Source organism: Thalassotalea sp. ND16A, from assembly GCF_000764205.1.
GTDB lineage: Bacteria > Pseudomonadota > Gammaproteobacteria > Enterobacterales > Alteromonadaceae > Thalassotalea_A.
In genome coordinates this window covers 57672-115342 of the sequence record NZ_JQDZ01000009.1, presented here as the reverse complement: position 1 = coordinate 115342, position 57671 = coordinate 57672, and the positions used below count along the sequence as shown (strand labels likewise).

Sequence of the window (57671 nt, the reverse complement as noted above, 5' to 3'; positions counted from 1 at the left end):
GTCGCTTAATACCGTTGAGGGTAGTACCCCTGAGCGAATATAGCCTTCAATAACGTTTACTCGCATACCATCTCGATGCGGAATTGCTCCCCGGCTAGGGCTTACTTTTACCTGACTAATCGCCGATAACGGTAAATAACTGCCATTGTGCGGGTTTACAATGGGAAAATTAGCCAAGGCATTAATGTCTTCACGTTCACTATCGCTAATTTTCACTCGCACATTAATCGACTCAGTCGCTTCAATAATAGAGCCTTGCACCGCCCCTTCTAAAGCAGATTCGAGTTGTTTGGCAACATCAACCAAGTGTAAATTTAAACCGTTTAAGGTGTCTTCATCTGCCTGTAACCACACTTTCGGCGTACCAGGAAGTAAAGTAGCACGAGAATGGACTATGTTTTCTGTTTGTGAGAATACCCGGCGAATATCATTGCCTAACTCCTGCAGGGTATCCAGGTTAGGGCCAAATACCCGAACTTCGATAGGGGCGTTAAACGGAGGCCCTTGTTCTAACTTGCGCACCAAGATTTGTGCTTGCGGAAAGGTTTTATCAAGTGCCACTTGCAGCTCGGGAATTAACCGGTTTGCCACTGAGAAATCCTTTGCGGTTATCATCGCTTGTGCGTAGTTTTGCATACCATCTTTGGCACTGACCATATTGTAGTAAAACGACGGCGCACTTTTGCCAATAAACCAGCGCAATTTTTCTATTTCAGCGTATTGCGCCAACGTTGCAGATACCTGCTCGGTGATGCCTTTGGTTGCTTTGATGCTGGTTTGTGCCGGCATATATAGTTCTATTTGAAACATATCTCGATCAGAAGCCGGGAAGAACTGTTCATCGAGTTGTTTCGCCATGACAAAACCCAATATCGGTAAGATCAATACCAGGATCATCATCGTTTTAGGTTTTTTCAAAGTGAAATCAAGTGTACGTTGAAACCAGGTTGCTGCTTTTGGCAAACTTAAACCGTTGTGATACCAGGTCGTTTTTTGACTATTCACTTTGATAAATCGACCCGCAAGACCGGCAACGATAGTGTGTGAAATTAAGTATGAGCCGATCAAGGCAAAGATCACGCTTAAAGCGATACCGCCGACAAACTCACCGGCATCACCCGGCATTAATACAATAGGCATGAATGCTAAAACCGTAGTCGCGGTAGAGCCTAACAGTGGTAACCAAAGATGACGAACCGATTCTAATACAGCTTGTAAGCCATTAATTCCTTGTTGTTTTTTCTGTTGTACTGTGTCGGTCATGACAATGGCGTTATCCACCATAATACCTAGAGCAACCACTAAACCGGTTACCGACATTTGATGTATTGGCAAACCGTAATAGTTCATCACTGACAGGGTAAATAAAACGGTCAATGGCAAAGAGATAACCACTATGATGGCACTGCGGATACCGAGTGAGATAAACAACACCAGAGCGATAATGGCAAAACCAATAATGATATTGCCAATCAGGTCAGTTAACCGTGTTTCGGTGTAAGTGTTTTGATCAAACAGTACTTCCAGTTGGATGCTGCCCGGCAGTAATTGGGCAAATTCGTTGAGCTTTTCGGAAACACTATTCGACCATTTATCAATCCTGTTACCATGGATCATCCGCGTTCCAACCACCAAAGCCGGTTTGCCATTAACGATGGCATATTCACTCATTGGTGTTTTTACTTGTCTTTTCACTGTTGCCACATCACCGACCAGTAGCGGGCTTTGACTGTCTGAAATGATCGGAATATTGCGTATCCGTGCGATTGAATCAAGGGCGCCAGTTAATTCGATTTGCATCTGGTTATGCTTGTTGATCAGTTTACCAGCAGGCACTTTTACATCGGCATTGGCAATTGCCTGGCTGACCTGGATTAATGAAATACCCGCCATGGCGGCAACATTTTTATCAAGCTGTACCAATATTTCTTCATCATTTTGACCATAAATATCGACAAAATCGGTATTCGCCAGCAAGCGCAATTGTGATTTTAATTCAGTAGCATAACGGCCCAAGATGAGTAAGTCAGACGGTTCATCGGCGACCCAGTTTAATGAGACAAGTTGCGTAAAAGCATACGTTCTTTCATCAATAAGCATCGGCTCTAAAGCATCGGCTGGCAACAATGGCCGGACATCAGCTAACAGATCACGAATGCGGGAAAATACCGGTTCTGAGTCGCTTACTTCGCCTTTAAGCTTTACCTGTATTACCGAAATTTCGGGCCTGGAGGTTGATGCTAAATAATCAATTTCTGCGAGTTTTTGTAGCTTTTGCTCTATCTTTTCGGTGATCAACGCTTCGACTCTTTCAGCACTTGCGCCGGGTAAGCGGGTGATGACACTGGCGGCACGATTTACCATGTGTGGATCTTCAGAGCGAGGCAGAACATTCACCGCGGCAAAACCAGAGACGATGATCAGGATTATCAACAAGGCCATCAGTCGACCATTTTTAACGAACGCTTCAATCATAATATCGTGCTCTCTACAGATTAGTCTTGACGAGTTGGCCAGGTACTAGGCGCTGCATTCCGGCGCTTAGCAACAGCTGATCTTGTGCTAAATCACCGCGGATAAAGGCTCTGTTTTGTTCACTATGAATGATCTCTACACTGTGACTCAGCAATTTATAAGTATCATTACTTTCTGGCGCCAAGGTGTATACATTCCAGGTACCCCTAATGCCATCGGTAAGCGCAGTAAGAGGAATCCAGAAGCCACCTTGTTGATAACGTTGTTCGAAACTGAAAAATGCCAATTGATTATTGTATGCCTTTAATCCATCGGGGAGTGGGAAGCGCAATTGTACGGTGCGGCTGCGCTCGTTTAACGCTGAATTTACGGCTAAACTTGTTACGGTTATGGTTTGTTGATTGACCTCTAAATTGAACGCCTGCTGTTGTTTGATTTTCGCGATTAAATGTTGTGGCACTCCAACTTTTAACTCAAAATTACTATGTTGTTGCAACTCAAAAGCGGCTATCTGTGGATTAATTACCTCACCGAGATTAATTAGTCGTTTATTTATGGTACCGGCAAAAGGCGCAAAAATTGTGGCATGATTGATTTGATATTTTTTGGCAGCAAGATTGGCTTGTAATTGCTGCTGATTAGCGCGCAATACTTTTTTCTGAGCGGTTAACTCATCAACGGTTTGTTGCGATGCATAACCATTTTCAATTAACGCGTCACTGCGGGTTAAGTTGGCATCAACCAGTTCTTCTTCCGCCTTTAATTGTAAGACTTGTGCCTGTAATTGTTGCTGTTCAATGGTTAAAAGCTCAGTGTCGAGACGAGCAAGAATTTGGCCTTTAGTGACGCTTTCCCCTTCATCAACAAAAATTGCGGCAATCCGTCCTGAAACTTCAAAACTTAAACTGGCACTTTGTTTCGATGTTACCCTGCCCGAAAACTTTCGCATTACCCGATAACTGTGCTGTAATTGCAAGGGTTCACTGGCAACCGTGTGCACATAGGCGCTGGTATCGATATTCGCTTGTGGTTGATTTTCGCCACAGCCAAACAAGCTAATTACAACGGTGGGATAAAAGAACATTTTTAATAATTGGGGAAATGAAAAACGTGTGATGGCGTGTTGAGATTGCATATTGCCTTCTTATACCTAAATAAAACTATAATTCAAACTAGACTGATGGGTCTAGTTTAGATAGGTTAAACTAGACTGTCCAGTGTGATTTGTTACAATTAGTGTATGTTAAATTACGTTTTGTTATTTCTGAGCGGCTTTAAAGACGCAATAATAAAGCAATGATCCTGTTAAGATGATGTGCTGAGAGATCCGACATGAACAAAATATATTGTACTTTCAAAAGGTGAATCGTGAATAAAAGCAAAGTGAGAAGTAAAAGCGAAGAAAAGCGACAGTTAATTCTCTGTGCTGCCACGGAGAATTTTTGTGAAAAAGGTTTTTCGGTAACCAGCATGGATAGCATTGCCAAATCTGCCGGGGTTTCCAAACAAACGGTTTATAGTCACTTTGGAAATAAGGATGAATTATTTACCGCGGCGATAAGCCATCGCTGCAGTGAGTTTAGAATGTCTTCAATGCCAGAAGCCTTGCTGAAAGATCCACTGGTAGCATTAAAAACGTTCGCCAAAGGGTTTATCGAATTGTTACTGTCAAAAGAGGGCATGGCGATTCATCGGGTTTGTATTTCTGAATCACAAACGAATCCAAAAATTTCACAATTATTTTTCAGTGCCGGGCCGGAACCGGTGATCAAAGAAATATCGCAATTGATCGCAAGTTATTCAACCCGTGGGGTAATCAAAGCTGATGATTGCCATATGGCGGCGGTGCAGTTTTTAGCCATTATTAAAGGCGAAGCATTAATGCGCCGCGAATATAATACCGAACAGCAGCTTGGCGCTGACGAGATAGCCCACTACCTTGATAACACGGTTGCTCTGTTCTTACGTGGCTACGGTTTTAAAGGATAATTAGCGTTAATTGTTCCGAGTTCAGCTTAATTGGTAACCGCACCGGAAGAATCTCTTACTAATAAGCTCGGGGTAATTTGTTCGCAAATTTCATCCGGTTTTTGTTCTCTAATGTCGTTAATTAACAGTGCTGTGGCATGTTTTGCTATGGTTTGGTTTGGTTGGTCTGCGGTGGTTATTTTCGGCCAGGTTTGACGCGAGAACGGGCTGTTTTCAAAACCCACGATCGACAACTGTTCAGGGATGGTGATATTTTGCAATCGGGAAGCAAATAATGCGCCCGCCGCTATCTCATCATTACAGGAAAAAATGGCGGTAGGGCGATTCGGCTTTGCCAATAATTGTTCTGCGCCTTTAACTCCTGATTCAAACGAATATTCGCCATCAATGATCAGATCTTCGCGACAATCAATACTATTTTTAGTTAACGCAGCTTTGTAGCCTTCAATACGCTCGAGCGTTGATTTATGCTCCTTGCCACCGCTGATAAAACCGATATCTGTATGGCCTAAATCAATGAGGTGCTGGCTGATCTCAAAGGCGGCATCAAAGTCATTAACCATGATACAGGGCGAGTCAGTATCCGGCACATTGCGGCCTGATAAAATTCGCACAAACTTCACTCCGATCTCGGTTAATCGCTCGGCTACGCTGGGCATTTCGGAAAACGGTGGCGTCAACACTACGCCAGCAATTCGAGATTGCTTAATCATGCTGACAATTTCTTCGATAATATCTGCCGACTTTGAATTACACGGATGGATCAGCAGCTCAAAACTTTGTTTACGACACTCAGATAAAATACCGTTTTGCATATCAATAATGTAATAGGCATTAGGGTTATCGTAGATGTAGGCTATGGTATAGGATTTAGTCCCGGCCAGACTTCTTGCCGCCAGGTTAGGTTGGTAATTTAACTCTTGGATTGCCGCCATCACTTTGTCACGGGTTGCTTGTCTTACCGAGACTTCATTATTGGTAACCCGCGAAACGGTTTTGATCGAAACACCAGATAATTTGGCAACATCGTTGATGGTAACTTTCATGGCAAATCCTTTTTCTTGTTATAAAATTCTAACGAATAAAGGTTGCAGTAGCATAGTTACTCGATAAAACGTTAAGCGCAACTATATATTATTTTTAAGGGGTGTTGTAAAAAAATATGGAAAAGTGCGATTTTTTTATTCATGTATGGTGAATCCTCAGTTATAGCTTTGTTTCAGCCATTTTAAAGTTTAAACTCAAATGGATTGACAGCGCTGTCATTTAACTATAGTTTAATAACAGATTTAATCAAGTTTACAAAAATACCAAGCCCGATAATTTATTGACCAATCAATTGTCGGATTCAGTATAAAATAGGATTGCTATGACTCACAGTGCTGAAACAAACAGAACAAATTTACCCAGCTGGAAGGCGCTTTCTGCCCTGGCAGAAAGCATGAAAAATCAGCATATGAATGATTTGTTTGCAATGGATGCTCAGCGTTTTGACAAGTTTTCCATTAACTTGCCCAATATCTTGTTTGATTATTCAAAAAACCTGATTGATGATTCGGTGATGGCTGAGCTGTTGCAGTTAACCAAAGACGTGGATTTAGCCGACTGGCGTGACAAAATGTTCAATGCCGAGCGCATCAATTTAACCGAAAACAGGGCGGTATTGCACACCGCCCTGAGAAACAGAAAGCAAAAACAAATACTCTTTGATGGCGAAAATGTTGCCGAACAGGTTGAACAAGCACTAGCTCATATGGAGACTTTTGTTAACCAAGTGCGCCAGGGACAATGGAAAGGTTATTCGGGTAAACGCATTACCGATATCGTAAATATCGGCGTCGGTGGCTCTAACCTTGGCCCGCAAATGGTGACCGAAGCGCTCAAACATTATAGTGACCAAAGCGTTAATGTGCATTATGTGTCTAATGTTGATGGCGCCCAAATTACCGAAGTATTGGCACCGTTAAACCCGGAAAAAGTGCTGTTTATTGTGTCCAGCAAAACCTTTACCACTACGGAAACCATGACCAATGCCAATACCGCCACGCAATGGCTGCTAAAATCGGCAAATGATAAATCGGCAATCGCCAACCATTTTGTTGCGGTATCGGCAAACATTAAAAATGCGACCGAATTTGGCATCCATCCGGACAATATTTTCTCGATGTGGGACTGGGTCGGGGGGCGCTTCTCTTTATGGTCGGCGATTGGCTTGCCGATAGCGCTCGATTTAGGTTTTGATAAATTCATCGAATTGTTAGACGGCGCCAACGATATCGACGAGCATTTTCAACACGCGCCTATGACGGAAAATGTACCGGTACTGATGGCGCTATTGAGCCTATGGAATTGCACCTTTTTAGGCTTTAAGTCGCAAGCAATATTACCTTATGATCAAACCTTGCATATGCTCAGTGCCTATTTACAACAAGCGGAAATGGAGAGTAATGGTAAATCGGTTACCTGGAACGGCGAAAAGACCGGTTATGCCACCGTGCCATCCATTTGGGGGGAGCTGGGCATTAATGGTCAGCATGCGTTTTACCAATATTTGCATCAAAGTAATAACATAGTGCCGGCCGATTTTATTGGCTCGGTAGAAAGTGTAACCCCGGTTGCCGGCCATCATGAAACCTTGATGTCTAACTTTTTTGCGCAAACTCAGGCATTGATGACCGGGGTCAATGAGCAACAGGTACGGGCAGATTTAAAAGCGAAGGGGCGAGTGCCGGAAGTGATAGACAAACTTGCGCCACATAAGGTCCATGAAGGCAATCGACCGACCAATACGCTGCTATTAACTCGCATTAACCCAAAAACCTTAGGTCAGCTGATCGCCTTATATGAACACAAAATTTTTGCTCAGGGCATACTGCTACAAATATGTTCGTTCGATCAATGGGGGGTAGAGCTGGGGAAAGGCTTGGCAGCCGATATTGAAAAAGAACTGTTATCGGATGAAGTGTTGCCACAACATGATAGCTCGACTACGAATTTGATAAAGTTCTATAAAAGCGTTAAACAGCAATAAACATAGCCACGGGCAATGGGCTACTGGCAGATTGTGTTTATTTAGATATTGTTTGAAACTAACTCAGTCTGCCCGTAGCTCGTATCACGTAGCTTTGGAGTGACCCTAGGTCGGGTCACTTTGTTCGCTTATCAAATCATGAGATAACTATTTTTCTTCAGCTGAAACCCAGCCGAAAACTTTACCGGCAATTAGGGCGCCAACAATTGGTGCTACCCAGAATAGCCAAAGCTGTGCGGTTGCCCAGTCACCAACAAAGACCGCGACTCCGGTACTGCGTGCCGGGTTTACTGACGTGTTACTTACCGGAATGGTGATCAGGTGAATTAAGGTTAAACATAAGCCTATCGCTATTGGTGCGAAACCGGCTGGGGCGCGTTTGTCGGTAGCGCCTAAGATCACCAGCAAAAACATAAAAGTCATCACTATTTCGGCGATTAATACCGCCAACATTGAATATCCGCCAGGTGAGTGCTGTGCATAACCATTAGAAGCAAAACCGGCTGCAACATCAAAACCAGGCGCCCCGGATGCGATAGCATACAAAATTGCCGCGCCAACAATACCGCCAGTAACTTGAGCAACGATATAAGGTAATAATTCATTGGCCGGAAAGCGACCACCTGACCATAAACCAAGAGATACTGCCGGATTTAAATGGCAGCCTGATACATGACCAATGGCATAGGCCATGGTCATCACCGTTAAACCAAAAGCCAGAGATACACCAACAAAACCTATGCCCAAATCGGGTATGCCGGCAGCTAATACCGCGCTACCGCAGCCTCCTAATACTAACCAAAAAGTGCCAAAAAATTCGGCGGCCAATTTATTTGTTAAAGCCATATTGTTATTCCTGTGTTTATTTTTCATTCAATTCTAAGCGATTAATTGTTATTCGTATATGCTTGAAACTCAAACTCAAACTTAATCATTAGTATAAGTCACTGATATTAATTATTTAGTTAATTTTATTTCTGCTGATTAATGACTCAATAAATAATTTTCACCTCAAATGGAATTTAGTTCCTTTTTAACGAAAACGCTTTAAAAAATTCAATTTTTCTTGATTTTTTCAGTGTGTTTTTGTGTTTCGTTTGCTTTTCTTGAACGTTTCGCTGAAAGTTTACAAAATAATGACTTTTAATGTTTTTGGTTGTAAGTTGTTGAAAGTAAATGGTTGTTTCGTGTTTTATGTTTGTTTCATTAGTGCTTAATAAATAAAGAAATGCTTATTTTGTAATTTTTTTGTAGCCAAGTGGTTATTTTTTGTGTATGTTTTAGTACAAGCTTTATGACAGCGCTGTCATTCGGGTTGCAAAGATACCTTCATACAGAATCTTTGTTGTGGTATTCCGATAACAGCTCAACAAAAGTGCAACAACAGTGAAAACTAAAATAAATGTAAGGGTAGGAAAGAATATGTCGTCATTCAAATTCCAAAAACATGTACTAGCAAGCAGTATCGCTGTAGCTCTTGTCGGAAGCGTTGCTTCTGCAACAGCTGCTGAAGAAGCTCAAGCTGGCGCTGAGAAGAAAATTGAAGTTATTGAAGTTACCGGTATTCGCGGTAGTTTAAAGAAAAACCTTAATGCCAAACGTTTTGCCAATGCCGTCGTTGAATCGATTTCAGCAGAAGACATTGGTAAATTCCCAGATAAAAACATCGCAGAATCATTACAACGTGTTTCTGGTGTAACCATCAACCGTGGTTTTACTGGTGAAGGTAACGAAGTGTCAATTCGTGGTATTGACCCACAATTAACACAAGTTCAGTTAAACGGTAACTTTGTTGCTTCAACTGCCTGGTTCTCACAATCGGCAAACAGCCGTGCATTTAACATGGATTTGATGCCATCAGAATTGGTTGCTGGTGTAGACGTATACAAATCACCGGAAGCTTCACTTGATGAAGGTGGCGTGGGTGGTACGGTAATTATGCATACTCGTCGTCCTTTAGATATGGATGCGAATACCGTATTTGCTTCCGTTGAAGCCAACACCAACAGCTTAGCAGATGATGAAACAGGTGTGGGTGCCACGGGCATGTACAGCTGGAAAATGACGCTGAAACAGTCGGCTTTTTAGTTACAGCGTCTACTCTTGAAACTATCGGTCGTGCTCGTAAAGCCGAAAACTACTGGGAAGAAGGTTGGTCAGCATCTGGTGTTGCTGCCTTTGACCAAGACAGAACTCGTGATGCGTACGATGTTACCGCTCAATATGCAATCTCAGATGACTTATTAGTAACCGGTCATGTATTAAAAACCAAATTAGATGCTTTTAATACTAACCAAAACTTCCTGGCGTACAACGGTTGTTGTGGTCCTTGGAATTCAAATGCCGACAATGGCGGTTTTGGTGGCACTTACACGTCTACCGGCCGTTTAGCCGAAGGCGCTAATGGCTTGCCATTAACCGGTTCTGTTACTGGCATTAATGGTGTCGCTCAAGATACCAATACTCGTCGTGCTGAAATCGAATCAAGCGTTTATGATATTACCGTTGAATATACTGGTGATGGTTACACGGTGAAAGCGGTTGTAGGTATGACCGAATCTGAAGGTGGTAACGGTGGTAACTATAATGGTTTATGGGGTAACGGTTGGACAACTGGCCCGGTAGATGATGGCATAACGGTTGATTTCGATATGGATCGTAACAAAACCATGTATCTTGCCACACCAGGTTTTGATACTACCGATCCTGCCAGTTTCGAACATAAAGGTGGTTCCATTGCAAGAACGGAACTAAGCGATGAAGAAACCTACGCACAGCTAGATGCTACTTTTGATGTAGATTTTGGGGCGATTACTGAAATCGAAACCGGCATTAAACTTCGTAGCCACGAATTTACACAGGCGCAATCAAATGCCGTCTTAAGTGATGACTATCAAGTGGCGGATATTTCACAGTTTGCTGACGGCACATTAAAAGATTTTGATGAAGTGATGGCGTCAGGCTCAGTATCTTCATACGTGAAATTAGATGGTGGTAAATATGCGAATTATCTAGATTCGAAGATAGTGTCTTGGAATGACCGGACCGATGCTTACGGTAAAGTAGAAGAAGATATTTTTGCCACTTATGTGCAAGCCAATTTTTCTGGCGATTCTTTCCGTGGTAACGTTGGTTTACGTTATACCTCAACGGAAACTACCGGTTCATCGTTTGACCCGACCGGAGAATTATCAAGCGTAGACGGTGATTATGAAGATTGGTTACCAAGCGTAAACCTTGCACTCGATTTAGCCGATGATGTGATTTTACGTATGTCTGCTGCTCGTGTGATGAGTCGTGCCGGTTACAGTCAATTAACGCCATCTTACTCGAACATCAATCCAACATCTTACACGGCTGCTCGTGGTAACCCGGATATTGACCCGTTCCGTGCGACGCAAATGGATATTGGTTTAGAGTGGTACTTTAATGAAGAATCTTTAGCCTCAGTTGCTTACTTCACTAAAGACATCAAATCGTTCATCACCGAAAAGCAAGAACTTCAGACTTTCCCTGATGAAGATGGTGTACCGCAAGAATGGCGTGTAACCGTTCCTGCACAGGGCCGTGGTGGTAATGTTGATGGTGTTGAATTCCAATATCAGCAATCTTTTGGTAACTTTGGCACAATCTTTAACTACACTTACACCGATGCAAAAGCAGAAAACGATGCGGGTGAGGAAATACAACTGCCAGGTAACTCACGCAACTCTTATAACCTTACGGGTTACTATGAGAACGATTTGTTTGCTGCTCGTGTTGCCTACACCTATCGTAGCGAGTTCTTAGCCCCAGGTACGGCAATTGCGAATCAGTTAGATACTAACGATGAGCAAGCGTTCCTAGATGCCAACTTTACCTGGCACGCAACTAAGAACCTTGACATTTCTGTAGAAGGTATCAACTTAGGTGGAGAAGTGGTTTATGCTCGTCACAGTGGCGGCGCACAAACATTACGTACCGCCGTAGACAACGGTTCACGTTACTTCCTTAAAGCGACTTACCGCATGTAATAATAACTTAACAAGTTATTAATATTAAAAGGGAAGGCTTGCCTTCCCTTTACTTTAAATACAAAAGTAAACACAAAGATAAATCGCGATAGTTTGTTTATATTTGGTTGGATCTTAATGGTAATCGCTTAGAATGAGATATTACTATTGTTGAGGAAATTGCTCATGTCAGATGAAAGAATTAATCATGTTGTGGTTGTCGGTGGTGGTACTGCCGGGTGGCTGACCGCTGCCAATTTAGCCAAACAATTTAACAGCAATAATTCAAACTCAGTACAAGTCACTTTAATTGAATCTCCTGACATTCCCACCATAGGGGTAGGAGAGGGTACCTGGCCAACGATGCGTAAAACGTTGGCGAAACTGGGCATTAGTGAAACCACATTTTTGCGCCGATGTAATGCCTCATTAAAGCAGGCAACCAAATTTGTTAACTGGCAGCAGGCACCAAAAGCGGGTGTGGACAACCATTATTATCATTTATTTACCTCCATTTTTGACCCCTCAGATTTTAACTTAGCGCCTTACTGGCAGCTAGGAAAAATTGGCGATAACTTAAGTTATGCCGATTCGGTAAGTGTACAAGGGCAAATTTGTGAAATGAATTTAGCGCCGAAAGCCATTACCAGCAAAGAATTTGAGGGTATTCAAAATTATGCCTATCATTTAGATGCCGGCTTATTTACCGACTTATTGCGTGAGCATGCCACTGAGCAGCTTGGCGTAAAACATATTTCCGCCAACGTCACCGGAGTAAATCTCGATGACGATGGCTATATTCAATCGATAACAACCGATACCAATGGCACTATCGATGGTGGTTTTTTTGTCGACTGTACCGGCTTTAAAAGTCTGCTGTTGGGTGAAGCATTAAACGTGCCATTTAAAAGCGTTGCCAATACCTTGTTAACCGATCATGCGGTGACGATGCAAGTGCCGTATGAAAATGAAGAAGTTGATGTTGCCAGTTGCACCATTTCTACCGCACAAGCGGCAGGCTGGACCTGGGACATTGCCTTGTCAAACCGCCGTGGCACCGGCTATGTCTATTCATCGAAACATACCAGCCATGAAGACGCCGAACAGTTGTTACGTGACTATATTGGCCCACAAGCCGAAAATCTGGTTGCCCGAAAAATTAAAATGAATGTTGGCTACCGAGAAAAGTTTTGGCACAAGAACTGTTTAGCGGTAGGGCTTTCCGCTGCATTTGTTGAACCACTGGAAGCCTCTGCTATTTTCTTGATTGAGGCGGCGGCAAATATGCTGAGCGAGCTGTTTCCGAAAAACCGTAAAAGCATGCCGTTGATTGAACAAAAGTTTAACGATTCGTTTCAGTTTCGCTGGCAGAAAACCATCGATTTCATCAAAATGCATTACTTATTATCAAAACGTAGCGAGCCGTTTTGGCAAGATAATAAACATCCCGACACCATTCCGGCAACACTGCTGCAATCATTAGAACGCTGGCAAGAGCAGGCATTGACCGATTATGACTTTGATAATGTGTATGAGCCTTTCCCGCTCGAAAGTTATCAGTATGTCTTATATGGTATGGGCTTTGAGCAAAATTTAACTTACAAACAATCCGCCTTTGATATGGCAGATACGGCGTAACACAAATTTGAGCAAGTGCAACATATCGCAACACAAATACAACAACAATTACCTACCAATAGAGAATTACTTAATAAAATAAAACAATACGGATTCCAAACCATCTAGCAATATGGCTAATATAGGTGGTTAAAGTAGGTAATTAACAGCAAGATAAACGGAGTAAAACATGGCAGATATTAAAGCAATAAATAACAGCTTACATGGCAATATTAAGGTAAAAGCGAACCCAACCTTAGTGCAAGCAAAGGATAAACATTTTGCCCCGGTTGTGGTGCAGGAATTTGTCGCCGCTTGTCAGGAATTCCCGATTGTGTTTGTTAAAGAAGGTGAAACCGGACAGTTTAAATCGATTGCATTATTAGGCTTAAAACCTGAGCAAAACTTATTTTTTGCTGAAGATGCCTGGCAAGCACGCTATAAACCGCAAGCATTAACGCTTTACCCGTTCTTATTGAACCAGGCGCCAGACAGCGAACAAGCCATTTTATGTTTTGATCAAGACTCGCCACTGATTAATGAAAATGAAGGCGAAGCGTTTTTTGATAGCGAAGGTAAACAAAGTGCCTGGTTAAGTGAACAAGGCGAACGTGTAGTGAAATACGTAGAGAATACCTATATCACCGGCAATTTTATTAAAATGTTACTGGAGCTGGATTTACTATCGTCACAAACTTTGAATTTAAAATTGGCAGACCAGGCGGAATACTCGTTAAATGGCTTGTATGCCATTGATGAGAAAAAATTAAACGCCTTAGACGATGAACAGTTTGCCAAATTGAGAAAAACCGGGGCATTACCGGCTATTTATGCCTCATTAATATCGATGCAGCGCATTCACAGCCTGGCAAGTATTGCTATCGGTAAATAAAATTGTTAAATGAAATTTGTAAATAAAGTCGGGGCCGAGTTATGTCGAAAGTAATTAATAATGTGTTGGTTGTAGGTGGCGGTACTGCTGGCTGGCTAACGGCCTCTATCTTGGCAAAACAACTCAATAGTGTTTCCAAAGATGCGGTGCAAGTAACATTAGTGGAATCGCCAAACATTCCTATTATTGGAGTGGGGGAAGGTACCTGGCCAACCCTACGTACAACATTGCAGAATCTGGGCGTTGATGAAGGTGAATTTATGCGTGAGTGTGATGCCACATTTAAACAAGGATCACAATTTGTTAACTGGGCAGAAACGCCAGAAAAAGATAAATCGGAAAGTTATTATCACCCGTTAAGTGCCGTTTTTCATTCTTCTTATGACTTTAACCTGGCACCTTATTGGTTATTGGGCAAAGCCGGAGATAAAAATTATGATAAGGCAGTGGCCAGCCAATCGCATGTTTGTGACTTAGGCCTTGGCCCGAAAAAAATTACTACGCCAGCTTATGACGCGATTCAAAATTATTCTTACCATTTAAATGCAAATAAATTTGCTGGTTTTCTGGCAAAACACAGCACTGCAAAGCTCGGTGTTAAACAGATAAAAGCTAATGTGACCGACGTTAATCTTGATAACGATGGTTATATTGTTTCGGTAGATACGGATACTGCCGGTACTATCAACGCTGATTTTTTTGTCGATTGTTCTGGCGCTAAAGCCTTACTGATCAATGGTGCATTGGACATTGACTGGTTAAAAATAGACGATGTGCTATTTAACGATACCGCGATTGCGATGCAAGTCCCGTATGAGTCAGCCGATACGCCTATTGCCACCCATACCATAGCAACCGCTCATGAAGCCGGCTGGACCTGGGACATTGGCTTACATAATCGTCGCGGTGTTGGTTATGTTTATAGTAGTGATTACACTAGCGATGAACGGGCCGAGCAAGTATTACGAGACTACGCCGGACCGATGTCGACAGGTATTGAGATCCGTAAAATACCGTTAAATTTAGGTTATCGTGAAAAATTTTGGCATAAAAACTGTGTTGCCATTGGCATGTCCGCCGCCTTCATTGAGCCACTAGAAGCCTCAGCCATATTCCTGGTAGAAGCGGGTGCTAACATGCTTGCCGATCAGTTTCCTCGGACAATTGATGCGATGCAGTATGTGGAACAGAAATACAATACTACGTTTCGTTTGCGTTGGGATAAGAGCGTCGATTTTGTGAAATTGCATTATTGCATAAGCAAACGCCAAGACACCCCATACTGGCTGGATAACTGTAAGCCTGAAAGCATTCCGGCAACGTTAAAGCAACGTCTTGGCCACTGGAAGTCGCACCCGCCAACCAAGTACGATTTTGATTATGCCTACGAACCTTTTGTCTTAGATAGCTATTTATTTGTGCTCTACGGAATGAAATTTGATGTCGATATTGATTTGAATCGTTCGGCTTTTTCCTGTGATAGACAAGCGAAAGCATTATTCGATAACGTTGAGCAGATGAATGAGTTACTCACTAAAGAGTTGCCAGGGCACAGAGAATTAATTGAAAAAGTGTATAAATACGGAATGCCAAAATTGTAACGGTTTGCATTAAAGAAAATTATATAAAAATCGCTTGTAATGGGGTGTTAGTACGGTTTAGTCTAACTGTCTACTAAATTTAGGCCGACATTTTGGGAGTATTAAAATGAGCCAACAAAACATTCAAGCATTAAATAAAACTGCGCACGCAAAAACTAAAATTAAAACGCAGTCTAATTTTCCTCATGCCGCTGCACAGCATTTAGCTCCGCTAGTTGTTCATGAATTTTCTCGAGCAGCAGCTGAGTTTCCGGTAGTTTTTGTTAAAACGGGTGACACAGACAAGTTTCAACCGGTTGCACTTTTTGGCATTAAGCCGGGTGAAAACTTATATACAGCAACTGAAAAGTGGGAAGGCACCTATGCACCTGCATCGGTAACTCAGTTTCCGTTTGCATTAATACCTGAAAATAAAGATGCCGAAAATTTGATGGTAGTGATTGCTACCGACAATGCCATTGTTAATGAAGAAGAAGGTAATGCTTTATTTGAAGACAATGGTGATGAGAGTGAATACCTAACTCGTCGTAAAGACGCTTTGGGTAAATACTTTGAACATTCCCATATTACCAAAGGCTTTACCCAAACGTTGGCTGAAAAAGGTTTGTTAATGCAACAAAACTTAGACATCACCGCCAATGGAGAAAAAATACAAATTAACGGTTTATACCTCGTTAATGAGCAAAAACTAAACGAATTATCTGATGAAGATTATTTAGATTTGCGTAAACGTGGCTTTTTAGCACCAATTTATGCCCATTTAAATTCAATTCACCAAATTAATCGTTTAGTGAAAAAGAAAGTGGCCCTTTCTGCTTAAGCTTCATCCTACTTGCTGAATGCTTAATCGTTAAAAGCCCAGTTCGCTGGGCTTTTTCAGCAAGGCTACTTCGTTTTATTAACAACACCATTACTTCCTGGCGAATAATTTTTCTATCGGGAGTAATTTTTAAAACAATTGTAGTTATGGAAGTTTAAGAATGAAAAAAACGTTAGCTTTTGCTTTATCTTGCTCACTTTTGTTATCGGCATGTGATGACAATACCGTTCAACCTGATAGCCCTGTCGTAGCTCCCTCTACCGTTTTAAGCCAGTCGGCAATCGATGACTTTGCCAATACCCTGGCGCTAAAGTATCAACTGGCAACCAATATTGCCGATGAACAGTGTGATAAAGAGCGTGCTGACGGCAATTGTTTTTTGGTAAATTTACAGTTCACTGCACAGCATGATTTTAGCGCTAAAGACTGGGCCATTTACTATTCGCAAATTAATCCGGTACAAAGTGTCGATTCTGACTATTTTAGCATTGAGCATATCAATGGCGATTTGCATAAAATAACACCAACCGATAAATTCCCCGGCTTTAAATCAGGACAAGATTACACTCTGCCTTATCGGGTGGATTTTTGGTCTTTGTCTGAAACCGATGCCCTACCGAATTACATTTTCGCGGTAAATGGCTTTAATGCTGTCGTCATAAAGAGCACCGAAGCGCAAATGGATAGCGAAACCGGCCTGGAAATTAGCGCTTTTGTCGAAGATTACAGCAGTGTCGAAAAGCATTTTAAACGCAGTGCGACAGATCAAACCCAATGGGCTACGGCAGAAGTTTTGTTTGACCGTAACCTAACGTTGAAACAAGCTGAACAAAGTTTGAGTAATGCGTTGATCCCATCGGCAAAATCGCTAGAAGTAAATAATCAACAAGCGCGAATTGATTTGCATAGTGGAGTTCGATTTAGCTTTGATAACGTGGCAAAAGCCAGTTTACAAGGCGCAATTGACCGACTCAAATTTATTGGCATTAGTGAAACTGAGCAAGGCGTTGATGTTCGTTTGAGTGTGGATGTGCAGCTTAGCGGAAACCTAGGTAGTTACCAGTTAATCAGTAATGAACAAGGGATCAATATCAGCGCAAATAACGAAGCTGGTTTATTTTATGGTTTGCAGTCGATTGCCGCATTAGTGTCTCTTGATGACTTATCCATTGCGCAACTCAGCATCGATGATGAACCGCATTATCCATTTCGCGGCATGATGGTAGACGTGGCTCGAAATTTTCATTCTAAGCAGTTTATCCTGGACTTAATTGAGCAAATGGCAGCGTACAAACTCAATAAACTGCACTTGCATTTAGGCGATGATGAAGGCTGGCGTCTTGAAATTGATGGTTTGCCTGAGCTAACGGATATCAGTAGTAAACGCTGTTTTGATTTAACTGAACAAACCTGTCTGTTACCACAACTTGGCGCTGGCGTTAATGCCTCAAGCTCGGTTAATGGTTTTTATTCGAAAGCCGATTATAAAGAAATACTGCAATATGCCAGCGCTCGTCATATTCAGGTGATCCCATCGCTTGATATGCCCGGACACTCTCGTTCTTCCATTGTGGCAATGAAGGCCAGATATAAAAAATTGATGGCGGCAGGGGATGAGCAGGGCGCCAAACAGTATTTACTGCACGATGAGAATGATAAAACCGTGTACTCATCGGTGCAGTACTATAACGACAATACCATTAATGCTTGCATGGAATCGTCTTATGATTTTATCGGCAAAGTGATGGACGAAGTAAAAGCGATGCACGCCAACGCGGGTCAGCCATTGACTCGCTACCATATCGGAGCCGATGAAACTGCCGGAGCCTGGGTAGAGTCACCAATTTGTAAAGCGTTTATCGCCAATAATAAGCTTGGCATAAGTAAAGCCGAACAGCTGGGCAGTTACTTTGTCGAACGAGTGGCTAAAATATTATCCGATCGTGACATCGAAACCGCTGGCTGGAATGATGGCATGATGCACACCAACCCGAACAATATGCCTGCAACCGTGCAGGCCAATGCCTGGAGCTTAATTCAGTGGCAAGGCCATAAAGAGGCCCATAAACTGGCGAATCAAAACTGGCAGATAGTGGTGTCGAACCCGGATGTTACCTATTTTGATTTCCCTTATGAGGCAGATCCGAAAGAGCATGGTTACTATTGGGCTGCACGCCATTCAAATACCGAAAAACTATTCCAGTTTATGCCGGATAATTTGCCGGCGCATGCTGAGTTCTGGCTAGACAGAGAAGATAAACCCTATGCCACCGACGATACCGAGGCAGTGAATGAACATGGAGAACTGGAACGTTCAACATTAACTGCCGGCAAAACGTTTATTGGTGTACAGGGACAACTGTGGAGTGAAAATACCCGCAATGATGACTTGGCCGAGTATAAAATTTTCCCGCGCTTATTTGCCTTAGCTGAACGCGCCTGGCATAAACCCCAATGGGCGGTGCCATACAATTATGCCGGTCAAAAGTACGATCAAAGCAGTGCTAGCTTTACTAATGACAAGCGTGAGTTAAGGGATCAACAGTGGGCAGATTTTGCCAATACTATGAGTAATAAAGAATTGGCAAAACTCGATAAAGCCGATATTTTTTATCGCATACCTACGGTAGGCGGCAAGATCATCGATGGAAAATTACACATCAACAGTGCTTACCCCAACCTGCACTTAGAGTACATGGAACAAGGAAAAACCTGGAAAACATGGACTAACTCGGTAGAAGTGACTGGAAAAGTTGCCATCAGAGCACGCTCTACCGATCGGCAAAGAGCTGGTAGGAGTCTGTTTTTAAACGAATAACTTCGAGATTTTAGCCCTTGAGGCGGTATCGATAAAAAGATACATTAAAATAATTGCAAAAACATAATGACAGCGCTGTCATTTGTGTTAATATCATTATTAATAAATCAAGGCGTGAGTGTAGCAAATGGCTATCACTCACCGTTTTTGGAAAGAGGCATAGATGGAAAGTAATCAACAACAGCTATTTTTAGGTATTGATGGAGGCGGCAGCAAATGCAAAGCCGTGATCTTAAATGCATCAATGCAAGTGTTGGGACAAGGCATCTCGGGTGCCGCCAATCCTTTCCATAATTTAGCAAGAGCACAAGCCTCTGTTAGCCATGCCGCCGACTTAGCCCTGGCGGATGCAAATTTAGATGCAAATTTAAAAAGCGAACTCATCGCTGGCGTAGGTTTGGCCGGTGTCAATCTGCCGAAATATTTTGAATTGATGAACCAATGGCAACACCCGTTTAAAAGCATGCATTTAGCCACCGATTTACACATTGCCTGTATTGGTGCCCACAGTGGTGACGATGGTGCGATTATGATCACCGGCACCGGCTCTTGTGGTTATGTGTCGGTAAAAGAGCAGACATTGATCGTCGGTGGCCACGGTTTTCCCCATGGTGATATTTGCAGCGGTGCCTGGTTCGGTTTTAAAGCGGTAGAAAAAGTATTGTTAAGTTACGACGGTATCATTGGCAATACCGCGCTAACCGAAAAAATATTTTCGGCACTGGACTGTGATGATTCCAATACCTTAATTGAAACCATTGCCGGTAACGGCGCTACTTTTTATGCTAAGTTAGCCATTCATATCTTTGACGCCGCCGATGCCGGCGATCAAATAGCGCAAGACATTATCAAAGAAGGCTGCGCCTACTTTGAGTCGGTATTCAATACCTTAATGGCTAAACAGCCAAATAAGATCTCATTAATTGGCGGTTTAAAGCCGCGATTAATGCAATGGTTAAAGCCGGAGGTGGCAGCGCAAATTAGTGTGCCAACCAATCCACCGGAAATAGGTGCGGTGTTATTCGCGATGCAACAACAAGCATAAAATAACATTTAATCACTTACATTCTTACAAGCAAATTTAAATACTCAGGTAATATTATGACTACATTGATGGAAAAAGAAGCAAAGCAATCACCACAAGTGATTGCTGAGCAAATTAAAGACAATGCAGAAGTTGCAGAAAAAATTGGCAATAAGTTAATTAACTTCGATCCAAAAATGGTGATGATAATCGGCCGTGGTTCATCGGATCATGCGGGTGTATTTGGCAAGTACTTATTGGAAATTGAGCTGGGTATACCGACGTTTGCCGCAGCACCATCGGTGGCATCGGTTTATGGTAGAACCTTAAAGCTTGATAACGCCTTTGTTATTGTCATTTCCCAGTCTGGCCGTAGCCCTGACATTTTATCGCAAGCGCAGATGGCCAAAGATGCCGGTGCTTATGTTGTTGCCCTGGTGAACGATGAAACCTCACCATTAGCAAAGCTTGCCGATGACGTATTACCGTTAAAAGCCGGCCCTGAGAACTCGGTTGCGGCAACCAAAAGCTATTTAGCCACCTTATCGGCCTTGTTACAACTTGCCGCCTACTGGAGCAAAAATGACGAGTTAATTGCCTCGCTAAATACCTTGCCTGCCGCGTTAGATAAGGTCATTGCTGCCCCCACGCAATTATCTATTGCAGGCTTGGGTGATACCCGTAACCTGGTAGTCCTTGGTCGAGGATTAGGGTATGCTGTGTCAAAAGAGATTGCCTTAAAGCTTAAAGAAGTCTGTTCTATTCACGCCGAAGCATTTTCTAGCGCTGAATTCCTGCACGGTCCGGTAACACTGGTTGCTCAGCAACTCACGATTGTCGATTGCCATGTCAATGATGAATCTGATCAGGCTCATAAAGAGCAAATAAAGGAAGTGACGTCACGCGGTGCCGATATGATCCACCTGGAGCAAGTGGTTAATGATGTTCATCCACGACTCGCACCGTTATTAGTGTTGCAGCGTTTCTATTTGGATGTCGAGAAAGTGGCATTAGCGAAAGGCTTTAACCCGGATGAACCACAAGGGTTAAAGAAAGTAACACGGACACTGTAATGATGATCGAGTCGCTGGCAGTCGAAAAATTCTTTGATGGTCAAACCATTAAAGAAAACGTCAAAATCAGTTTTCAGAATGGCAAAATTGTTGCCATTGGTGCAATTGATGCGGCTGAGTTGAATGAAGTTCGCCCGGGCTTAATTGCTCCGGGTTACATCGATGTACAAGTTAATGGTGGTGGCGGCGCGTTGTTTAACGCCGAGCCGACGCTGCAAACCATTGCCGCGATTGCCCAGGCACACGCCAAATTTGGTACCACAGGACTGCTACCAACATTGATCACCGATGATGTTGCGGTAATGCAACAAGCCGCCGATGCGATAAGCACAGCGATTAAGCAGAATACTGCCGGGGTTTTAGGTGTGCATTTTGAAGGCCCACATTTATCCATTCCGAAAAAAGGCGTGCATAGCCCGGAATATATTCGCAGTATTAGTACGGATGAAATGGCGGTGTTCACTCGTCAAGATTTAGGCCTGGTGGTAGTTACGCTTGCGCCTGAAAACGTTAGCGTCAGTGATATTCAAACCTTAGTCGATGCCGGCGTTCATGTGTGTTTGGGGCATTCCAATGCCGACTATCAAACCGTACTAAAGGCGTTAGCCGCCGGCGCCACCGGTTTTACCCATTTATTTAATGCGATGTCGGCATTTCAGTCGCGGGAACCTGGCATGGTCGGGGCGGCATTATTCGATGACAATAGCTGGTGCGGTTTGATCGTTGATGGCCACCATGTACACTATGATGCGTGTAAACTGGCGATTAAGGCAAAATCTGCAGGCAAGATCATCTTAGTGACCGATGCGATGCCACCGGTGGGGACTGATGATGACAGTTTTCCGTTCTTTGGCTCGAAAGTAGTGCGCACCGGCGACCGATTAAATGCCTTAACCGGTGAACTTGCCGGCTCCTGTTTAGATATGGCGACTGCGGTGAAAAATACGGTAGAGAAATTGGATGTCGAGTTAACCGAAGCGTTGCGCATGGCGGCAATGTATCCGGCAGAATTTCTCAATGCTGAACAGCAAGTTGGACGCTTACAAGTTGGTTTTAACGCCGACTTTGTGATATTAAATGATGATTTGAGCGTCGCCGAAACCTGGATCCAGGGCCAACAAGTTTACTGAGAATCGACCACCAGCTAGCAACAGTTTTGACCAACAACAAACAAAATTACAACAACCAGTTTATAACAACATAACAAAAATTAAACGCTGAAACAAAAGGATAAATAATGACAATATCGATTGAAACTCAAGATACCAAACAGAGTAGTTTTATCCCAATGGCGATTGTTGCCGGGTTATTTTTTATCCTCGGCTTCGCCACCTGGCTGAATGGCTCTTTGATGCCTTATTTAAAGCAAATCCTGCAACTTTCGCCATTTCAGGCATCGCTGATCCTGTTTTCTTTTTATATCGCCGTTACTTTCACTGCATTACCGTCTGCATGGGTTATTCGCCGAATTGGCTATAAAAACGGCATGGCGTTAGGGATGGCAGTTATGATGTTAGCCGGGTTGTTATTCATCCCGGCAGCAAAAAGCCAAATTTTTGTATTATTCCTATTGGCGCAGTTAGTGATGGGAGCAGGACAAACGTTACTGCAAACCGCGGTAAACCCTTATGTAGTAAGAATTGGTCCGGAAGAATCTGCTGCCGCGCGTGTCAGTGTGATGGGCATTTTAAACAAGGGCGCCGGGGTTGTTGCACCAATCGTGTTTACCGCCTTAATTTTAGACAGTTTTAAAGACAGGGTTGGTACTGAGCTTAGTCAAATACAGATAGACGAAATGGCCAATGGCCTGGTACTGCCTTATTTGGGCATGGCCATTTTCATCGGTATATTAGCGGTGCTTGTTAAAAAATCACCGTTGCCGGAATTAGCCAGTGAAGGCGACACCGGCGAAAGCGGCAAAGGCCATTTAAAAGAAGCATTATCACACCCAAATCTTGCCCTTGGTGTTGCCGCATTATTTTTCTATGTGGCCGTTGAAGTAATCGCCGGTGATACCATAGGTACCTTTGCCTTATCTCTTGGGGTTGAGAGCTATGGCGTGATGACATCCTATACCATGGTTTGTATGGTTGTGGGCTATAGTATCGGGATTTTAACCATCCCAAGATTTATCTCTCAACCGACGGCGTTAACCATTTCGGCGGTATTAGGCTTAGTGTTAACGGTATTAATTGTTACCGGTGATAATACCTCATACGCCATTGCCAACACGCTATTAGTGCCATTTGGCGGCACCGCATTGCCAGATACCTTATTGATGATTGCCTTATTAGGCTTGGCAAACGCTATCGTTTGGCCAGCAGTATGGCCATTGGCGTTATCGGGTATGGGCAAACTTACCAGCGTTGGTTCAGCCTTACTGGTTATGGGAATTTCGGGTGGTGCATTTGGACCTCTGTTTTGGGGCTTAACCAGCTCTGCTACCGACTTAGGTCAGCAAGGTGGTTATATGGTGATGTTTCCTTGTTACCTGTTTATTTTGTTTTATGCGTTAAAAGGCCACAAGATGCGCAGTTGGAAATAACAGAACCTGACCTCCTTCGAGAAAGCAAAAAGCCCCGACTAAGAGTCGGGGCTTTTTGCGTTAAGATGTCCCGTGCTGAAACAGGTTTACACGATTAGGGCCTATTTATTGACGAGACATTATTCATGCAAAATTTCATTTGATCTTCGCCAGATAAAGCCGCACAATCCTCGGCTGATCTGCAACCTGCTATATGCGCAGAAAATAGGGCTAAAAAAATCCAGAAATTAGATCCCGAGCGACCAGATTAATCGGTAACGATAGTAGTACGTAACAAGAGTAGAAACCATGGATTCAAAAATACAACTTAGCAAAGAAGACATCAGAAAAAACAAGCCAACACGAGATGAATACTTAAATAAGCCAAAATCCCCTTTGATACTGGTATTAGATAATGTAACCAATAGCTACAATATTGGTGCGTTGATCCGCTTGGCCGATGCCTTTGCGATCGAAAAAATCATTATTTGTGGCGAGCTAACCATCTCAGATAAGAAGTTTAAAAAAGCCTCTAGAAATGAAGCGAAATGGGTTTGTATTGAATATAGTGATAGCACCACTTCCAGCTTACACACATTATTGGATAAGGGGTATACTGTTTACAGTGTTGAGCTATGCCATCAGTCCGTTGACTATAGTGATGTTGCTTACCCATCGCGCTGCGTATTGGTTTTAGGCAATGAACGAAAAGGCGTGAGTGAAGCCGCATTGCAATTAAGTCATCAACACATACACATTCCTATGTTTGGCATGGGTAACTCTCTCAATGTTTCAACTGCTGGCGCTATTGTATTAGCAGAATGTGCCAATCAAATTCGAAAACAGCCATAAGCTGTATTGGAGTATTTATCAATGAATAGCATTGATCTCTTTGTAAAAAATTGGGGCAGCAAACATTCGATGGTAGCAATAGATAACCATGATATTGCAGAGCTTGAATCAAGGTTAAATGCATCCTTACCGGGCTCATATAAATATTTAATATCCAAATACGGCTTAGTCCACACGCCTAATGTGTTAACTAAAATCTGTGATTTAGGGGTCGATATTTCTGAAGTTCAAGACTTTTTAAATCTTGAAGATGTATTTTCACTATCAAAGTTATACGAAATGAGTGGCATGCCAAAGGGTCATGTTTTGTTTGCATCTGACTGTAAGGGAAACATGTTTTGTTTCAAACTTAGCGATTGCACAAGTGAGCATACGGATATACCGGTATGGTTTTTTGACCATGATTCTCGCACGGTTAAAAAAATATCCAATACTTTCATCGAATGGCTGGAAGAGTTCAATGAACTTTAAGACAGCTCATCTACATTAGCGCTCTTAAAGTTCATTGATTTACTGAATTATTGGATTTCCAACAGTTCGACTTCAAAAATAAGCAATGAGCCAGGTGCTATTTTTCCTGCGGCTCTATTGCCATACCCTAATTCTGCAGGGATGAAGAATTTAAATTTATCACCAACAACCATTAATTGCACACCTTCTGTCCAACCGCTTATCACTTGATTTAAACCAAAGCTGATAGGATCTCCGCGTTCTACTGAGCTATCAAATACAGTTCCATCTAATAAAGAACCGTGATAATGCACTTTTACTTTTGAACTGGCGGTTGGTTGTTCAGTTCCTTCGCCCTGTTGCAATACTTGATATTGCAACCCCGAAGCCGTTTCAGCGACACCTTCTACTGCTTTGTTTTTTGCTAAAAATTCGTTGCCTATTGCAATATTTTCAACCGCTACTTGTTTATTATTCGAGTTTCTAATGAAATAGAATACCGCCAATGCGATAACTATAACCAAAACAACATATTTCATAACTTTTCCGATTCATTTAAAGGCTTGTGCATTCTAGCACTCGATTCTTTTGCTGATAAACTAAATTGATTTTTTAATTCAGGAATAGACACTATTAATTTCATTTTTTGATACCAAGCCGTCATTTGAAGCCTTTTTATTTGTAAAGAAAACTGTCTTCTGTATTGGCATAAGTTGTCATGTCGGAAACCTCGCTTTGTGGAAGTTAGCGAATATTACGGCTAAGGTCTGTTTTGTTAAGGTTAACCTCTTTTAGTGTCTTACACTATCGAAATCATAGTACAAGGGGACGCTTCAGGGCAATATCAGCAATATATGAATCACATCAGCTTACTCTTTGTTGTGCTATCCAGAAGCATCACTCAACTGGAATATAAACCTTAGTGTTATATTTTATTCGGTTCATTGAAATTAAGGTTTTGAAATTACGCATATTAGGGTGCTGGTATAAGATCTGCTCACAGAATATTTCATAGCTGGGCATATATATTGCTATTAGACAATCTAATTATTCAAAGTGCCAGCCAGAATCTCATTAGTGGAAAGCAAACCGGTAAACATACGCTTGTGCTGTCCCAAATATTCGTATGATGTAGGACATGATCTGAACTAAATGAGTATGGTCTAATTCAGGATGGAAATACTATATTGTGTCATTCAGGGTTATGTATATTTTTATAGCAAAATCGTTTAGCTAAGCCTGCAAGTATGTTTATTCCTCTTATACTTATGAAAGGTTAGTTTGTAGGTGATTGGCGTGATTAAGGCGATTTTTTTTGATTTAAGCGGTGTTTTATATGAAGGGGCTGGTGCAATACCTGGTGCAATGGATGCGATCAAAAAGGCACAGACAACTATGTTACAGGTTAGATTTGTTACCAATACATCCAGAATAACCCGGCAGCAAATATTACTCAGGTTGAAAACTATGGGGTTCAAACTTAGTTCATATCAATTGTTTTCAGCCCCCACAGCTGCAAAAGCGCAGATTCTAGCAAACAATTGGCGTCCTTATTGTTTAGTACATAAAAATATTAAAGATGAATTCGAGGATATAAATCAGGAGAATCCCAATGCTGTTCTTATTGGTGATGCCGAGGAAGACTTTTGCTACCCGAAGTTAGACTATGCCTTCCAGCTTTGTCGAACTGGTGCTCCTTTGATTGGCATAGGACGTAATCGTTATTTTAAACATGATGGAAAATTGCATCTTGATGCCGGCCCATTCATTCATGCCATCGAATATGCCGCTTCGGTAAAAGCGATAATTATGGGCAAACCTTCCATTGACTTTTTTCGTCAAGTCGCCGCCTCTACTCGTGTTAAAACAAATGAGATCCTGATGATTGGAGACGACGTATTTGGTGATATCGATGGTGCAATCAAATCTGGCATGCAAGCTTGCTTAGTAAAAACGGGCAAGTACCAAACGGGCGATGAAAATTTAATTAGTGGAAAATTTGCCTGTGTGGACTCTGTAGTAGAAGCGGTCGAATTAGCCATTTCCTAGTTCAGGAAAGTGCGCATTGCTGATGTTAACGGCTGTTTTACTAACGAAATTTATTCAGATAAAGGCGGGCATTAACTCAAATTCACCAATATGCTTCAATATGGAGACTATAAAAATCTCGACATTGATTAATATTAACTCAATATGCATGAATAATAATTATGGAGCTGACATGTCTGAACATACGTATGAACCACCAAAAATTTGGCAATGGAATACCGAGGTTGGTGGCGAGTTTGCCAATATTAATCGCCCTATAGCAGGGGCTACACATCAAGCGGACTTGCCCGTGGGTAAACACCCTTTACAACTTTATTCGTTGGCTACGCCTAATGGCGTTAAAGTGACAATTTTATTGGAAGAGTTATTAGCTTTGAAGATCAAAGAAGCCGAGTATGATGCTCATTTGATTGAGATTATGGAAGGGACTCAATTTAGTTCAGGGTTTGTCGAGGTTAATCCAAACTCTAAAATTCCCGCTCTAGTGGATAATACCGGTGATTATATGCTGCCTATTTTCGAATCTGGCGCGATACTGTTGTATTTAGCAGAAAAGTTTGACGCTTTTTTACCCAAAGAACCATTGCTTAAGTCACAATGCTTGTCTTGGCTATTTTGGCAAGTGGGTAGTGCGCCCTATTTAGGCGGAGGGTTCGGTCATTTTTACGCCTATGCACCCGAAAAATTTGAATATCCGATAGAGCGTTTTACCATGGAAGTAAAACGACAACTTGACGTGCTAGATCGGCATTTGGCTAATAACAAATATATGTGCGGAGAACAATACACTATTGCTGATATGGCTGTCTGGCCTTGGTATGGTGCACTAATGCAAAACAAAGTCTATGAAGCCGCTGAATTTCTACAAACCCACTCTTATAAAAACTTACTACGTTGGACTGAAGAAATCGGGAAGCGGGCTGCGGTTAAACGTGGGATAATGGTTAATCGTACTTGGGGAGAATTGGACGAGCAGCTGCATGAACGCCATGATGCTAGTGATTTTGAATTCAAAACTCAGAACAAACTGGTCGAATCAGATGAATGTTACACCGAATAATGAAGTAGGATTAGCAGTATTAGCTCATATTTGAGTTAATCGTAAAGTAGGTTAGGTCGATAAATACCACTTTGCTGACGGCTTGGTTTGGGCTATTGATGTTCAGGCACAGCACAAATGCCATCTCGGAAATTGCGGTAGAAAATAAATCTACTTCCCCTAAGCGGACATTTAAAATTTGGCATTTTCAGTTATTCGATTAAGTTCTATAAATGAAGGAAAGGTGTAAAGCTTGCTCCGGTCATTCAGTGCCAAAACCCGCCATACAGGCCTCACTTGCAAAAACCACAATAAAGACCTATTATTAGACCTGTTAAAAACACTCGTAATAGGACTTACCATGACTGCTAGAATTCTTACTGAAGTTGCAGCAAGTATCACTGAATTAAAAGCCAACCCAATGAAAGTTGTGTCGAGCGCTCACGGTGAAGCCATTGCTGTATTGAATCGAAATGAACCAGCTTTCTATTGTGTGCCTGCTGAAGCGTTCGAAATGCTAATGGATAAACTTGAAGATATTGAGTTACTTTCTTTAGTAGAAGAGCGCAGAAAAGAAGCGACAGTCTCGGTTAATATTGATGACTTATAAATTAGATTTTAAAAAATCGGCATTAAAGGAATGGAAAAAGTTAGGCTCCACTTTACAGGCCCTGTTTAAAAAAAAGCTTATTGAGAGATTGGTAACACCACATGTAAAATCAGATAAGCTTTCTGGTGCTGAAAATTTATACAAAATAAAATTACGTCAAGCTGGATACCGTTTAGTGTATGAAGTTCAAGAAAATATAGTAACGGTCACAGTGATTGCAGTAGGAAAGCGAAATAGAGGCAAAGTGTACGATCAAGCTTTCAAGCGTTTAAATTAAATTCTGTAACCGTGCAAATTGTGCCATTAACGGAAATAGAAAAAATACGCCGTCATCCCCCACGAGCGGAGCGAGATGAGGGACCTCCCTGAGCGTGCTGTGGGTCTGAAAAGTGCCAGCAAGAGCCATTCACTTAACCTGTTAAAAAGCGCCAAAGAAGCACGCACATTAATAGAAAAGTAGCACCGTCATCCCACCGTGCTTTTGGGGGGGATCTTTGTCAGGTTCAAGGTGGCTTTGTTAAAGGCTCTTTTGGGATCTCCTAAAGCAATTTCCGAGATGGCATTTGTGCTGTGCCTGAACATCAATAGCCCAAACCAAGCCGTCAGCAATGTGGCATTAGGTATCATAGAAAAATAAAGCGTCGCTGCTGTAGATCTAAATCGACCATTTAATTACTCATTATTTGAAAATTTTCATGACCGTCTTGTCGCAAAAGTGATCAAAAGGTGCAGGAATAAATAGCACTCTAGCTCTAAAGTTCTTAGAGCTAGTTTGAGCGATAATAATGTAGTTATACAGTCTCATTTTTATTTAACCAACTGCAATCGTTCAAAGGCTTTTCGTTTCTAGCCTCTCGTTTCTCGTGTCTAACTCTTCTGAATACTAACTTTCTGCCCATCCTGCAAACGCTCAGCGCCACGGGTTGCAACGTTATCGCCGGGGTTAAGTTCACCATCAACCGATACCCATTCCCCTTGGCCATTACCCACTGCTACAGGCATTTTGTGAGCAACATTGTCTTTGTCGATGATCATTACGTAGGTTTCTCTACTGCGCAATATTAACGCATCGCGATGGATGGCTAAGGTTTCTATATCCGCTTGGACTGGCACTTCCACTTTGACTAATTCTCCTGCGGTCCAGTTATCAACGCTTTCAGCATTTAAGCTCACCCGCAACTCGAACGTTTGTGAACGAGGATCGGCTGCAGGGATAATGGCAATGATTTTAGCCAAGGTGTTGTAATGTTCATTGAATACATTTAACGGCTTATCTTTTTTGATAAACGCTAAGTATCTGATCGGCACAAATAAGCGCACTTGTAAGTTTTCGGTATCGAGCATGCGCAACAATACTTGTGAACGATTCACATCAGTACCTTCACGCTCTAGGCGTTCAGTTACCACACCAGCAAACGGAGCTTGAATATGAGCGCGTTTTAACTGGTCGTTAATTTGTTTCAACTTTAATTCGGCGATTTCCAAATCGGCTTGGCTCAATTCGTATTTTGACTGAGTCTGATCCAACTGAAATTCAGCGGTATTGTTTTGTGCTTTTAACGTTTGCAAGCGCTTTAATTCACGCTTTAAGTAATTTAAATTAATGCTTTCGCGTTTTATCTGCGCCTGTTTTTCCAGCTGCATTAACTTTAACGGTAAGGTGTCCATTTTTACCAGCGTATCACCTTGTTCAACAAAGCTGCCCGGTTCGATAATCCATTCTAACTGACCATTAACACCGGCGGTGATGGCAACATTTGACTGGCTATACACTGTACCTAATAAATTGGCACTGGGGGAGAGTTTGGTTTGTTTTACCGGCTCAACTTTTACCGGGCTCGCCGGGCGCTCGTCTTGTGCTAGCGCGAAGTTATTAACTAATAGGGCACTGCTAAATAATAATGCGTATTTCATTTTTACAATATTCATATTTTACTCATTAGCTGCGGTTAAATGCGGCTGTTGGTTGTTATTGGTTTGCAGGTCGGCAGAACTGTCTTTTTCATTTTGGTTTTCACTATTGCCTTCACCAAGACGTAATAAACTGGGTAGTAAAATCAGAGTGAAAATGGCACTAATTGCCATACCGCCAACAATCACGGTTGCCAAGCCTCGGTAGATTTCTGCTCCAACTCCAGGCATTGCCATAAGTGGTAACATGCCGAATAAGCTGGTGAGAGTACTCATGTATACCGGTCTGGCACGAATACGTATGGCTTGTGCCACGGCGACGCGGCGATTAGCCCCTTCACGTTCAGCAGCACGAGTTTGATCGACTAATAAAATGGCATTGTTTACCACTAAGCCTAACAAAATGATAAAGCCTATCATGGTCAGTAAATCGAGCGATTGAAACGTTACTAAATTTAATAAGGCAAGCGAGATAACGCCACCGGCAACCGCCATTGGCATGACGAATAATACCAACATGCTGTCTTTGGCAGACTTAAACAATGCCGTCATCAGCAAGAATAAAATGACCAGCGCCAGAGCAAAATTTAACATCATGTCAGTAATGGCATTTTTCATTTTATTGGCATTGCCACTGAGTTTAATGCTGGCATCCGCCGGTAGCAGCTTATTCATTTGCGGGATAACTTTACTATTCAATGCCGTTAACGCTTCTTCCATCGACATATTCTCCGGCGGTGACACCATCAAACTAATGGTTCGCTTACCATCTACCCGGCGTAATTGCGTAGGGCCAACGGTACGGTTAATTTGGGTAAGCTCACCTAAGGTTTGTACGCCGGCAAGTGGCGTATAAATTGGCATGGCTGCCAGTTCGTCCGGGTTGGACCAGGCGGAGCCACGTAAAATAACGTTCATCCTATCGTTACCATCAAAGTATTCGCTGACAAACAAGCCATCGGTAAAGGCGCGCACCGCATTGGCGATATCACTGCGGTTTAATCCCGCCTGGGTAATACGACGATCATTTGGGATCAGTTGCAACTCAGGCTCTGCCATTGACAAGCCTGGAATAGGTTGTGCGCCCACGCCTGGTAAATGTTCCTGGATAGCATCAATCCCGGCTTGGGCGGTGAGCATCAGTTCATCAAGATTTGAGCCTTGGATATCAAGGTTTATTGAACGGCCATTACCGCCGCCACTGACATTAATCATTGAACCGCGAAACAAAAATACACGTGTATCTGGTAAGCCGGCGAGGATGTCGTCTTTTACAATACTCATCAACTCTTCTACTTTGCCAGGATCATCGGCATAAATAAAACCACCGCTGAAATTGGCGCCGTAGGAATAGAAGTTGTAGCTTTTAATTTTCGGCAGTTTTTCACCGCTTAAATGTGGCGCAACACGTTGTTTCACCAATTCGGCCATTTCTTTTTCAACAAATTCCAGGTTTCCCCCCGGTGGTAAACTGATATTGAAAAAGAAGCCATCAATAGGTGCCCTTGGCATAAAATCGGTTTTTGGGATTAACAGCGCACTGACAACCAATGAGCCGCCCAGCAACATACCTATCCAGGTAAAACGTTTAACACTGGAATTGGTTAAGCGCATCACTAAATTGGTCAGTTTTTGCCAATAATGCTCAAACGGGTCGGCTTCGGGTAAGGCGGTTAACCAGTATTTGCTGGCGATAGGCAAAATTGTGATCGCCGCCACCAAAGAGGCGATTACGGCAATGGACAAGGTTAAGGCGAGATCAGAGAACAACTGGCCCTCAATCCCTTGCATGAATAATATCGGCAAAAATATCGCCACACTGGTCGCTGTTGAGGCAAACAACGCCCCGGTGACTTGTGTGGCCCCTTTTACGATGGCTTTATGATCGGCATAGCCATTGGCTTTTAACCGGACAATGTTTTCTTGTACTATGATGGCGGCATCGAGTACCAGACCAACCGCAAAGGCAAGACCGGCAAGCGATATCACATTTAAGCTTCGGTCAAACAGGCTTAACCCTAAAAACGCCACCATCAAGGACACCGGAATGGTGGTGGCAATAATCAAAGTCGGTTTTAAACCGCGTAAAAACAGCCATAAAATGCCTAACGCCAGTAATACCCCTAAGCCGAGATTACTCTTCACCAGAGTTAATGCGTTGCGAATATGTACCGATGAATCAAAACTTAAATCTATGGTTAAACCGTGCTCAGCAAGAGTGCCTTGATTGAGTTCCTGGATGGCAAGGTTGATATTATCCAAAAGTTTTACCGTATTGGCATCGCTATTTCGAGTCACCGTTATGTAATAGGCGGGCGCACCATTACGTAGCGTTAAACCAAACTTATCGACTAAGGTTTGTTCAACTTCTGCAATGTCTTTCAAATAAATCGGACGTTGGTTTTGAAAACCAATAATCATATCGGTAAAGTTATTGACATCGTATTGGCCGATAAATCGTACCGTATATTGACGACGACCAACGTCGGCAAATCCACCGGAAACATCCGAAGAACGGGCAATTTTATTGCTTATCTTGCCTATCTCGATGCCCATGGCGGCTGCTTGGTAGGGATCAAAGCTGATCCTTAATTCTTTTGGTCTTTTTGAATTTAAATTCACCTGGCCTATGCCGTCAATACGGGCAAGGCGGGGCTCAATCACGTCTTCGATGATTTTTTGATAACTGGCAATATCTTTGTTGGGATTACGGTCAAGCACTTTGACCAACAGTGATGCGGCATTGGGTCCACCTCTACCACCACCGGCAGCAACCACCGGCTCAAACGCATCTAAAGGTAATGGCGGAGCCTGATTGAGGTTATTGATAACATCAAGCATGGCCTGCTGCATATTGGTGCCAACATCGAAGGTTAAGGTAATGTTGCCAAAGCCACTGTTAATGCTAGTGGTTACATCGGTAACACCGCGAGTGTTTTTTACCACGTTTTCTTGTGGCTCAATAATAACGGACTCCATTTCTTGTGGCGACGCACTGCGCCAGCCGGTAGATATGGTAATTTGTGGCTGTTCAATATCTGGAGTTAATTGAATCGGCAACTTAGCAATACTAATCGCGCCAAAGACAAATATTAAGGCGACAATTACCAAGATGGCGGCGGGGTTTTTTAACGAGCTGCGAGTCAAGTTCATCTATCGGTATCTCTTTCTTTGTATCAAATACCAATCTGAAGTCTGTATATGGTCAACGCATTACTTATGAAGATTGGTATAAGTGCACAATTTAATGCAAGCCATTATAGTGAGTTAACAATTCATTAACACCAGCAAAGTGTTTCTAATTATTTCACTAAGTTTATCTGTGCTTATATTGTAAGAGTTACTGGTACAAATGACATTCAAATAGGGTCAATTGCACTTTGGTTACGATAAGTAACAATTCATCACTAAGCCGTACAGTTTTGATTGAACTTTTTGCTGTAAAATTATCTTATTAATAAATATTTTAACTAACATTGTTAATGGCTTAATTGGTATAAAAGCAAGTTTAACGTTAATATTATGTTAGTAAATTGACTCTGAAATCTTGCTCATTCTAAAATAAATGGAACCTTTCTATGAAATTAGCAGCTCTAATCAAAACATCATCAGCGAAAACCTCGCTACTGATAATTCTGTTGTTTAGCCTGATGGCTTGTGAGCAACAAAAACGGGAAAAACCTCAATCAGAAGTTGTGGTGAAAAAGGTTGAACAATTCCCCTATCAAAATACCTCAACTTTTGTTGGTCATTTAACCGCTTCCAGCGATGTGGCTATCGAAGCTCGAGTGAAAGCTAAAATCACCGCCGTACATTTTAAAGAAGGCTCTAAGGTGGCTGCCGGCGAGGTTTTGTTTGAACTCAATGATGATGAATTGCAAGCTGAATATAGCCAGGTTAAGGCGGAGGTTTCACGTTCCGTTTCGGCATTAAGTGTGGCTCAAAAGAACCATGATCGTGGCCAGGAGTTAGCTCCAGATGGTTACATATCAAAATCTGAACTGGACAACTTAGAAGGACAACTGGCCGAGGCGAGTTCGCAATTGGAAGCGGCAAAAGCGAAATTAGAAAATGCCCGAGTGAATCTGGCTTACAGCAAAATTGCAGCACCATTGTCGGGTACCATAGATCGCAGTAAATTCAGTGTTGGCGATATTGTCAGTCCCGAATCCGGTTCGTTAACGACAATTGTGGCGGTCAATATGATGGAGGTACCTTTTCAATTGAGCGAAAAAGTCTACTGGAAAATTGTCCGTCGTTACCAAAAAGAAAACATTAAAATGGGGACGCGAAAACCCATCGTGGAAATTGCATTTTCTGCCAGTGACATTTATGAGCACCAAGGTTCGATCGAGTTTATTTCAAATCGGGTAAACCCGGAAACCGGTTCAATGGAAGTCAGGGCGATAGTACCAAACCCCGACGGAATTTTAAAACCCGGACAATATGTTCAGGTGATCCTGAAATCACCGACGCCAGTCGAGACGATTATGATCCCGCAAAGTGCGGTGCAATCGGATCAACAAGGTGATTTTGTGATGATAATTGTGGATGACAATAAAGTAAAACGCAGCAACGTAAAATTGGGCAAGCGGGTGGATACCTCCGTTATCGTGGAAGAAGGCTTAGTGATTGATCAAATTCTGGTGATTAGCGGTGTGCAACAAATTCGCGTTGGTCAGCAAGTAAAAACCAAATTCGCCGTAGCGCCAACGTCTGACGCTGATCCTTCTGCAATTAATCATTAATAGGCGATAACAATGATCAGTAAAACCTTTATTACTCGGCCAAAACTTGCGTTAGTGATTGCCGTTATATTAACCCTGATAGGCATAATTTCTGGGGTAAATCTGCCGATATCAGAATACCCAAGTGTGGCACCGCCGCAGGTGGTGGTGTCTGCGAACTATTCAGGGGCATCTTCTGCCGTGGTTCAAGAAAGTGTCGGTTTGCCCATTGAAGAAGCGGTAAATGGTGTTGAAGGGATGATTTACATGTCTTCAAAAAGCGCCAACGATGGCAGCTATAAACTGACCGTTACTTTTGCGGTCGGGACAGATCCTGATATGGCGCTAGTGCGGGTGCAAAACCTGGTGTCGATGGCTGAACCGAAATTACCTCAAGAAATTAAACAAGCAGGGTTAACGATTAAAAAGCAATCCCCGGATATGCTATTTTTAGTTAACCTGTTCGCCACGGATGATGGTTTTGATCGTGTGTTCATTTCAAATTATGTGAAAATCAACCTGCTCAACGCCTTAAAAAGGGTCGATGGCATCTCTGAAGCCTCCATCATGGGGGAAGCGGCCTATTCAATGCGAATTTGGTTAGACCCTCAAGAAATGGCAGCATTGAGTGTTACCCCAAGCGATGTTCAGTCGGTTTTACAAGAACAAAATATTCAAGTTGCGGCGGGTAAAGTTGGTGCCCCACCTTTTAATAATAAAGTGCAAACTCAATATACCCTGCAAGCACAAGGTAAACTTGCTACCGTTGAAGAATTTGAAGATATTGTGATACGAGCCGGTGCCGGCAGTGCTTTGGTGTTACTAAAAGATGTCGCGGAGATTGAGCTGGGGCAAGCAGACTATTCGATAGTCACGAAAGTAGATGGAAAAGATTCGAGTACGGTTGCCCTTTATTTACTGCCCGGCGCAAATGCTTTGGATACCGGTCAACGAGTGAAGCAGTTAATGGCAGAGGTTGCCCCAGATTTCCCCGAAGGTCTCGATTACTCGATTGGTTATGATACTACGCGTTATGTCAGTACTTCGATTGCCAAAGTGGTGGTATCATTACTGCAAGCTATCGCCTTGGTTATTATTATCACCTTCGTCTTTCTTGGTAGTTGGCGCGCAGCATTAGTGCCTTCTATTGCCATTCCCGTTTCACTCATTGCTTCCTTTTCGGTGCTGTTGTTAGCTGGAATGTCGATCAATACCATAACCTTGTTTGGCTTGATTTTAGCCATAGGTATTGTCGTTGATGATGCGATTTTGGTGGTGGAAAATACCGAACGACATTTAGATGAAGATCCGAATATCAGCCCTGAACAAGCAGTAACCCGAACCATGGAAGAAGTGAGCGGGCCAATTATTGCGACTACGTTGGTGCTGTTGGCAGTGTTTATTCCGGTAGCCATGCTGCCTGGCTTGACCGGAATTATGTATCGCCAATTTGCGGTAACCATTTGTGTGGCAGTACTGTTCAGCTCGATAAATGCACTGACCTTATCGCCGGCGCTTTGTAAATTATTATTAAAACGTCAGGAAAATCAAGCTTCCTGGTTTAAAAAATTCAATGTTGGTTTTAATTTTATTAAAGACAAATATGGCGCCGTTGTCGCCACGTTGATCCGAAAAACGCTTGCCATTGCATTGGCTTTAGGTGTGGTGTTTGCGGTGCTTGGTTATGGCTTTGTAAAAACGCCAACGGGTTTTGTTCCGCCGGAAGATAAAGGCATATTCATTGTTAGTGTGCAATTGCCAGATGCCAGTTCGTTAGGTAGGACCGAAGAGGTATTGACCAAACTGACCGAACAATTGAAGCAAGACAGTCGTATTGAAAGTATTACTGCAGCTTCCGGCTATAGTATTTTGAACAGTGCTGCACAGAGTAATGCCGGCTCAATGTTTATCGTATTAAAACATTGGGATGAACGAGAAAGCCGCCAGGATATTGTGTTTGCCATCACCCAAAAAGTGAATTATCTGGCCTTTACGCAAATCCCGGAAGCACAAGTATTTGCCCTTGCACCACCTGCGGTTCCTGGCATGGGAGCGGTTGGCGGCTTGGAATTTATTTTGCAAGATAAACTGGCCAGATCACCTACAGAAATGGCCAGTATCCTCAATGAATTTGTTATTGAAGCGAATCAACACCCGGCTTTAACTGCTGTTTACAGTACGTTTCGAGCCAATGTTCCGCAATACCTTGTCGATGTAGATCGCAAGAAAACGAAGACATTAGGGTTAAATATTGCTGATGTTTATAGCACCTTGCAGGCACAACTAGGCTCTGTCTATATCAATGACTTTAATAAATTTGGCCAAACCTATAAGGTGATCATGCAGGCCAAATCGGAATATCGACAAAATATATCGGATTTACAGGCCTTATACGTTCGCAACAATCACGGTGATATGATCCCGTTAACCACCATTGCTGAAATTGAAGCGATCCACGGCCCGGATATTAGTGACCGTTATAATTTATTTAACTCGATAAGTATTCGGGCATCAGCCAGCCCTGGCTTTAGTTCTGGCGATGGTATTGCGGCAATGGAAGAAATTGCCGCACAAGTGTTACCACAAAGCTTTCAATACGAGTGGACCGGGATGACCTACCAAGAGATTGAAGCGGGCAATATGGCGGTCTATGCCTACGCCTTAGCGCTCGTTTTTGTCTATTTGTTCCTGGTCGGTCAGTATGAAAGCTGGTCAATACCTATAGCCATTATCTTGGTGGTGCCAGTTGCTATGGGCGGGGCATTATTATCATTAAACTTGGTCGGTTTTTCGTTAAATTTATTCGCCCAGGTCGGGCTGATTTTGTTAATTGGCATGGCGGCAAAAAATGCCATTTTGATAGTTGAGTTTGCGAAAAACCTGCGCGAAGATGAAAATAAATCGATATTAGAAGCGGCAAGCATGGCGGCGGATTTACGTTTTCGGGCGGTTTGTATGACCGGGGTCTCTTTTATTGTCGGTATCATTCCGTTGGTATTGGCCACTGGGGCCGGGATGTTCAGTCAAAAGTCGTTAGGTATTACTGTATTTGGCGGTATGCTGATAGCTCTGGTGATCGGTACTATCATTATCCCGGTATGTTATGTGATGGTGCAGAGCGCGAGAGAAAAGCTGAAAAGTTAGTAACTGTTTGCAATCATTAAAACTAGAAAGGTTGCCTAAACGGCAACCTTTTTTATAATTTCTGGCTACTGGCTACTGGCTACTGGCTACTGGCTACTGGCATATTGTGTTTGCTGTAAGCTGTATTTAAATTAACGCAATCTGCCTGAAGCTCGAAGCTCGATGCCCGTTGCTCGCTGCTTGTTACTCAATAAAATTTATTTACCTTGCTGCCAATTATGGCGATAATCCATTCATCCACAAATTACTGCTCGTTACTCGCTGCCAAAAGCGAAGCGTGCCCGAAGCATTTACCTATGAAAATATATTTTGATGAAAACATACCTTATGCGCAGGAGTTCTTTGCCGATTTTGGGGAATTGATCGCTTTTTCGGGACGAGATCTTAGTGCTGAACAAGTACAAGACGCCGATGTTTTACTGGTTCGTTCCATCACTAAGGTGAATCAGCAATTATTACAGTTAAATGACAAGATTCAATTCGTTGGCACTGCGACCATCGGCTTAGATCATATCGATCAAGACTATCTTGCAGCAAGAAACATTAATTTTACCAATGCGCCAGGTTGTAATGCGGTGTCGGTGGCGGAATATGTGTTAAGTGCAATGTTGGTAATGGCACAGCGCTTACAATTTGATCTTCGAGGCAAAACGGTTGGCATCCTGGGAGCGGGAAATACCGGTAGCCGACTAGCGGAAAAGCTCAGGGCATTAGGTGTCGAGTATCTTTTATGTGACCCTTTACTCGAGGCCCAAGGCGATAACCGGCAATTTTCATCTTTAGCGCAGATAAGCCAATGCGATATTATTTCTTTACATGTACCTCTGACCAAAACCGGTGCCTATCCTACACTTCATTTGTTTGAACAACATCGACTGGCAAGCTTGAATGAGCAGCAAATATTAATCAACGCCTGTCGTGGCGAAGTGATTGATAATCAGGCGTTATTGGCATTAAAGCAACAAGCGAAAGGACCACACTTGATACTCGATGTGTGGGAAAAGGAGCCGAACATTTTAACTGAGTTAATACCGCTGTGTGCAATAAGTACGGCACATATTGCTGGTTATAGCTTAGAAGGAAAAGCTCGTGGCACTGAAATGCTTTATCAGGCATTATCAAAACGGTTAGCTAGTGCAATAAACAAAAGTTTAACAGATTTTCTTCCGCACGCCGTTTTTGAACAAAACGAATCTGCTAGCAATGAGCAATTAGACGTAATAACACAGCGAGTTTTTGATGTTTACGATGTACAGCGAGATGATAAAATTTTTCGCAGTCAGCTGGAATCAAAAACTTTTGACTATTTACGTAAAAATTACCCTGTTAGAAGAGAGTTTAGTGCGTTAGAATCAAGAGCCCAGCAGGAAAAGTGGCCGGGAATAATGAGCGAACTTGGTTTTACGATAAAAGATTAACCCAGTCAAAAAATTAGATTTAGTAGAGAATGAGAAGATGGCGCAAAAATTTGATGTAGTGGTATTAGGTGCAACTGGACTTGTTGGTAAGCACATGATGGAAATTTTGGAACAACGAAAATTTCCAGTAAATAAACTTTACCCTTTAGCGAGTAGCCGCAGTGCTGGTGAAATTATTGAATTTAACGGCGAAAGTGTGGAGGTACTCGATGCCGATAGCTTTGATTTCTCGCAAGCGCAAATTGGCTTCTTCTCTGCTGGTGGTGCCACCTCTGCGAAGTTTGCCCCAATTGCCGCCGAAGCGGGTTGTATTGTTATTGATAATACTTCCGAATACCGCTACGACCCGGAAATTCCATTAGTGGTGCCAGAGGTTAACCCTGAAGCATTGGCGGAATACCGTAACCGCAATATTATTGCCAACCCAAATTGTTCGACCATTCAGATGATGGTAGCGCTAAAACCAATTTATGATGCGGTAGGTATTGAGCGTATCAATGTTAGCACTTACCAATCGGTATCGGGTGCCGGTAAAGAAGCGATTGAAGAGCTTGCCAAGCAATGTGCCGATTTATTATCGGGCAAACCGGTAAAAGTGGCAGCATTTTCCCGACAAATCGCCTTCAATTCCATTCCGCAAATAGATTCGTTTGAAGAAAACGGTTATACCCGTGAAGAAATGAAGATGGTTTGGGAAACGAAAAAAATTCTTGGCGATGAAAACATTCTGGTAAACCCAACGGCAGTACGGGTACCGGCATTTTACGGTCATGGTGAAGCCTTACACATCGAAACCAGCCAGCAAACATCGGCAGAAGAAGTGAAATCTTTATTAGCGGCAGCTCCGGGTATTGTGGTGGCCAATAATGATGAAGATTTTCCAACGCAGGTTAGCCATGCCAGTGGTAAAGATGAAGTATTTATTGGTCGTATTCGTGAAGATATCTCCCATGCTAATGGCATTAATATGTGGATTGTTGCCGATAACGTGCGCAAAGGTGCGGCTACCAACAGTATTCAGATAGCTGAGCTACTGATTAAAGATCACTTAACTTAATATTTGCCGAACACCAGGTTGATTAAATATCTGCCTGGAAGAGAAACTAACTAAACATTGTCTTGGAAAGCACTTTTCTGGGACAATGTTTTTTTTATATAACGCAGCCGTTTGTTTGGAAAAATAATATTAGGCTCCAGATAACTTCTGGTTTATAGTAATTAATTGGAATAATTAGCCACATTTTTGTACGCAGATACAATTATCTGTCGTAAACAGTGCCCCAGAATAGAAAGGAAGGCTCTCATTCATGGCCGTGAATAATAAAAAATCGTTGAACAAAACGATAATCTTTTCGCTCTTTGCCACCATTATCAGTTTATTTATACCTCATTCCCTAAATGCGCAACAAGGCGTAGCACGCCAAGATGACAATACACAAAGTTTTGTTGATGACAATAAAGCAACTTATGGACCGATTGAAAAATCTGATACCTTGTGGAAGATTGCGGTCGCCCATAGACCCGATAGCACGGTATCGAACTATCAAGTGATGCAGGCATTGTTTCATGCCAACCCAAATGCGTTCTTACGTGAAGACATTAATACCATGATAGTCGGTCAGTTTTTGCGCATTCCTGCGATAACAGAGATTCGCCAAATTGCGCCGTACGCCTATGCAAGCAGTAAAACAGTGGAATCAAAGTTAGTCGTTGACACTGCTTCACCAACACAGTCACAAACACTAATCACTGCTCTCAATGCAAGCTCTGATACGGATCCCGAAACGGTGACATCACAACCACTGAGTGAACCACAACAAGCTGAAGTTGTTGCTACCACAGATGCGGTTGCAGCTGAGGCGGTTAATCAAAACTTGAATGCCGAGGTGATGACGGAAAATCGCGAACAGTTAGCCGCGGAAAATTCCGAACTGAAAGAAAGCTTGACCGCTGTCGATGACCAATTATCTTATTTGCAATTTGAAGTGGCAAAAGCGACAGAGATGCAAGCGCAAATGGATGATAAATTGGCTCAACAAAATTCCTTATTAAAAGAAGCGAAGCTACGCGAACAAAAATTACTCGCCCAGCAGCGTAAGTTTTCTGAACAGCAACAGGGATTCTTTAATAATCCGTTAACGTATTGGTCGATCAACGGCGTACTGGCAGTTTTAGTTCTGGTCTTGTTTGTGTTGGTATCTCGTCGTCGAAAAATGGAACTGCAATCTATGCAGTCTAACGACAAAGAGGTTACTGACGAGACGCAAGAAAAATTTGAGTCAGAGCAACTTGAGAACGTTATCCAGACTACAGCTGACAAGTCCTTAGAGCTTAATGGTGAAGTAAATAAAATAACTCAACCAACGCTTACCAATACAACGGATAACAACGAAAATGAAGCGGTTGCGCTGGCAACTGAATTAAAGCCAACCGGTAACTCAGCAGTAAAGGTCGAGCCACTTGCTGAAAACCAAAGCGTGGCAAGGGCTTTATCAACCTTAGAGTTATCTGCAGAGGGTGAGCAAGACGTTAAGCCACTTAGTGATGAAGATTTATTAGCAAAATTAGTACCTGCCAAAACTGTCCGAAATGACACCCAGGTAGAAAACGAAGAAAAAATAGCGATTCAGGCGAATGAAGATGATCTGGATATTGATCAAATTATTAATGGCATGCTTGATGAAGCCTCAAAGCCTGCCAAATTAAGATCTGCACGGTCTCCAGAAGATGAGTTGGTGCTACCTACAGAAGATTTTGAAGATAAAGAATGGTTAGAGAATAATAAGCAAGTACCTGAAATTAATGATTATGATGACGTTGAATTTGACAAGTTATTAGCAGAAATTTCAGCCGAATCTCAACACATAAAAATGCCAAGTAATGTGACTCAGCTGCGCCGAGCTGAAAATAAAGAAACGGCTAAGTCGGCGATATCTGTTAAACAAAGTGAAAATTTTATCCCCGTTGATCAATTACTTGATGAATCTAATGCTGCAGAAGAGTTAGCCGATGGGGTTTATGCGGAACACGAAATTGATGTGGGCCTTGATGAATTTCCAGAATTCACTAGCCAGGTAAATCATGTCAACGTTGATGATGATAAAAATGGCATCAATGCGAAATTGGATTTAGCGCAGGTTTACATTGAGATTGGTGATTTAGACAATGCCGCCGTCATTCTTAAGAACGTGATGAATCTTGGTAATTCGAACCAACAGCAGAAAGCTCAACACTTATTATACTCAATCCGTTAAAGTCATTATAGCAATTGCTATTAATAGCAATAGACTGGAAAATATATGATAATGCGCACCTTATTTTTTACAAGGGCAATAAATTGATGCGAATTGCGTTAGGCATTGAATACGATGGCAGTAATTATTGTGGTTGGCAGCGACAAAATCACGTAAATAGTGTGCAACAAGAGCTGGAAAAAGCACTGTCTGTTGTTGTTAATCAACCGGTGGGCGTGATTTGTGCTGGCAGAACGGATACTGGTGTGCATGGTACCGGGCAAGTGATTCATTTTGATTCTCCCGTTGATCGTGGTGAACGAGCCTGGACCCTCGGCGTAAATACCAATTTACCGAAAGACATCTCGGTAAAGTGGGGGCACAGAGTTAGCGATGATTTTCATGCCCGTTTTAGTGCCACGGCACGACAATACAAGTACATCATTTATAACGGCACAAAACGTCCAGCAATTTTCTATAAAGGCTTGAGTCATTGCTATGATCACCTCGATGCACAATTAATGGATGAAGCCGCTCAGCACCTTGTCGGTGAGCATGACTTTACTTCATACCGTACCGTACACTGTCAGGCTAATTCGCCGATAAGAACCATTTCACATCTCAATGTTCATCGACACGGTGAATATGTGGTCATAGATATAAAAGCCAATGCATTTTTGCATCATATGGTGAGAAATATTGCTGGCAGCTTGATGCGGGTAGGGCGGAAGTTAGAAACTGTTGCCTGGATTGATGAAGTATTGGCCCATAAAAACCGTTGTAAGGCGGGGATGACGGCGCCTTCTGGCGGCCTGTATTTTGTCGATGTTACTTACCCTGATAAATTTAATATTCCGCAACCTGAAAATGGCCCTTTATTTTTGTAATTAAGTATCAGTTGATGCCATTTTTGGTTAAAAGTTATGCAAAAGTTGCGATCTTGAAGTAAAATTCGAGAAAACAGACCAGTTTTTACTATAATTCACTAGGTGATTTGTGGTTAAATTGGCGGCTATATATTTTCAAGCTTATTGACCTGGTTAAATCCTTGTCAGTAAATAAAAAATTTAATTATTCAGTGGCTAGTTTTATCCGACTAGATTAAACAGCGGCTGACTAAAATTACCAATAATAGGCATACTCAATTATGAGCTGGATTGAAAAAATTCTACCAAAACCGAAGACTTCATCTTCGAGTAAGCGCAACATCCCAGAGGGTGTTTGGACTAAATGTGGTTCTTGTAGTGCGGTACTTTACAAAACTGAACTTGACCGTCAGTTAGGCGTTTGCCCTAAGTGTGATCATCATATGCGTTTAACGGCGCGTAAACGGTTAGAGTCATTTTTAGATCAAGGCGAAAGAGTTGAAGTTGGCGCTGAATTAGCGCCAAAAGATGTGTTGAAGTTTAAAGATTCAAAACGCTATAAAGACAGACTATCAGCGGCACAAAAAGCGACGGGCGAAAAAGATGCTTTAGTTGCTTTGCGTGGTGAGTTGGCGGGAATGCCTATAATTGCCGTTGCTTTTGAATTCTCATTCATCGGTGGTTCAATGTCATCGGTGGTTGGTGCCAGATTTGTGAAAGCGGCAGAAGAATGTTTACAGCATAATTTACCATTAGTGTGTTTTTCAGCCAGTGGTGGCGCACGGATGCAAGAGGCGTTAATGTCATTAATGCAAATGGCGAAAACCAGTGCTGCATTAGCAAAAATGAGCGAAAAAGGCTTACCATTTGTTTCGGTGTTAACCGACCCTACTATGGGGGGCGTATCGGCAAGTTTAGCGATGTTGGGTGATATTAACGTAGGTGAGCCAAAAGCTCTGATCGGTTTTGCCGGTCCGCGTGTTATTGAACAAACGGTTCGTGAAAAATTACCCGAAGGTTTTCAACGCTCTGAATTTTTATTAGCGCACGGTGCTATTGATATGATCGTTGATCGCCGTCAAATGCGCTCAACCCTGGCACGTATGATTGCCAAATTTATGGGACATCCAGAGCCAAGCATTTAATCGCATCGGTTCAATCCTTTTACTCTCAGCGCTAAAGAAAGATTTATCATGAATCAAACAACTAGCCATTCATCGCTATCGAGCTTAGATGAGTGGCTTTTTTATTTAGAGTCTATCCACGCCACTGAAATTGACATGGGCTTAGCTCGCATCTCGGTGGTTGCTAAGCGGCTAAACATTGCACTGACCACATCGACAGTCATTACTGTTGCGGGTACCAATGGCAAAGGCACTACCTGTGCTTTTCTGGAAAACGCCTTAATCAGTGACGGTCATAGTGTTGCCGTGTACAGTTCACCACACATTGAAAAATTTAATGAGCGCTTACGCATCAATCATCAGTATATCGATGATCAAAGTTTAATTAATGCGTTTGTTCGCATTGAAGAAAGTCGCGCTGAAATATCTTTAACGTATTATGAATACACCACCTTGGCGGCATTGCTCATTACTGAGAACCTCCTGCCTGACTATGTTATTTTAGAAGTGGGCTTAGGCGGGCGTTTGGACGCCACTAATTTGATCGATAGTGATATTGCGGTAATTACCAGTATTGATATTGACCATCAGGCATTTTTAGGGAATACCCGAGAAGCGATAGGCTCTGAAAAGGCTGGGATTTTTCGCTCTGGCAGGCCTGCCATTATTGGCGACCTGCAAGTTCCAGCCAGCGTAACTGAATATTGTCAGCAAATACAATGCTTACCGATAGTCAGAAAACAACATTTTGATATTCAGAGTGAGGGATTAGACCGCTGCTGGGATTGGCAATGTTCAAATTTTGTGCTTAACGATTTACCGCCAACATTTATTCCCAGAGATAATGTCGCCACCGCATTGATGGTGCTGAAGCAGTTAAATGTTGAATTAACCACTGAGAAAGTATCAAGCTGGATCTTAACGACCAAACTGCAGGGGCGCACTGAAGTGGTAAGGCAGCAACCTATGGTTGTGCTAGATGTGGCTCATAACCCCCATGCCGCCAGATATTTAAACAAATATGTAACCGCCAATGCCAAAGGCAAGGTTTTCGCGATAACTGCGATGTTAGCCGATAAAGACATTAAGGGCACGTTGACTGAGATGTTTGATTGTGTCGATCATTGGTATGTGGCAAGTTTGAATAATTCTCGCGGTGCGAGCCAGGAAAAACTCGGCAAAATTCTTAAAGATGCCAATATTATCTGTAATAGCTTTGACAATGTGGTTGATGGCTATAGAATAGCGTTAGAGAATGCTAATAATAATGACATGATTATCATTTTTGGTTCGTTTTTTACCGTAGCCGAAATTAAAAAATCAGAGTATTAAAAAGCTTAACCGCTAAGCTTTAAGGAGCCGTTTTGTCGACGCCGTTTCAAAATCGAATAGTAGGGACTATTATTGTTGCTGCTGCCGCTATTATTTTTTTACCCGATGTATTTGACGGTGAAAAAAAGGCCTATCAAGCTCAGTTCGAAACTGTGCCTAATGGCGCTAAACCCGTTCAAAAGATAGACATTCAAAAATTTCCAGAGCAGTCTTTTGCTCAGTTAAATGCGACTAAGCCGTTAGCCACCGATGTTGCCCTCGATGATGAGTTAGTGATTAACCCTGAAATTAAACAAGGGTCTACCTCCATTGCAGCTAAAAACATCAAAGCTGAACCTAAAGCAAAAGTTAAAACCACGGCAAAAGTTATAAAAGAGCAGCCGAAAGTACTGAATGTGACACCCGCAGACGTTAAAAAAACACAGGCTTATGCCATTCAATTGGGCAGTTTTAAACATCGTAAAAATGTTGAGCAATTAGTTAAAAAGTTAAAAACGGCTGGATATACGGTGTTTACTAAACCGGTAAAAACAGCCGCGGGAACTTTGACCAAAGTATTTATCGGCCCAGAAATAAATAAACCATCACTGCAAGCTAAGTTACCGAAACTTAAACAAATAAGTGGTGTGCAAGGACGGATTGCTGTTTTTCAACCTATTAACTAATAATAGATGATGAGAAAAAAGTAATAATCATTAGTAACTAAAGCGGTGATTCTGTTAGAATGCGCCGCATAAAAAGTAGGAAGACCAACGTATGATTTGGATAGATTATGCCATCTTAATTGTAATAGGTATATCAACACTGATCAGTTTAGTTCGAGGCTTTGTTAAAGAGGCCGTTTCATTAATTGTTTGGATAGCCGCTTTTTTTGTAGCCAGTAGTTTTTATCATGATCTGGCAGCATATTTAACCAATATCAGTGATCCCATGTTCAGAAATGCAGCAGCGATCGCGATATTGTTTATTACAACATTAATTCTGGGGGCCTTGATCAATTACATGATAGGGCAACTAGTGACAAAAACTGGATTGTCTGGTACCGACCGTGTTCTTGGTTTAGCGTTTGGTGCATTAAGAGGAGCATTAGTGGTAAGCGCTATTCTCTTCTTTATGGATGCATTTACTCCCGCTCCGTCAAGTACCTGGTGGCAACAGGCAGTTTTAATTCCCGAATTTAGGGTAGTGATAGAATGGTTCTTTGATTACATTAAAGCATCATCAAGTTTTTTATCTTAATTCAAATTTCTTGCGGAGAGAAAATTCATGTGCGGTATTGTTGGCATAGTAGGTACATCACCGGTAAGCCAAGCTTTATATGATGGTTTAACTGTAATTCAACATCGCGGCCAAGATGCTGCCGGTATTGTAACGATCAGTGATAATAAATTTAGGCTGAGAAAGGGAAATGGCTTAGTTAAAGATGTGTTTCATACCAGGCATATGCTTAGGTTACAGGGCAACATAGGTATTGGCCATGTGCGCTACCCTACTGCCGGTACGTCGAGTTCTTCAGAAGCTCAACCTTTCTTTTCAAACTCTCCTTACGGAATTTCTTTAGCCCATAACGGTAATTTAACCAACGCCAAAGAATTAACCGATTGGCTTTATACGAATGCCCGTCGCCATGTTAATACTACCTCTGATTCTGAGTTATTGTTAAATGTGTTTGGTCATGAATTACAAAAGTCGGATAGCCTGGATTTAACGGCGGAAGACATTTTTAAAGCCGTTTCTAAAGTGCATCGTCATGTTCGCGGAGCGTATGCCACAGTAGCACTGATTGTTGGTCATGGTATGGTTGCATTTCGTGACCCGTATGGCATTCGTCCGTTAGTGTTCGGTAAGCGAGAAACCGAAAAAGGCACTGAGTACATGGTGGCATCTGAGTCAGTAGCCTTAGATGCCTGCGATTTTGAGTTCATCCGTGACGTGGCCCCCGGAGAAGCGGTTTACATTACCGAAGACGGGCAGTTATTTAGCCATCAATGTGCTGAAAACCCAACCTACAATCCATGTATTTTTGAATTTGTTTATTTTGCTCGTCCAGACTCAACCATTGACAAAATGTCGGTATACGGTTCAAGAGTTGAAATGGGAACAGCGTTAGGTGAAAAAATCTCTCGAGACTGGGAAGACGTCGACATCGACGTGGTGATTCCGATCCCGGAAACATCTTGCGATATTGCTTTGCAAATAGCGAATCATTTAGATATTCCTTATCGTCAGGGTTTTGTTAAAAACCGTTACGTTGGCAGAACTTTTATCATGCCAGGCCAAGCTGAACGCAAAAAATCGGTAAAGCGTAAATTAAATGCCATTACCCAAGAGTTTAAGGGCAAAAACGTATTATTAGTGGATGACTCCATTGTTCGTGGTACCACCTCTGAACAGATCATCAGCATGGCACGTAACGCTGGCGCGAAAAAAGTTTATTTTGCGTCTGCGGCTCCTGAGGTTCGCTTTCCGAACGTCTACGGTATTGATATGCCAAGTGCCACCGAGCTTGTTGCGCATGGTCGTGAATTAGACGATATTTGTCAATTAATCGGTGCTGATAAACTGATTTATCAAGACCTGGAAGATTTAATTTCTGCCGTAGGCAAAGGCAATAAAGACATTAAAGAGTTTGAAACCTCAGTATTTAATGGTCGCTATATTACCAACGACATAGACAATGATTATCTTGAACAGCTTGATGCCTTGCGCAGCAATGAGAATAAAGAAGATTCTGATAAAGAAGCGGACTCAATTCTCGATTTGCATAACGAAGGTGCAGAGTAGCGGTACGCTAGAGAATAAAAACAGGAGCCAACGGCTCCTTTTTTTTCGATTACATTTTGTAAGCACGTTTTGAATTTAGGAGGTCCCGTTTTTCAACGGGATGACGTGGCGCAAGTAAACACTAGCTGTTTATGTTTCTAATCTTTAAAAAATACGCCGTCATTCCGACGAAGGTCGGAACCTCCATGCTTGACAGCGCGCAGTTGAAACGGGATGACGGCGGAAGTTAACACTAACCGTTTATGTTTCCAATCTTTAAAAAATACGCCGTCATTCCAAACTTATTTTGGAACCTCCCTGCTTGACAGTGAGTCTTGTAAATTTAGCTCTTCGTCTCTCGACAGAGTTACGACAAAAAAAGGCTGCAAAACTTGCAGCCTTTTTTGTTGATGTCGTAAGGTAAGTCTTTATCCCATAAACTCAGGGCCAAAGCCCAAGGTCCATATCATCGCCGTACCAGCAAGTATGGTGACCAATAATACCAAGCCCACAGTAACAACCGAACTGGCGTAAATAAAGCCTTTCTCTTCCGGAATGTGCATCATGATAGGTACCCCCGAATATAGTAGGTATACCGAGTATGCAACTGCTGTCATGCCGGCCAGGGCGACAAACCAAAGTACCGGATAGAGCGCGGCTAAGCCTACCATTAATACCGGTGTGGCGGCATATGAGGCTAATTCTAATGCTTGCGTAAAACTTGGATTGGCATCAAATGTTTTTGCCATCCATTGAATTAAATAGGCTAAGGCAAAAACCCCGGCAATGATTGCTCCGTACATGCCGGCGGCCAGCGTTAATGCGCTACCTTCCGTTATTTTTACCGGATCACCGGCCCCTATACTCCAGCCGATATGGGCGGCAGCATAGTAACCGCATATTGATGGAATTAAGGCTACTAGCAAAACGTGAGTTAAGCCGTACATCATGCTTTCATGACGTGTATCTATATCATTCCATTCTTCTTTCGGATGTGCGTATAAACCCCAAATATGATTTAGTATCATTTTTAACTTCCTCTTTCGCTATCCCCATGTTCAAATTTAATTGTGTTGTTATCGAATTAAAATTGAACTACTACTTAGCAGATTTGGTTGTTATTTTATTGTTATTATTAATCTGCTTAACTTAGTTATGTAACATGTAGCGCTATTCGTCAAGACTTGTTTGAAAATCAAGCAGAAAAAGATTGCTTTTTTAACTTTTTTTAAGCCTAACCACCTTCATAAATTCAAATTCCATACCGGCAATCAGTTCCACTTGCCGATAATAGGTTAAATTTAATCTTGAGCCTTTTAACGATTGATAAGGTTGTTTACGTTTATATTTAAAAGGGACATCGATATCTGCAATCATTATGGTATTGATGTACCAATCGTCTTCCTGGCGCTGCACATGCGACACCACTTTAAGATCATCGCTATGGATCAAATCCTTATGGTTGTGTAAAAGTTTTTTGATATCTTTAGTCATCACTTTATTTATCTAATTTTTCGTAAAAGTTTAAACTTAAAGTTCGAGTAGGGCGCAAAGCGTACGGCTAAATCTTTTAAAAACGGGCGGTGTAACACCGACTTTAAGTGACTGAAGTTTTCGAAACCAATTTTGCCGCTATATTGGCCCATACCACTGGGACCTGAGCCACCAAAGGGTAAGTCGGGCACTGCGTTGAACATGATCACATCATTGATGCATTGGCTACCTGAGCCGATAGATTTCACCCAGTCTTGTTGTTGTGCCTTGTCGCGAGTAAAGATATACGAAGCGAGCGGTTTTTCTCGACCAATGACAATGTCTTTTGCTCCTTGATAATCATCAACCGTGATGATTGGAAAAATGGCACCAAAGATCTCTTCACTCATCAAGGTAGAGTCCATTGCCGGATTGACGATAATGGTTGGCTCGAAGTATCTATTATCGATATCAAATGCACCACCATGAACAATTTCGCCACTGTCTAAGTACTGTGACAAGCGCTCTGTATGGCGAGAATTTACTATCCTGCCGTAACTGTCACTGCTACTGGGGTCTATTGTAAACATCGCCTTAATTTGCTTTTTAAGAGCTGTGACCAGTGGCTCTACCATAGCGGCAGAGGTTAATATGTAATCGGGGGCAATGCAGGTTTGTCCAGCATTCATCCACTTGCCCCAGGCCAGTCGTTGTGCGGTTATATCAATATGCGCGCTTTCGTCGACAAAAACCGGACTCTTACCACCCAGCTCTAAGGTAACCTGAGTTAAATGTTTTGCCGCAGCACTCATGACAATACGCGCCACCATACCATTGCCTGTGTACATAATATGATCAAAAGGAAGTTCCAATAAGGCCGTGGTTTCAGCGACCGCGCCTTCAACTACGCTAAAGGCTTTGTTGTCCAAGTATTGTGGGATCAATTTTGCCAGCAAGCTTGATACTGCCGGTGCCAGTTCAGACGGTTTGAGCACCGCACAATTACCCGCTGAAACAACGGCGACAAGTGGTGCTAACACTAGCTGCAGTGGGTAATTCCACGCACCCATAATAAGTACGGAGCCCTGCGGTTCCGGCTGAATATAAGATTTTCCGGGCAGCACAATCAGTGGCGTCCACACTTTACGCGGTTTACTCCATTTTTTCAGGTGTTTTAATACATGGTCAACATCGAGGGTAATATAGGATAATTCAGTAACCCAGGCTTCTTGCGCAGGCTTTTTTAAGTCACTGTACAAAGCCGCTAAAATCTCAGCTTCATTATCAAGCACTAACTGTTTAATTTGTTTCAGTTGCTGAATTCGCCAATCTAAATCTTTGGTGATGTTAGAATTAAAATAGTCTTTTTGTGCAATTAATATGTGCTGATAGTTCAAAATACAATCCTAAAGTGTTGTTTTTAGCTGAAGTCTGCTTAAAAGTTATTGGCGTTTGATCCCTAACAGCCAACTTATCTGGCGCCGGATCAATTTATGAATATGGTCAAATTTAACCTCTTCTTTTGCTGTCGCCAAATACTTATATTGAATTCGGGTAATTGCAATCAAGGTTAATTCACCATCAATTTCAGGATCCACTTTGTTGAAATAAGCAGCAATACGGGTGAATGGGCTTAATAATGCACTAATGTGCTGATTGGCTAAGTCTTTCAATTCCTCGGAATACAGCATTTCGGTAAAAAATATTTGCTCTACCGCTAAACCGGTTGAACGATGAATGATGTTGTCATACATATGACTGGCAGCAATATGGCTTAACTGTTGACAAATTTTCTCTTTAGTCGAAACTTTACGCAACGTTGCGGCATCAAAACTGTCGAGTATATTGAAAACTTCAGACCATTCATCTTGAGAAGAATTAAGGATGATTTCGGAACTTAAACTTATCGCTTCTCTAATCAACTCTTGAATATCTTTGAAGTAATAGGTGGTAAGAGACAGTTGCGTCTCAGCTTGTAAAGCAACGGCCCGGTGTGTTGTTCCCTTGATGCCAGATCTGGCTATGACTTCTATCGCAGCTTTTAAAATTTTGTGACGGGTTTTCTCGCCCTTTGCTCTGCGGTTTATATTGACTGTTGTCATATTATCCCTGTTTCGATTAACAGTTAACCCTGAGGTTATAATACCAAATTGAAGAAATATCAGCTCATTTTCAATGGTTAAAAAGTAGACCACATACTTAATCAAATTGGTATGATTTGAAGAAAAATTTTAGAAATATACGTTAATGGCTAGGGCGAAAATAAGCAACTCTTTTTCATGGTCTGTAAATTCAATAACGACGTTGCCGGATGATGGTATATTTAATCTAAGAATACTTTTTGTCGCGGGATTTATCATGATAAAATTAACCAATTACTTTCTTTGTTGTTAATTTAAATAATGCCAAATTCAAAATTACTCGTGCCAATCCTTAAGTTTTTACAATGTGCTACACCAGATGCCTGGGTAGATGAGGCAAAAAAAACAGAAAACCTACAATTAATCCTTACCGATCATATGCTGTGTGAATTAAAAGCGGCGCAAAGTGCAATGTTTTTAATCAGAAAATATGCGGTCGATAAAGACAGCAGTAAAGTGCTACTGGAATGGTTAAAACCTTTTGAGCAGTTCATTTATAAAAAAACCGGCACGCTGGCAACACTGAAAAAAGCGGAAAAATTAACTAAATCAATCCTGCCTAAAAGTGAATCGCCCTATGGTCAGGACTTAATTGATAAAATGGTATTACTGATTAAAGAAGAGCTGCATCATTTCTATCAAGTATTAGAGATCATGATCAATCGCAATATTCCCTATCAAAACATTACCGCCGGCAGATATGCCAAAGGCATGCTTAAACACGTAAAAACGTACGAACCAGAAGCATTAATTGATAAGTTAATTATTGGCGCTTACATTGAAGCGCGATCGTGTGAGCGATTTGCCAAACTTGCGCCGCATTTAGATGATGAGTTAAATAAGTTTTATGTATCGCTATTGCGCTCTGAAGCTCGTCATTATCAAGATTATTTGACTTTGGCGGCAGACATTGCCGATGAAGACATCAGCGACAGAATTCGCTTTTTTGGGCAAGTAGAGGCGGAATTAATTTTATCTTGTGATACTGATTTTAAATTCCACAGTGGCTTACCGGCTTAATAAATCTTAAATTAATTTTCTCTTACAAAATTTATCAATCAATTTTCTTGATTAAGTTGTTATTATGTAACCGGATGTTTATTATTTATCCTTATTTGCCGTGTTGGCAAACGAGAAAATACTGCAAGGATAATAATAATATGCAAAAGTCTTTAATCGCTTTAACCCTGGCTGCAGCGCTAAGTGGTTGTAGTGAGGGTGCAAAAACCAACAACCTCGAAACTTCAACCCCAGAACCCACTGTTGTCGTACAAAAACAGTTAACCGAAACAGAGCGGTTAAATGAGTGGTTTGCTGAAAAATTTGAACAGCAATTGCAAATGAGTCCGATGTATTTGACTTTTCTTGGTCGAAAAGAGCGATACGATGAAGTTGATGACTTCTCAGAAGCCGAAGAAGACAAGCAATTGGCCTGGTTAGGCGACACTGTTAAAGAGTTAAAAGCCAGCTTTGATTATGCAAAGCTTAGCAACGAGGCGCAAATATCCTACAATATTTGGCTATATCAGTACGAGCAACAACTTGCCGGCAAAGAATTCAAATATAACAACTATGTATTTACCCAAATGCAAGGCATGCAATCTTTTGCCGCGCAATTTTTAATAAACTTTCATAACGTAGATGATGCCACCGATATGCAAGCGTATAGCAAACGTGTCAACGGCATGTCTGATGGTATTACGACGTTATTAAGCCGAGCTCAATTACATGCCGAAAAAGGTGTAAGAGCACCAAGATACTCCTATGAAGGCGTTATCGAACAAGCGACAAATTTAATCACCGGTGCGCCATTTACTGAAAGTGAAGAAGACGCAGCGTTATGGGCCGATGGCAAGCGCAAGGTTGCAGCATTGGTGAGCAACGAGGTTATCGACCAGGCAGCGGCAGATCAGTTATTGGTCGACTTTAAAGCGGCATTGATGAATAGCTTTTTACCTGCCTATAAAGAGCTCATTACCTGGTTTAAAGCCGATATCGCAAATACCGATGAGATGGCAAAAGGTGTTGGTGGGCAAGTCAATGGTCAAGCCTATTACAACCATCAGTTAAAAGTGAGTACGACCACCGATTTAACTGCCGAACAAATTCATCAAATTGGTTTAGATGAAGTCGCTCGTATTACCAAAGAAATGGAACAGATCAAAACCGATGTTAAATTTGATGGCAGCTTAAAAGCGTTTTTCGACTTTATCAAAACTGATGAGCAGTTTTACTATCCGGATACCGACGCAGGTCGCCAGGCCTATATTGATGATACCGAAGCATTTTACGTAAAGGTTGCCGATCAGCTGCCTAAGTTCTTTGGTATATTGCCAAAAGCTGGTTTGGTGGTTAAACGCGTGGAAGCGTTTCGTGAGCAACCTGGTGCCGCAGCACATTATAACTCGGGTACCGCAGATGGCTCACGACCAGGCGTATATTACCTGCACTTATCCGATATGACGGCAATGCCAAAAAACGAATTGGAAAGTGTTGCTTACCATGAAGGTAACCCCGGTCATCATATGCAAATATCGATAGCTCAGGAACTAACCTCTGTACCTCAATTTAGAACTCAGGCAGGTTTTAATGCCTACAGCGAAGGCTGGGGCTTATATTCTGAATTATTGGCGAAAGAGATGGGCGGTTATCAAGACCCGTATTCAGACTTTGGCCGACTGATCAATGAAATATGGCGTGCCGTACGATTAGTGGTAGACACCGGCATTCATGCTAAAGGCTGGACTGAAGAACAAGCGATTGCTTATTTTGAAGAGAAAGTACCAACCTCGAAAACCACCATTGTTTCTGAAGTTAGGCGCTATACCGTATGGCCAGGGCAAGCAACTGGCTATAAAATTGGTATGTTAAAAATCCAAGAGCTGCGCGCCAACGCAGAACAGCAACTAGGCGAGAAATTTGACATCCGTGGCTTCCATGACACCATTTTAGGTGGTGGGGCAATGCCGCTGGAAATTCTCGAGCGTAGAGTCAACGAGTGGATCGCAACTAAGAACTAGTGTTAAGCTGCGGGCAACGAGCTACTGGCTACGGGCTGTGTATTTGATTAATTCACCTATGGTGTAACAATACTAAGTCTGCCAGAGGTTCGAAGCCCGAGGCTAGAAGCGACAGATATAACGCAGCGAAATGGTTCAGCGAGGGTTAAGACGAAAATGGTTGATTCAATAATTCATACCCCTCAGGACTGAACTTTAGCCAGGCACCTTGTTCATACCAGTCACCAAGCACTATGCGTGTAGCCGCTTGATTGTTGACTTCAAGCTGATGAATTGCCGGACGGTGGGTATGGCCGTGTATTAATAATGTAGAACCAACTTCGGCTAACACTTTAACCACTTCTTTCTCGGTAACATCCATAATATCTTGTGCCAAATCTTTTTCAGTCATCGCGACTTTTTGACGATAATTACGTGCCATATTCTTGCGCACTTTTAACGGTAAGCATTTAATGACACCTTGCCACCACCAGGAACGAGATTTCTTGCGAAACTGTTGATATTCCAGATCGCGGGTACACAAGGAATCGCCATGCATGATCAAGGTTTTTTGCCCATATAAGTCGATTAAACAACTGTCAGGCAATAAGGTCATACCGCATTTTTTTGCGTATTTTTTTCCGAGCAGGAAATCGCGATTGCCAACAATGAAAAATATTTGCGTGCCAGTTTCACTGAGTGCTTTTAGCTTGGCGGCAATGTTTAATACGAATGGTGAGTCATCGTCATCGCCTACCCAAAACTCAAAGAAGTCACCGAGAATATACAGCTTTTCCGCTTTTGGTGCTTCATTATGCAAAAAACTCAGGAAGCAATCGGTAATATCCGCTCGCTCCTGAGTTAAGTGTAAGTCAGCAATAAAATAGGTTAGCAATTATGCTACCTCAACAGACTCTATGGTAATGTCTTCTAATGGTACATCATCGTGGTGACCATTTCGGCCTGTTGCAGCAAGTGTCATTTTATCAACAACATCCATACCTTCAACAACATTAGCAAATACACAGTATCCCCAACCTTGAACCGACTCATTTTTAAAATCTAGGAAAGTGTTATCGACTAAATTAATGAAAAATTGAGCAGAAGCTGAATGAGGATCTTGAGTACGAGCCATCGCCAAAGAGCCACGAGTGTTGCTTAAACCATTATTGGCTTCGTTATCGATTGCTGCACGAGTCGTTTTTTCACCCATGCCAGATTCAAAACCACCACCTTGCGCCATAAAGCCTTTAATTACACGGTGAAAAATAGTACCTGTGTAAAAGCCTTCTTCACAATATTGTTTAAAGTTTGCTGCAGTTTTAGGGGCATTATCAAAATCTAATGCAATTTTAATCTCACCTAAGTTCGTTTTAAACGTGATCATTTTTCGTTTCCTTGATTTAATTGTTAACTGCCGTACGACATTATGCGATGAATTGTAACCTACTCGCAGAATCTGTAAAGGTTAAAAAGGTAAAACCCTTGTACTGTGAATAACATTATGGTGAAAGTTGAACGCATTTGCGTTAAATATTAATATTTATCGGCTTTTAGTTTCTCGTTTCTAGTTTCTGCTTAGTAGTTCGGGTACAATTGCGCGCAAATTTTTAAAATATAATCAGTTCATTTTACTGATGCTAAAACATGAGAGAGCCAATGTTACAGATATACAATACCTTAA

At 42.1% G+C, this 57671-nt stretch carries 46 protein-coding genes (2 of these 46 cut by a window edge); 33 read left to right on the top strand and 13 right to left on the bottom strand.

Annotation, left to right across the window (positions count from 1 at the left end):
* Together ND16A_RS17185 and ND16A_RS17190 are read right to left on the bottom strand one after the other, a co-directional pair.
* On the bottom strand, positions 1–2475 hold the 5' portion of the coding sequence (locus ND16A_RS17185; protein WP_033075972.1) for an efflux RND transporter permease subunit. 603 nt of this gene lie to the left of the window's left edge; the window shows 2475 of its 3078 coding nt (coding positions 1–2475); it begins with the start codon at positions 2473–2475; the stop codon falls past the left edge of the window.
* A gap of 13 nt (positions 2476–2488) precedes the next feature.
* The gene (locus ND16A_RS17190) at positions 2489–3610 is read right to left on the bottom strand and encodes an efflux RND transporter periplasmic adaptor subunit (protein ID WP_052072793.1); all 1122 of its coding nucleotides are present in this window, start codon (positions 3608–3610) and stop codon (positions 2489–2491) included.
* 233 nt (positions 3611–3843) lie between these two features.
* On the opposite strand from ND16A_RS17190, the gene ND16A_RS17195 reads away from it, so the two are divergent.
* Entirely contained in the window at positions 3844–4464 is a 621-nt protein-coding gene (locus ND16A_RS17195; RefSeq protein WP_052072792.1) for a TetR/AcrR family transcriptional regulator, read from the top strand.
* A gap of 26 nt (positions 4465–4490) precedes the next feature.
* On the opposite strand, the gene ND16A_RS17200 is transcribed toward ND16A_RS17195, so the two are convergent.
* Positions 4491–5510: a LacI family DNA-binding transcriptional regulator gene (locus ND16A_RS17200; RefSeq protein WP_033075970.1), complete on the bottom strand. Its 1020-nt coding sequence runs from the start codon at positions 5508–5510 to the stop codon at positions 4491–4493.
* 323 nt (positions 5511–5833) lie between these two features.
* On the opposite strand from ND16A_RS17200, the gene pgi reads away from it, so the two are divergent.
* Positions 5834–7495 (top strand): glucose-6-phosphate isomerase, encoded by a 1662-nt coding sequence (pgi, locus tag ND16A_RS17205; RefSeq protein ID WP_033075969.1) that lies wholly within the window; start codon positions 5834–5836, stop codon positions 7493–7495.
* 147 nt (positions 7496–7642) lie between these two features.
* Here pgi and aqpZ read toward each other — a convergent pair whose 3' ends face one another.
* A complete protein-coding gene (gene aqpZ, locus ND16A_RS17210) occupies positions 7643–8341 on the bottom strand; it encodes an aquaporin Z (protein WP_033075968.1) in 699 nt (232 codons plus the stop codon).
* A 576-nt stretch (positions 8342–8917) separates the two neighbouring features.
* On the opposite strand from aqpZ, the gene ND16A_RS20070 reads away from it, so the two are divergent.
* The 13 genes from ND16A_RS20070 to ND16A_RS17265 all read left to right on the top strand — a co-directional run bounded on the left by ND16A_RS20070 (position 8918) and on the right by ND16A_RS17265 (position 25179).
* On the top strand, positions 8918–9583 hold the full coding sequence (locus ND16A_RS20070; protein ID WP_052072791.1) for a TonB-dependent receptor plug domain-containing protein: 666 nt from the start codon (positions 8918–8920) through the stop codon (positions 9581–9583).
* The gene (locus tag ND16A_RS20065) at positions 9550–11508 is read left to right on the top strand and encodes a TonB-dependent receptor (protein ID WP_081945418.1); all 1959 of its coding nucleotides are present in this window, start codon (positions 9550–9552) and stop codon (positions 11506–11508) included. Before ND16A_RS20070 ends, ND16A_RS20065 begins: the two co-directional genes overlap by 34 nt.
* 165 nt (positions 11509–11673) lie before the next feature.
* On the top strand, positions 11674–13125 hold the full coding sequence (locus ND16A_RS17215; RefSeq protein WP_327143687.1) for a tryptophan halogenase family protein: 1452 nt from the start codon (positions 11674–11676) through the stop codon (positions 13123–13125).
* A 169-nt stretch (positions 13126–13294) separates the two neighbouring features.
* On the top strand, positions 13295–13996 hold the full coding sequence (locus ND16A_RS17220; protein ID WP_033075967.1) for a SapC family protein: 702 nt from the start codon (positions 13295–13297) through the stop codon (positions 13994–13996).
* A gap of 41 nt (positions 13997–14037) precedes the next feature.
* Positions 14038–15597: a tryptophan halogenase family protein gene (locus ND16A_RS17225; RefSeq protein WP_033075966.1), complete on the top strand. Its 1560-nt coding sequence runs from the start codon at positions 14038–14040 to the stop codon at positions 15595–15597.
* A 106-nt stretch (positions 15598–15703) separates the two neighbouring features.
* Positions 15704–16417, top strand: coding sequence for a SapC family protein (locus ND16A_RS17230; protein ID WP_033075965.1), 714 nt, complete (start codon positions 15704–15706; stop codon positions 16415–16417).
* A 160-nt stretch (positions 16418–16577) separates the two neighbouring features.
* On the top strand, positions 16578–19235 hold the full coding sequence (locus tag ND16A_RS17235; protein WP_033075964.1) for a family 20 glycosylhydrolase: 2658 nt from the start codon (positions 16578–16580) through the stop codon (positions 19233–19235).
* A 163-nt stretch (positions 19236–19398) separates the two neighbouring features.
* Positions 19399–20280 carry an N-acetylglucosamine kinase gene (gene nagK / locus ND16A_RS17240; protein ID WP_033075963.1) on the top strand — a complete coding sequence of 294 codons (882 nt, stop codon included), beginning with the start codon at positions 19399–19401 and terminating at the stop codon, positions 20278–20280.
* A gap of 53 nt (positions 20281–20333) precedes the next feature.
* On the top strand, positions 20334–21332 hold the full coding sequence (nagB-II, locus tag ND16A_RS17245) for a glucosamine-6-phosphate deaminase NagB-II (RefSeq protein ID WP_152593772.1): 999 nt from the start codon (positions 20334–20336) through the stop codon (positions 21330–21332).
* A 2-nt stretch (positions 21333–21334) separates the two neighbouring features.
* Positions 21335–22462: an N-acetylglucosamine-6-phosphate deacetylase gene (gene nagA / locus ND16A_RS17250; RefSeq protein ID WP_033076021.1), complete on the top strand. Its 1128-nt coding sequence runs from the start codon at positions 21335–21337 to the stop codon at positions 22460–22462.
* Positions 22463–22569: 107 nt separating this feature from the next.
* Entirely contained in the window at positions 22570–23877 is a 1308-nt protein-coding gene (nagP, locus tag ND16A_RS17255) for an N-acetylglucosamine MFS transporter NagP (protein ID WP_033075961.1), read from the top strand.
* A gap of 288 nt (positions 23878–24165) precedes the next feature.
* On the top strand, positions 24166–24708 hold the full coding sequence (locus ND16A_RS17260; protein ID WP_033075960.1) for a TrmH family RNA methyltransferase: 543 nt from the start codon (positions 24166–24168) through the stop codon (positions 24706–24708).
* A gap of 21 nt (positions 24709–24729) precedes the next feature.
* Positions 24730–25179, top strand: coding sequence for an SMI1/KNR4 family protein (locus tag ND16A_RS17265; protein WP_033075959.1), 450 nt, complete (start codon positions 24730–24732; stop codon positions 25177–25179).
* A gap of 47 nt (positions 25180–25226) precedes the next feature.
* On the opposite strand, the gene ND16A_RS17270 is transcribed toward ND16A_RS17265, so the two are convergent.
* Positions 25227–25697 carry an FKBP-type peptidyl-prolyl cis-trans isomerase gene (locus ND16A_RS17270; protein WP_033075958.1) on the bottom strand — a complete coding sequence of 157 codons (471 nt, stop codon included), beginning with the start codon at positions 25695–25697 and terminating at the stop codon, positions 25227–25229.
* Between the two features lie 757 nt (positions 25698–26454).
* Here ND16A_RS17270 and ND16A_RS17275 point away from each other — a divergent pair.
* The 4 genes from ND16A_RS17275 to ND16A_RS17290 all read left to right on the top strand — a co-directional run bounded on the left by ND16A_RS17275 (position 26455) and on the right by ND16A_RS17290 (position 29133).
* Positions 26455–27207, top strand: coding sequence for a TIGR01458 family HAD-type hydrolase (locus ND16A_RS17275; RefSeq protein WP_033075957.1), 753 nt, complete (start codon positions 26455–26457; stop codon positions 27205–27207).
* A gap of 172 nt (positions 27208–27379) precedes the next feature.
* On the top strand, positions 27380–28267 hold the full coding sequence (yghU, locus tag ND16A_RS17280; protein ID WP_033075956.1) for a glutathione-dependent disulfide-bond oxidoreductase: 888 nt from the start codon (positions 27380–27382) through the stop codon (positions 28265–28267).
* A gap of 340 nt (positions 28268–28607) precedes the next feature.
* Positions 28608–28856 carry a type II toxin-antitoxin system prevent-host-death family antitoxin gene (locus ND16A_RS17285; protein ID WP_033075955.1) on the top strand — a complete coding sequence of 83 codons (249 nt, stop codon included), beginning with the start codon at positions 28608–28610 and terminating at the stop codon, positions 28854–28856.
* Entirely contained in the window at positions 28846–29133 is a 288-nt protein-coding gene (locus tag ND16A_RS17290; protein WP_033075954.1) for a type II toxin-antitoxin system RelE family toxin, read from the top strand. The genes ND16A_RS17285 and ND16A_RS17290 overlap by 11 nt, the downstream gene beginning before the upstream one ends.
* A 590-nt stretch (positions 29134–29723) precedes the next feature.
* Here ND16A_RS17290 and ND16A_RS17295 read toward each other — a convergent pair.
* Together ND16A_RS17295 and ND16A_RS17300 are read right to left on the bottom strand one after the other, a co-directional pair.
* Positions 29724–30785: an efflux RND transporter periplasmic adaptor subunit gene (locus ND16A_RS17295; RefSeq protein WP_033075953.1), complete on the bottom strand. Its 1062-nt coding sequence runs from the start codon at positions 30783–30785 to the stop codon at positions 29724–29726.
* A gap of 3 nt (positions 30786–30788) precedes the next feature.
* Positions 30789–33920: an efflux RND transporter permease subunit gene (locus ND16A_RS17300; RefSeq protein ID WP_052072789.1), complete on the bottom strand. Its 3132-nt coding sequence runs from the start codon at positions 33918–33920 to the stop codon at positions 30789–30791.
* Positions 33921–34345: 425 nt separating this feature from the next.
* Between ND16A_RS17300 and ND16A_RS17305 the strand changes: the two genes are divergently transcribed.
* From ND16A_RS17305 to purF, 11 genes are all read left to right on the top strand, one after another.
* Positions 34346–35515 (top strand): efflux RND transporter periplasmic adaptor subunit, encoded by a 1170-nt coding sequence (locus ND16A_RS17305; protein WP_033075952.1) that lies wholly within the window; start codon positions 34346–34348, stop codon positions 35513–35515.
* A 12-nt stretch (positions 35516–35527) separates the two neighbouring features.
* On the top strand, positions 35528–38638 hold the full coding sequence (locus ND16A_RS17310; RefSeq protein ID WP_033075951.1) for an efflux RND transporter permease subunit: 3111 nt from the start codon (positions 35528–35530) through the stop codon (positions 38636–38638).
* Positions 38639–38934: 296 nt separating this feature from the next.
* Positions 38935–40056 (top strand): 4-phosphoerythronate dehydrogenase, encoded by a 1122-nt coding sequence (locus ND16A_RS17315; RefSeq protein WP_033075950.1) that lies wholly within the window; start codon positions 38935–38937, stop codon positions 40054–40056.
* Between the two features lie 37 nt (positions 40057–40093).
* Positions 40094–41113 carry an aspartate-semialdehyde dehydrogenase gene (locus ND16A_RS17320; RefSeq protein ID WP_033075949.1) on the top strand — a complete coding sequence of 340 codons (1020 nt, stop codon included), beginning with the start codon at positions 40094–40096 and terminating at the stop codon, positions 41111–41113.
* 250 nt (positions 41114–41363) lie between these two features.
* Positions 41364–43310: a FimV/HubP family polar landmark protein gene (locus ND16A_RS17325; RefSeq protein ID WP_033075948.1), complete on the top strand. Its 1947-nt coding sequence runs from the start codon at positions 41364–41366 to the stop codon at positions 43308–43310.
* Between the two features lie 86 nt (positions 43311–43396).
* A complete protein-coding gene (gene truA, locus ND16A_RS17330; RefSeq protein WP_033075947.1) occupies positions 43397–44176 on the top strand; it encodes a tRNA pseudouridine(38-40) synthase TruA in 780 nt (259 codons plus the stop codon).
* A 260-nt stretch (positions 44177–44436) separates the two neighbouring features.
* The gene (gene accD, locus ND16A_RS17335) at positions 44437–45300 is read left to right on the top strand and encodes an acetyl-CoA carboxylase, carboxyltransferase subunit beta (RefSeq protein ID WP_033075946.1); all 864 of its coding nucleotides are present in this window, start codon (positions 44437–44439) and stop codon (positions 45298–45300) included.
* A gap of 48 nt (positions 45301–45348) precedes the next feature.
* Positions 45349–46611, top strand: a complete 1263-nt coding sequence (gene folC / locus ND16A_RS17340; protein WP_033075945.1) for a bifunctional tetrahydrofolate synthase/dihydrofolate synthase — start codon at positions 45349–45351, stop codon at positions 46609–46611.
* A gap of 32 nt (positions 46612–46643) precedes the next feature.
* Positions 46644–47276 carry an SPOR domain-containing protein gene (locus ND16A_RS17345; RefSeq protein WP_033075944.1) on the top strand — a complete coding sequence of 211 codons (633 nt, stop codon included), beginning with the start codon at positions 46644–46646 and terminating at the stop codon, positions 47274–47276.
* A 91-nt stretch (positions 47277–47367) separates the two neighbouring features.
* Complete coding sequence (locus tag ND16A_RS17350; RefSeq protein WP_033075943.1) at positions 47368–47850, top strand: CvpA family protein; 483 nt, start codon at positions 47368–47370, stop codon at positions 47848–47850.
* Between the two features lie 27 nt (positions 47851–47877).
* The gene (purF, locus tag ND16A_RS17355) at positions 47878–49395 is read left to right on the top strand and encodes an amidophosphoribosyltransferase (protein WP_033075942.1); all 1518 of its coding nucleotides are present in this window, start codon (positions 47878–47880) and stop codon (positions 49393–49395) included.
* 407 nt (positions 49396–49802) lie between these two features.
* Here the strand turns inward: purF and ND16A_RS17360 are convergent, their stop codons facing one another.
* The 4 genes from ND16A_RS17360 to ND16A_RS17375 form a co-directional block, all read right to left on the bottom strand.
* On the bottom strand, positions 49803–50402 hold the full coding sequence (locus tag ND16A_RS17360) for a Yip1 family protein (protein WP_033075941.1): 600 nt from the start codon (positions 50400–50402) through the stop codon (positions 49803–49805).
* Between the two features lie 190 nt (positions 50403–50592).
* Positions 50593–50868, bottom strand: coding sequence for a hypothetical protein (locus ND16A_RS17365; protein ID WP_033075940.1), 276 nt, complete (start codon positions 50866–50868; stop codon positions 50593–50595).
* Between the two features lie 8 nt (positions 50869–50876).
* Positions 50877–52244, bottom strand: coding sequence for an aldehyde dehydrogenase family protein (locus ND16A_RS17370; protein ID WP_033075939.1), 1368 nt, complete (start codon positions 52242–52244; stop codon positions 50877–50879).
* A 45-nt stretch (positions 52245–52289) separates the two neighbouring features.
* Complete coding sequence (locus ND16A_RS17375) at positions 52290–52949, bottom strand: TetR/AcrR family transcriptional regulator (RefSeq protein WP_033075938.1); 660 nt, start codon at positions 52947–52949, stop codon at positions 52290–52292.
* 300 nt (positions 52950–53249) lie between these two features.
* Between ND16A_RS17375 and miaE the strand changes: the two genes are divergently transcribed.
* Entirely contained in the window at positions 53250–54008 is a 759-nt protein-coding gene (gene miaE, locus ND16A_RS17380) for a tRNA isopentenyl-2-thiomethyl-A-37 hydroxylase MiaE (protein ID WP_033075937.1), read from the top strand.
* A 140-nt stretch (positions 54009–54148) separates the two neighbouring features.
* A complete protein-coding gene (locus tag ND16A_RS17385; RefSeq protein WP_033075936.1) occupies positions 54149–56008 on the top strand; it encodes a DUF885 domain-containing protein in 1860 nt (619 codons plus the stop codon).
* 145 nt (positions 56009–56153) lie between these two features.
* Here the strand turns inward: ND16A_RS17385 and ND16A_RS17390 are convergent, their stop codons facing one another.
* Both ND16A_RS17390 and ND16A_RS17395 read right to left on the bottom strand, forming a co-directional pair.
* Positions 56154–56882, bottom strand: a complete 729-nt coding sequence (locus ND16A_RS17390; protein WP_033075935.1) for a UDP-2,3-diacylglucosamine diphosphatase — start codon at positions 56880–56882, stop codon at positions 56154–56156.
* On the bottom strand, positions 56883–57374 hold the full coding sequence (locus ND16A_RS17395) for a peptidylprolyl isomerase (protein WP_033075934.1): 492 nt from the start codon (positions 57372–57374) through the stop codon (positions 56883–56885).
* Positions 57375–57646: 272 nt separating this feature from the next.
* On the opposite strand from ND16A_RS17395, the gene cysS reads away from it, so the two are divergent.
* Positions 57647–57671, top strand: the start of a protein-coding gene (gene cysS / locus ND16A_RS17400; RefSeq protein ID WP_033076019.1) for a cysteine--tRNA ligase. The gene runs 1352 nt beyond the window's last position; 25 of the gene's 1377 nt are visible here — the first part of the coding sequence; it begins with the start codon at positions 57647–57649; the stop codon falls past the right edge of the window.

Excerpts from the sequence above, each read along its gene's own strand:
- ND16A_RS17320 (WP_033075949.1), top strand. The coding sequence starts at position 40,094 with ATGGCGCAAAAATTTGATGTAGTGGTATTAGGTGCAACTGGACTTGTT.
- ND16A_RS17385 (WP_033075936.1), top strand. The coding sequence starts at position 54,149 with ATGCAAAAGTCTTTAATCGCTTTAACCCTGGCTGCAGCGCTAAGTGGT.
- pgi (WP_033075969.1), top strand. The coding sequence starts at position 5,834 with ATGACTCACAGTGCTGAAACAAACAGAACAAATTTACCCAGCTGGAAG.
- truA (WP_033075947.1), top strand. The coding sequence starts at position 43,397 with ATGCGAATTGCGTTAGGCATTGAATACGATGGCAGTAATTATTGTGGT.
- aqpZ (WP_033075968.1), bottom strand. The coding sequence starts at position 8,341 with ATGGCTTTAACAAATAAATTGGCCGCCGAATTTTTTGGCACTTTTTGG.
- ND16A_RS17220 (WP_033075967.1), top strand. The coding sequence starts at position 13,295 with ATGGCAGATATTAAAGCAATAAATAACAGCTTACATGGCAATATTAAG.
- ND16A_RS17235 (WP_033075964.1), top strand. The coding sequence starts at position 16,578 with ATGAAAAAAACGTTAGCTTTTGCTTTATCTTGCTCACTTTTGTTATCG.
- ND16A_RS17215 (WP_327143687.1), top strand. The coding sequence starts at position 11,674 with ATGTCAGATGAAAGAATTAATCATGTTGTGGTTGTCGGTGGTGGTACT.
- ND16A_RS17395 (WP_033075934.1), bottom strand. The coding sequence starts at position 57,374 with ATGATCACGTTTAAAACGAACTTAGGTGAGATTAAAATTGCATTAGAT.
- ND16A_RS17270 (WP_033075958.1), bottom strand. The coding sequence starts at position 25,697 with ATGAAATATGTTGTTTTGGTTATAGTTATCGCATTGGCGGTATTCTAT.
- ND16A_RS17295 (WP_033075953.1), bottom strand. The coding sequence starts at position 30,785 with ATGAATATTGTAAAAATGAAATACGCATTATTATTTAGCAGTGCCCTA.
- accD (WP_033075946.1), top strand. The coding sequence starts at position 44,437 with ATGAGCTGGATTGAAAAAATTCTACCAAAACCGAAGACTTCATCTTCG.
- ND16A_RS17310 (WP_033075951.1), top strand. The coding sequence starts at position 35,528 with ATGATCAGTAAAACCTTTATTACTCGGCCAAAACTTGCGTTAGTGATT.
- nagP (WP_033075961.1), top strand. The coding sequence starts at position 22,570 with ATGACAATATCGATTGAAACTCAAGATACCAAACAGAGTAGTTTTATC.
- ND16A_RS17300 (WP_052072789.1), bottom strand. The coding sequence starts at position 33,920 with ATGAACTTGACTCGCAGCTCGTTAAAAAACCCCGCCGCCATCTTGGTA.
- folC (WP_033075945.1), top strand. The coding sequence starts at position 45,349 with ATGAATCAAACAACTAGCCATTCATCGCTATCGAGCTTAGATGAGTGG.
- purF (WP_033075942.1), top strand. The coding sequence starts at position 47,878 with ATGTGCGGTATTGTTGGCATAGTAGGTACATCACCGGTAAGCCAAGCT.
- ND16A_RS17260 (WP_033075960.1), top strand. The coding sequence starts at position 24,166 with ATGGATTCAAAAATACAACTTAGCAAAGAAGACATCAGAAAAAACAAG.
- ND16A_RS17305 (WP_033075952.1), top strand. The coding sequence starts at position 34,346 with ATGAAATTAGCAGCTCTAATCAAAACATCATCAGCGAAAACCTCGCTA.
- ND16A_RS17230 (WP_033075965.1), top strand. The coding sequence starts at position 15,704 with ATGAGCCAACAAAACATTCAAGCATTAAATAAAACTGCGCACGCAAAA.
- ND16A_RS17350 (WP_033075943.1), top strand. The coding sequence starts at position 47,368 with ATGATTTGGATAGATTATGCCATCTTAATTGTAATAGGTATATCAACA.
- miaE (WP_033075937.1), top strand. The coding sequence starts at position 53,250 with ATGCCAAATTCAAAATTACTCGTGCCAATCCTTAAGTTTTTACAATGT.
- nagA (WP_033076021.1), top strand. The coding sequence starts at position 21,335 with ATGATCGAGTCGCTGGCAGTCGAAAAATTCTTTGATGGTCAAACCATT.
- ND16A_RS17285 (WP_033075955.1), top strand. The coding sequence starts at position 28,608 with ATGACTGCTAGAATTCTTACTGAAGTTGCAGCAAGTATCACTGAATTA.
- ND16A_RS17200 (WP_033075970.1), bottom strand. The coding sequence starts at position 5,510 with ATGAAAGTTACCATCAACGATGTTGCCAAATTATCTGGTGTTTCGATC.
- ND16A_RS17360 (WP_033075941.1), bottom strand. The coding sequence starts at position 50,402 with ATGATACTAAATCATATTTGGGGTTTATACGCACATCCGAAAGAAGAA.
- ND16A_RS17265 (WP_033075959.1), top strand. The coding sequence starts at position 24,730 with ATGAATAGCATTGATCTCTTTGTAAAAAATTGGGGCAGCAAACATTCG.
- ND16A_RS17365 (WP_033075940.1), bottom strand. The coding sequence starts at position 50,868 with ATGACTAAAGATATCAAAAAACTTTTACACAACCATAAGGATTTGATC.
- ND16A_RS17375 (WP_033075938.1), bottom strand. The coding sequence starts at position 52,949 with ATGACAACAGTCAATATAAACCGCAGAGCAAAGGGCGAGAAAACCCGT.
- ND16A_RS17315 (WP_033075950.1), top strand. The coding sequence starts at position 38,935 with ATGAAAATATATTTTGATGAAAACATACCTTATGCGCAGGAGTTCTTT.
- ND16A_RS17225 (WP_033075966.1), top strand. The coding sequence starts at position 14,038 with ATGTCGAAAGTAATTAATAATGTGTTGGTTGTAGGTGGCGGTACTGCT.
- ND16A_RS17190 (WP_052072793.1), bottom strand. The coding sequence starts at position 3,610 with ATGCAATCTCAACACGCCATCACACGTTTTTCATTTCCCCAATTATTA.
- nagK (WP_033075963.1), top strand. The coding sequence starts at position 19,399 with ATGGAAAGTAATCAACAACAGCTATTTTTAGGTATTGATGGAGGCGGC.
- ND16A_RS17290 (WP_033075954.1), top strand. The coding sequence starts at position 28,846 with ATGACTTATAAATTAGATTTTAAAAAATCGGCATTAAAGGAATGGAAA.
- ND16A_RS17325 (WP_033075948.1), top strand. The coding sequence starts at position 41,364 with ATGGCCGTGAATAATAAAAAATCGTTGAACAAAACGATAATCTTTTCG.
- ND16A_RS20070 (WP_052072791.1), top strand. The coding sequence starts at position 8,918 with ATGTCGTCATTCAAATTCCAAAAACATGTACTAGCAAGCAGTATCGCT.
- yghU (WP_033075956.1), top strand. The coding sequence starts at position 27,380 with ATGTCTGAACATACGTATGAACCACCAAAAATTTGGCAATGGAATACC.